The sequence below is a fragment of the Streptomyces sp. DH24 genome, from assembly GCF_029813775.1.
Classification (GTDB): domain Bacteria; phylum Actinomycetota; class Actinomycetes; order Streptomycetales; family Streptomycetaceae; genus Streptomyces.
The window spans coordinates 1-56,308 of record NZ_JARVKW010000017.1 but is presented as its reverse complement, the minus strand read 5'-3'; the positions used below and the strand labels follow the sequence as shown (position 1 = coordinate 56,308).

General features: G+C 72.1%; 51 protein-coding genes and 1 tRNA gene (1 of these 52 cut by a window edge). 25 read left to right on the top strand and 27 right to left on the bottom strand.

Annotated features, from left to right (window positions below; genetic code table 11):
- Together QC282_RS16035 and QC282_RS16030 are read right to left on the bottom strand one after the other, a co-directional pair.
- Positions 1-562, bottom strand: the 5' portion of a protein-coding gene (locus QC282_RS16035; RefSeq protein ID WP_279550077.1) for a winged helix-turn-helix domain-containing protein. It extends 152 nt beyond the left edge of the window; 562 of the gene's 714 nt are visible here — the first part of the coding sequence; its start codon is at positions 560-562; its stop codon lies off the left edge, out of view.
- 61 nt (positions 563-623) lie between these two features.
- Positions 624-1,265 (bottom strand): TetR/AcrR family transcriptional regulator, encoded by a 642-nt coding sequence (locus tag QC282_RS16030; protein ID WP_279550076.1) that lies wholly within the window; start codon positions 1,263-1,265, stop codon positions 624-626.
- A gap of 89 nt (positions 1,266-1,354) precedes the next feature.
- Here QC282_RS16030 and QC282_RS16025 point away from each other — a divergent pair, with 89 nt between their 5' ends.
- From QC282_RS16025 to QC282_RS16015, 3 genes are all read left to right on the top strand, one after another.
- The gene (locus tag QC282_RS16025) at positions 1,355-2,506 is read left to right on the top strand and encodes an acyl-CoA dehydrogenase family protein (protein WP_279550075.1); all 1,152 of its coding nucleotides are present in this window, start codon (positions 1,355-1,357) and stop codon (positions 2,504-2,506) included.
- A 73-nt stretch (positions 2,507-2,579) separates the two neighbouring features.
- The gene (locus QC282_RS16020) at positions 2,580-2,867 is read left to right on the top strand and encodes a YiaA/YiaB family inner membrane protein (protein ID WP_279550074.1); all 288 of its coding nucleotides are present in this window, start codon (positions 2,580-2,582) and stop codon (positions 2,865-2,867) included.
- Positions 2,868-2,938: 71 nt separating this feature from the next.
- Positions 2,939-3,604: a TetR/AcrR family transcriptional regulator gene (locus QC282_RS16015; RefSeq protein ID WP_279550073.1), complete on the top strand. Its 666-nt coding sequence runs from the start codon at positions 2,939-2,941 to the stop codon at positions 3,602-3,604.
- Here the strand turns inward: QC282_RS16015 and QC282_RS16010 are convergent.
- The gene (locus QC282_RS16010) at positions 3,595-4,056 is read right to left on the bottom strand and encodes a MaoC family dehydratase (protein ID WP_279550071.1); all 462 of its coding nucleotides are present in this window, start codon (positions 4,054-4,056) and stop codon (positions 3,595-3,597) included. The two genes, QC282_RS16015 and QC282_RS16010, sit on opposite strands and share 10 nt — an antisense overlap.
- A 119-nt stretch (positions 4,057-4,175) precedes the next feature.
- Between QC282_RS16010 and soxR the strand changes: the two genes are divergently transcribed.
- Positions 4,176-4,685, top strand: a complete 510-nt coding sequence (gene soxR / locus QC282_RS16005) for a redox-sensitive transcriptional activator SoxR (RefSeq protein ID WP_279550070.1) — start codon at positions 4,176-4,178, stop codon at positions 4,683-4,685.
- A 146-nt stretch (positions 4,686-4,831) separates the two neighbouring features.
- Here the strand turns inward: soxR and QC282_RS16000 are convergent, their stop codons facing one another.
- Positions 4,832-5,563, bottom strand: a complete 732-nt coding sequence (locus QC282_RS16000) for a 3-keto-5-aminohexanoate cleavage protein (RefSeq protein ID WP_279550069.1) — start codon at positions 5,561-5,563, stop codon at positions 4,832-4,834.
- Between the two features lie 76 nt (positions 5,564-5,639).
- Positions 5,640-6,242: a hypothetical protein gene (locus QC282_RS15995; protein ID WP_279550068.1), complete on the bottom strand. Its 603-nt coding sequence runs from the start codon at positions 6,240-6,242 to the stop codon at positions 5,640-5,642.
- A gap of 260 nt (positions 6,243-6,502) precedes the next feature.
- On the opposite strand from QC282_RS15995, the gene QC282_RS15990 reads away from it, so the two are divergent.
- The gene (locus tag QC282_RS15990) at positions 6,503-9,322 is read left to right on the top strand and encodes a penicillin acylase family protein (RefSeq protein WP_279550067.1); all 2,820 of its coding nucleotides are present in this window, start codon (positions 6,503-6,505) and stop codon (positions 9,320-9,322) included.
- 54 nt (positions 9,323-9,376) lie between these two features.
- Here the strand turns inward: QC282_RS15990 and QC282_RS15985 are convergent, their stop codons facing one another.
- Entirely contained in the window at positions 9,377-10,624 is a 1,248-nt protein-coding gene (locus QC282_RS15985; RefSeq protein WP_279550066.1) for a DUF1343 domain-containing protein, read from the bottom strand.
- Between the two features lie 241 nt (positions 10,625-10,865).
- Between QC282_RS15985 and QC282_RS15980 the strand changes: the two genes are divergently transcribed.
- Genes QC282_RS15980 through QC282_RS15970 form a run of 3 tightly spaced genes read left to right on the top strand, consistent with a single transcriptional unit; the run spans position 10,866 to position 13,921 of the window.
- Entirely contained in the window at positions 10,866-11,630 is a 765-nt protein-coding gene (locus QC282_RS15980; RefSeq protein ID WP_279550065.1) for an SDR family NAD(P)-dependent oxidoreductase, read from the top strand.
- Positions 11,627-13,303: a class I adenylate-forming enzyme family protein gene (locus tag QC282_RS15975; RefSeq protein ID WP_279550064.1), complete on the top strand. Its 1,677-nt coding sequence runs from the start codon at positions 11,627-11,629 to the stop codon at positions 13,301-13,303. Before QC282_RS15980 ends, QC282_RS15975 begins: the two co-directional genes overlap by 4 nt.
- 24 nt (positions 13,304-13,327) lie before the next feature.
- Positions 13,328-13,921: a TetR/AcrR family transcriptional regulator gene (locus QC282_RS15970; RefSeq protein WP_279550063.1), complete on the top strand. Its 594-nt coding sequence runs from the start codon at positions 13,328-13,330 to the stop codon at positions 13,919-13,921.
- A gap of 118 nt (positions 13,922-14,039) precedes the next feature.
- Here the strand turns inward: QC282_RS15970 and QC282_RS15965 are convergent, their stop codons facing one another.
- The 3 genes from QC282_RS15965 to QC282_RS15955 form a co-directional block, all read right to left on the bottom strand.
- Positions 14,040-15,254 (bottom strand): acyl-CoA dehydrogenase family protein, encoded by a 1,215-nt coding sequence (locus tag QC282_RS15965; protein WP_279550062.1) that lies wholly within the window; start codon positions 15,252-15,254, stop codon positions 14,040-14,042.
- A 5-nt stretch (positions 15,255-15,259) separates the two neighbouring features.
- Positions 15,260-16,282 (bottom strand): phosphotransferase family protein, encoded by a 1,023-nt coding sequence (locus QC282_RS15960; protein WP_279550061.1) that lies wholly within the window; start codon positions 16,280-16,282, stop codon positions 15,260-15,262.
- A gap of 172 nt (positions 16,283-16,454) precedes the next feature.
- Positions 16,455-16,751: a hypothetical protein gene (locus QC282_RS15955; protein WP_279550060.1), complete on the bottom strand. Its 297-nt coding sequence runs from the start codon at positions 16,749-16,751 to the stop codon at positions 16,455-16,457.
- 112 nt (positions 16,752-16,863) lie between these two features.
- Here QC282_RS15955 and QC282_RS15950 point away from each other — a divergent pair, with 112 nt between their 5' ends.
- Positions 16,864-17,814 (top strand): NADP-dependent oxidoreductase, encoded by a 951-nt coding sequence (locus QC282_RS15950; protein ID WP_279550059.1) that lies wholly within the window; start codon positions 16,864-16,866, stop codon positions 17,812-17,814.
- Positions 17,815-18,186: 372 nt separating this feature from the next.
- Here the strand turns inward: QC282_RS15950 and QC282_RS15945 are convergent, their stop codons facing one another.
- Genes QC282_RS15945 through QC282_RS15935 form a run of 3 tightly spaced genes read right to left on the bottom strand, consistent with a single transcriptional unit; the run spans position 18,187 to position 19,431 of the window.
- Entirely contained in the window at positions 18,187-18,516 is a 330-nt protein-coding gene (locus QC282_RS15945; RefSeq protein WP_279550058.1) for a DUF202 domain-containing protein, read from the bottom strand.
- Entirely contained in the window at positions 18,513-18,905 is a 393-nt protein-coding gene (locus QC282_RS15940) for a YidH family protein (RefSeq protein WP_279550057.1), read from the bottom strand. Before QC282_RS15940 ends, QC282_RS15945 begins: the two co-directional genes overlap by 4 nt.
- Positions 18,906-18,915: 10 nt before the next feature.
- Positions 18,916-19,431, bottom strand: a complete 516-nt coding sequence (locus QC282_RS15935) for an NUDIX domain-containing protein (RefSeq protein ID WP_279550056.1) — start codon at positions 19,429-19,431, stop codon at positions 18,916-18,918.
- 277 nt (positions 19,432-19,708) lie between these two features.
- On the opposite strand from QC282_RS15935, the gene QC282_RS15930 reads away from it, so the two are divergent.
- A complete protein-coding gene (locus tag QC282_RS15930; protein WP_279550055.1) occupies positions 19,709-20,653 on the top strand; it encodes a hypothetical protein in 945 nt (314 codons plus the stop codon).
- A gap of 32 nt (positions 20,654-20,685) precedes the next feature.
- Positions 20,686-22,227 (top strand): APC family permease, encoded by a 1,542-nt coding sequence (locus tag QC282_RS15925; RefSeq protein WP_279550054.1) that lies wholly within the window; start codon positions 20,686-20,688, stop codon positions 22,225-22,227.
- A 351-nt stretch (positions 22,228-22,578) separates the two neighbouring features.
- Here QC282_RS15925 and QC282_RS15920 read toward each other — a convergent pair whose 3' ends face one another.
- Positions 22,579-23,976 (bottom strand): gluconate:H+ symporter, encoded by a 1,398-nt coding sequence (locus tag QC282_RS15920; protein ID WP_279550053.1) that lies wholly within the window; start codon positions 23,974-23,976, stop codon positions 22,579-22,581.
- A gap of 81 nt (positions 23,977-24,057) precedes the next feature.
- Positions 24,058-24,576, bottom strand: a complete 519-nt coding sequence (locus QC282_RS15915; protein ID WP_279550052.1) for a gluconokinase — start codon at positions 24,574-24,576, stop codon at positions 24,058-24,060.
- A gap of 137 nt (positions 24,577-24,713) precedes the next feature.
- Here QC282_RS15915 and QC282_RS15910 point away from each other — a divergent pair, with 137 nt between their 5' ends.
- Positions 24,714-25,415: a FadR/GntR family transcriptional regulator gene (locus QC282_RS15910; protein WP_279550051.1), complete on the top strand. Its 702-nt coding sequence runs from the start codon at positions 24,714-24,716 to the stop codon at positions 25,413-25,415.
- A 21-nt stretch (positions 25,416-25,436) separates the two neighbouring features.
- Here QC282_RS15910 and QC282_RS15905 read toward each other — a convergent pair whose 3' ends face one another.
- Together QC282_RS15905 and QC282_RS15900 are read right to left on the bottom strand one after the other, a co-directional pair.
- Positions 25,437-25,811: a YchJ family protein gene (locus tag QC282_RS15905; RefSeq protein ID WP_279550050.1), complete on the bottom strand. Its 375-nt coding sequence runs from the start codon at positions 25,809-25,811 to the stop codon at positions 25,437-25,439.
- A gap of 62 nt (positions 25,812-25,873) precedes the next feature.
- Positions 25,874-25,958 (bottom strand) — tRNA-Leu (locus QC282_RS15900).
- Positions 25,959-26,142: 184 nt separating this feature from the next.
- On the opposite strand from QC282_RS15900, the gene QC282_RS15895 reads away from it, so the two are divergent.
- From QC282_RS15895 to QC282_RS15885, 3 genes are all read left to right on the top strand, one after another.
- Positions 26,143-27,468: a M20/M25/M40 family metallo-hydrolase gene (locus QC282_RS15895; protein WP_279550049.1), complete on the top strand. Its 1,326-nt coding sequence runs from the start codon at positions 26,143-26,145 to the stop codon at positions 27,466-27,468.
- Between the two features lie 137 nt (positions 27,469-27,605).
- Positions 27,606-27,839, top strand: coding sequence for a chaplin ChpH (gene chpH / locus QC282_RS15890; RefSeq protein WP_279550048.1), 234 nt, complete (start codon positions 27,606-27,608; stop codon positions 27,837-27,839).
- Between the two features lie 156 nt (positions 27,840-27,995).
- Positions 27,996-28,739, top strand: coding sequence for a chaplin (locus QC282_RS15885; protein WP_279550047.1), 744 nt, complete (start codon positions 27,996-27,998; stop codon positions 28,737-28,739).
- A 123-nt stretch (positions 28,740-28,862) separates the two neighbouring features.
- Here QC282_RS15885 and QC282_RS15880 read toward each other — a convergent pair whose 3' ends face one another.
- Positions 28,863-29,051 (bottom strand): DUF5703 family protein, encoded by a 189-nt coding sequence (locus QC282_RS15880; RefSeq protein ID WP_190206279.1) that lies wholly within the window; start codon positions 29,049-29,051, stop codon positions 28,863-28,865.
- 47 nt (positions 29,052-29,098) lie between these two features.
- Here QC282_RS15880 and QC282_RS15875 point away from each other — a divergent pair, with 47 nt between their 5' ends.
- On the top strand, positions 29,099-29,830 hold the full coding sequence (locus QC282_RS15875) for a hypothetical protein (RefSeq protein ID WP_279550046.1): 732 nt from the start codon (positions 29,099-29,101) through the stop codon (positions 29,828-29,830).
- Between the two features lie 176 nt (positions 29,831-30,006).
- On the opposite strand, the gene QC282_RS15870 is transcribed toward QC282_RS15875, so the two are convergent.
- Positions 30,007-32,478 carry a helix-hairpin-helix domain-containing protein gene (locus QC282_RS15870; RefSeq protein WP_279550045.1) on the bottom strand — a complete coding sequence of 824 codons (2,472 nt, stop codon included), beginning with the start codon at positions 32,476-32,478 and terminating at the stop codon, positions 30,007-30,009.
- Positions 32,475-33,458: an aldo/keto reductase gene (locus tag QC282_RS15865; protein WP_279550044.1), complete on the bottom strand. Its 984-nt coding sequence runs from the start codon at positions 33,456-33,458 to the stop codon at positions 32,475-32,477. Before QC282_RS15865 ends, QC282_RS15870 begins: the two co-directional genes overlap by 4 nt.
- Positions 33,459-33,605: 147 nt before the next feature.
- Between QC282_RS15865 and QC282_RS15860 the strand changes: the two genes are divergently transcribed.
- On the top strand, positions 33,606-34,661 hold the full coding sequence (locus QC282_RS15860; protein ID WP_279550043.1) for an LLM class F420-dependent oxidoreductase: 1,056 nt from the start codon (positions 33,606-33,608) through the stop codon (positions 34,659-34,661).
- 339 nt (positions 34,662-35,000) lie between these two features.
- On the opposite strand, the gene corA is transcribed toward QC282_RS15860, so the two are convergent.
- Entirely contained in the window at positions 35,001-35,993 is a 993-nt protein-coding gene (gene corA, locus QC282_RS15855) for a magnesium/cobalt transporter CorA (RefSeq protein WP_279550042.1), read from the bottom strand.
- A 62-nt stretch (positions 35,994-36,055) separates the two neighbouring features.
- On the opposite strand from corA, the gene QC282_RS15850 reads away from it, so the two are divergent.
- The 4 genes from QC282_RS15850 (at position 36,056) to mshC (ending at position 39,623) form a co-directional block, all read left to right on the top strand.
- Complete coding sequence (locus QC282_RS15850) at positions 36,056-36,742, top strand: MSMEG_4193 family putative phosphomutase (RefSeq protein ID WP_279550041.1); 687 nt, start codon at positions 36,056-36,058, stop codon at positions 36,740-36,742.
- Between the two features lie 153 nt (positions 36,743-36,895).
- Positions 36,896-37,486 carry a DUF3090 domain-containing protein gene (locus QC282_RS15845; RefSeq protein ID WP_279550040.1) on the top strand — a complete coding sequence of 197 codons (591 nt, stop codon included), beginning with the start codon at positions 36,896-36,898 and terminating at the stop codon, positions 37,484-37,486.
- Positions 37,450-38,283 carry an SCO1664 family protein gene (locus QC282_RS15840; RefSeq protein ID WP_279550039.1) on the top strand — a complete coding sequence of 278 codons (834 nt, stop codon included), beginning with the start codon at positions 37,450-37,452 and terminating at the stop codon, positions 38,281-38,283. The genes QC282_RS15845 and QC282_RS15840 overlap by 37 nt, the downstream gene beginning before the upstream one ends.
- 110 nt (positions 38,284-38,393) lie before the next feature.
- Positions 38,394-39,623 carry a cysteine--1-D-myo-inosityl 2-amino-2-deoxy-alpha-D-glucopyranoside ligase gene (mshC, locus tag QC282_RS15835; RefSeq protein WP_279550038.1) on the top strand — a complete coding sequence of 410 codons (1,230 nt, stop codon included), beginning with the start codon at positions 38,394-38,396 and terminating at the stop codon, positions 39,621-39,623.
- Positions 39,624-39,681: 58 nt separating this feature from the next.
- On the opposite strand, the gene QC282_RS15830 is transcribed toward mshC, so the two are convergent.
- The 5 genes from QC282_RS15830 to QC282_RS15810 form a co-directional block, all read right to left on the bottom strand.
- The gene (locus tag QC282_RS15830) at positions 39,682-40,677 is read right to left on the bottom strand and encodes a PAC2 family protein (protein WP_279550037.1); all 996 of its coding nucleotides are present in this window, start codon (positions 40,675-40,677) and stop codon (positions 39,682-39,684) included.
- Positions 40,678-40,967: 290 nt separating this feature from the next.
- A complete protein-coding gene (locus tag QC282_RS15825; RefSeq protein WP_279550036.1) occupies positions 40,968-42,584 on the bottom strand; it encodes a glycerol-3-phosphate dehydrogenase/oxidase in 1,617 nt (538 codons plus the stop codon).
- Positions 42,585-42,592: 8 nt separating this feature from the next.
- Positions 42,593-44,131: a glycerol kinase GlpK gene (gene glpK, locus QC282_RS15820; RefSeq protein WP_279550035.1), complete on the bottom strand. Its 1,539-nt coding sequence runs from the start codon at positions 44,129-44,131 to the stop codon at positions 42,593-42,595.
- A 91-nt stretch (positions 44,132-44,222) separates the two neighbouring features.
- A complete protein-coding gene (locus QC282_RS15815) occupies positions 44,223-45,017 on the bottom strand; it encodes an aquaporin family protein (protein ID WP_279550034.1) in 795 nt (264 codons plus the stop codon).
- A 357-nt stretch (positions 45,018-45,374) separates the two neighbouring features.
- Entirely contained in the window at positions 45,375-46,139 is a 765-nt protein-coding gene (locus QC282_RS15810) for an IclR family transcriptional regulator (RefSeq protein WP_279550033.1), read from the bottom strand.
- Between the two features lie 310 nt (positions 46,140-46,449).
- Here QC282_RS15810 and metH point away from each other — a divergent pair, with 310 nt between their 5' ends.
- The 4 genes from metH (at position 46,450) to QC282_RS15790 (ending at position 54,504) form a co-directional block, all read left to right on the top strand.
- The gene (gene metH, locus QC282_RS15805) at positions 46,450-49,968 is read left to right on the top strand and encodes a methionine synthase (RefSeq protein ID WP_279550032.1); all 3,519 of its coding nucleotides are present in this window, start codon (positions 46,450-46,452) and stop codon (positions 49,966-49,968) included.
- A 129-nt stretch (positions 49,969-50,097) separates the two neighbouring features.
- Positions 50,098-50,796, top strand: coding sequence for an HAD family phosphatase (locus QC282_RS15800; protein ID WP_279550031.1), 699 nt, complete (start codon positions 50,098-50,100; stop codon positions 50,794-50,796).
- A gap of 435 nt (positions 50,797-51,231) precedes the next feature.
- Complete coding sequence (locus tag QC282_RS15795; RefSeq protein ID WP_279550030.1) at positions 51,232-52,827, top strand: ABC transporter substrate-binding protein; 1,596 nt, start codon at positions 51,232-51,234, stop codon at positions 52,825-52,827.
- 96 nt (positions 52,828-52,923) lie between these two features.
- Positions 52,924-54,504: an ABC transporter substrate-binding protein gene (locus tag QC282_RS15790; protein WP_279550029.1), complete on the top strand. Its 1,581-nt coding sequence runs from the start codon at positions 52,924-52,926 to the stop codon at positions 54,502-54,504.
- Positions 54,505-54,614: 110 nt separating this feature from the next.
- Here QC282_RS15790 and QC282_RS15785 read toward each other — a convergent pair whose 3' ends face one another.
- A complete protein-coding gene (locus QC282_RS15785) occupies positions 54,615-55,286 on the bottom strand; it encodes a response regulator transcription factor (protein WP_004002520.1) in 672 nt (223 codons plus the stop codon).
- A gap of 14 nt (positions 55,287-55,300) precedes the next feature.
- Positions 55,301-56,272, bottom strand: a complete 972-nt coding sequence (locus QC282_RS15780) for a RecB family exonuclease (protein ID WP_279550028.1) — start codon at positions 56,270-56,272, stop codon at positions 55,301-55,303.
- Positions 56,273-56,308 lie beyond the last annotated feature (36 nt).

Sequence of the window (56,308 nt, the reverse complement as noted above, 5' to 3'; positions counted from 1 at the left end):
GGTGCGGGCGGCGCTCGGTCCAGTCCAGGCAGGCACGGGCGAGCGGGCGGCGGCCGCGGCGGTCCAGCCCGATCCCGGCCGCCGCGAACCACGTCAGTCCCGCGTCCGTCAGCGCGAACCCCGTGTCCTGGCGCAGCAGCCCGCGTGCCGTGAGCGCGTCGGTCACCGTGGTGCCGAGCCGTCCGGCGAGATGGTCGTAGCAGGTCCGGCCGCGGGCCATCGCCGACCCGGCGCTCGCCTCCCGCAGCGTGCGCGGGCGCGTCGGCACGGCGTCCGGCGCGACCTGCGCGGCGAGGTCCTCGACGAGCTGCGCCCCCCGGGCGTCGGCCAGCCGCACGTACCGGTGCCGGCCCTGGCGTTCCTCGGCGAGCAGCCCGCCCGCGACGAGCTTGCCCAGGTGTTCGCTGAGCGTCGAGGCGGCCACGCCCGCGTGCCGTGCCAGCTCGCCGGCGGTCCACGCGCGCCCGTCGAGCAGCGCCAGCAGACAGGCGGCCCGCGTCTCGTCCGCGACCAGTGCGGCGAGCCGCGCCAGCCGCGGAGCCCGGGCGTCCCTCGATGTCATGCGTCCAGAATGCGCCACGCACGCTTCGGCGGGCACCGAAGGATGCGGCGGGCGGAGGGCGTCAGGCGGTGCGCGCGACCTGCTCGTACTGCACCGCGAGCCCGTCGAGCAGCGCCGCGAGCCCCGTCTCGAAGGCCCGCTCGTCGATCTTCTCCTGCTGCTCGGCGAGGAGGTGGGCCTGCCCCAGGTGCGGATAGTCGGTGGGGTCGTAGGCGCTCGCGTCGTCCACGAAGCCGCCGGCGAACGAGCCGAGCGCGGAGCCCATGATGAAGTACCGCATCAGCGCGCCGATGGAGGTGGCCTGCGCGGGCGGCCAGCCCGCGTCGACCATCGCGCCGTACACGGCGTCCGCGAGCCGGAGCGCGGCCGGGCGGCGGCCGGGGCCGCGGGCGAGCACCGGGACGATGTTGGGGTGGTCGCGCAGGGCGGTCCGGTAGGAGACGGCCCAGTCGTGCAGCGCGGTCCGCCAGTCCCGGCCGTCCTCGAACATCGACAGGTCGACCTGGGCGCTCACCGAGTCGGCGACCGCCTCCAGGATCTCGTCCTTCGTGCGGAAGTGGTTGTAGAGCGAGGGCCCGCTGACCCCCAGTTCCGCGGCGAGCCGGCGCGTGGAGACGGCGGCGAGACCCTCCGCGTCCACGAGCGCACGGGCCGTCTCGACGATCCGGTCGGTGCTGAGCAGGGGCTTGCGCGGTCGGGCCATGGCGCACATAGTAGGGCTGCACCAGGAAACTAGCAGTGCTAATTTAAATGTACGGCTTTCAAGATCCGTCTTCTGTGGGGTGACTCGGCATGAACCTGGAGCTCAGCGAGGAGCAGACCGCCGTCCGGCAGCTCGCCCGGGACTTCGTGGAGCGCGAGATCGCCCCCCACGTCGTGGCCTGGGACCGCGCGGAGGAGGTGGACCGCGGCATCGTGAAGAAGCTCGGCGAGGTCGGCTTCCTCGGCCTGACCGTCGAGGAGGAGTACGGCGGCTCGGGCGGCGACCACCTCGCGTACTGCCTGGTCACCGAGGAGCTCGGCCGCGGGGACTCCTCGGTGCGCGGCATCGTCTCCGTCTCGCTGGGCCTGGTCGCCAAGACGATCGCCGCCTGGGGGAACGAGGAGCAGAAGCGGCAGTGGCTGCCGGGCCTCACCTCCGGCGACCACGTCGGCTGCTTCGGCCTGACGGAGCCGGGCACCGGCTCCGACGCCGGGAACCTCACCACGCGCGCGGTCCGCGACGGCGGGGACTTCGTCATCAACGGCAGCAAGATGTTCATCACCAACGGCACCTGGGCCGACGTCGTGCTGCTCTTCGCCCGCTCCACCGACGCGCCCGGCCACAGGGGCGTCTCCGCGTTCCTGGTGCCCACCGACACGCCCGGCCTGACCCGCCGCACGGTGCACGGCAAGCTCGGCCTGCGCGGCCAGGCGACCGCCGAGCTGACCCTGGAGGACGTCCGGGTACCCGCCTCCGCGCTGCTCGGCGAGGAGGGCCAGGGGTTCAAGGTCGCCATGTCCGCCCTCGCCAAGGGCCGGATGTCGGTCGCCGCCGGCTGTGTCGGCATCGCCCAGGCGGCCCTGGACGTGGCCGTCAAGTACGCCGGTGAACGTGAGCAGTTCGGCAAGACCATCGCCCACCACCAACTCGTCCAGGAACTGCTCAGCGACATCGCGGTCGACGTCGACGCCGCCCGGCTGCTCACCTGGCGGGTGGCCGACCTCGTCGACCGGGGGCGGCCGTTCGCCGTGGAGTCCTCCAAGGCCAAGCTCTACGCCTCGGAGGCGGCCGTCCGCGCCGCCAACAACGCCCTCCAGGTCTTCGGCGGTTACGGCTACATCGACGAGTACCCGGCGGGCAAACTGCTGCGCGACGCCCGCGTGATGACCCTGTACGAGGGCACCAGCCAGATCCAGAAGCTGGTCATCGGTCGTGCGCTGACGGGGGTCTCCGCCTTCTGAGCCGGCGTTCTGAGTACGTCACCTGAGTATCCCGGCGGATGTGGCGCGGGCCACGTCCGCCGATCCTTTCCCCATGAGCGACACACCGGTCAAGCAGCAGAGCACGGCCGCCTTCTACGGCCAGGCCGTCGCGTCCTTCGCCGTCGCCCTCGGGGCCACGGCCGTCGGCATCCTCAACCTCGAGACGGACGCGTGGGTGCGCGCCTTCCTCGGCATCGCCGTCCTCTACCTCGTCACGTCCGCCTTCACCCTGGCCAAGGTGATCAGGGACCGCCAGGAAGCGGGGCAGATCGTGAGCCGCGTCGACCAGGCGAGGCTCGAGAAGATCCTCGCCGAGCACGACCCCTTCCAGAAGCTCTGAGCGATCATGCTAAGCGCTCGCTCACCTTCGGGGGTATGGTGATACCCCTGTCGGACAGTGAGGGGTGAGTGATGAGTACGGCGGAGGAGACGGCCGGCGGTGAGGCGCAGGCGTGGGGCGAGGTCACGCCCGACGCGGCCCGGCGACTGCTGATCGCCGCCGTGGAGGCCTTCGCCGAGCGGGGCTACCACGCGACGACGACCCGTGACATCGCGGGCCGCGCCGGTATGAGCCCGGCCGCGCTCTACATCCACTACAAGACCAAGGAAGAGCTCCTCCACCGCATCAGCCGGATCGGCCACGAGAAGGCCCTGGAGATCCTGCGGACGGCGTCCGGCGGTGCGGGCGGCGCCGCCGATCGGCTCGCCGACGCGGTGAGCTCCTTCGTCCGCTGGCACGCCGGCGGGCGCACCACGGCCCGGGTCGTGCAGTACGAACTGGACTCGCTCGGCCCCGAGGCCCGCGCCGAGATCCTCGCGCTGCGCCGCAAGGTCGACGGCGAGATCCGCGGGATCATCGAGGACGGCGTCGCGACGGGCGAGTTCGACGTCATCGACGTGCACGGCACCACACTGGCCGTCCTCTCGCTGTGCATCGACGTCGCCCGCTGGTTCAACGTGGACGGCCCGCGCACCCCCGAAGAGGTCGGCGCCCTCTACGCCGACCTCGTACTGCGCATGGTCGGGGCCGGGACGGCCCGCGGCGGGCGCGGGCCCTCGGACGGCGCTCAGAGGTAGTAGCGCGCCACCGACTCGGCCACGCACACCGGCTTGTCGCCGCCCTCGCGCTCCACGGTGAACGCGAGCGTCAGCTGCACGCCGCCCGTCACGTCCTCGACACCCGCGATCCGCGCGGTGGCGCGCAGCCGCGAGCCGACCGGGACGGGGGCGGGGAAACGGACCTTGTTGGTGCCGTAGTTGACGCCCATCTTCACGCCCTCGACGCCGATCAGCTGCGGGCCGAACAGCGGCAGCAGCGACAGGGTCAGATAGCCGTGCGCGATGGTCGTGCCGAACGGGCCCGCCGCCGCCTTCTCCGGGTCCACGTGGATCCACTGGTGGTCGCCGGTGGCCTCCGCGAACAGGTCGATCCGCTTCTGGTCGACCTCCAGCCAGTCGGTGTACCCCAGCTGCTCGCCCACCGCCGCCTTCAGTTCGTCGGCGGAGGTGAAGATCCTCGGCTCTGCCATGTCGCTGGCCTCCCGCGTCACAAGTCCGGTGCTACCTCTAAGCGACTGCTTAGCATGGTCGCCCGCACGTTCCCTGTCAACGGAAACGGGGCGGGGGAGCGGTGGGTAGGCTTCGGGGAGTGCCCCAGATTCCCGAGAAGATCCACGAGCTCACGGTCGGCCAGCTCGCCGCGCGCAGCGGCGCCGCCGTCTCCGCCCTGCACTTCTACGAGGCCAAGGGCCTGATCGGCAGCCGCCGCACCGCGGGCAACCAGCGCCGCTACAGCCGTGACACCTTGCGCCGCGTCGCCTTCATCCGGGCCGCGCAGCGCGTCGGCATTCCGCTGGCCACCATCCGCGAGGCGCTCGCCGAACTCCCCGAGGAGCGCACCCCGACCCGCGAGGACTGGGCGCGCCTGTCCGAGGCCTGGCGCTCCGAACTGGACGAGCGGATCAACCAGCTGAACCGGCTCCGTGACCACCTCACCGACTGCATCGGCTGCGGCTGTCTCTCCCTGGACGGCTGTGTCCTGTCCAACCCGGACGACGTCTTCGGCGACCGCCTGACGGGCTCCCGCCTGCTGGTGGAGCAGGGCGGCGCCCGCCGTCGCGCCGGAACACCGCGCCGGGAGCAGGAGTCCGGGGGCTGATCCGCCGACGGCCCGGGAGTCCGGCCGACGGCCGGTGTGCCGGGCGTTCGGCACCACCTGGTCCTCGGCGGCAGCGCCGTGTGCCCGCGGTACTCGGCCCGCGCTGCCGTCACCGGCCGCGCACGCGTTCCCGGCCCGCGTCGCTGTCACCGGCCGCGCACGCGTTCCCGCGCGTACTCGGCCCGCGCCGCCGTCACCAGTTGGGCGTTCGACGTCGCGGGTGTGCCGTCCGGCAGGAGCAGCGTGTCCTCCAGGCCGATCCGGGTGGCCAGGCCCAGCCGGCCGGCCAGGCGGAGCACCGGCCAGGCGCCGCCGTCCTCACCGTGCAGCAGGACCGGGCGGCCGTGACCGGTGTCCAGGCCGGCCAGCAGCGCGCGGGCCGTGTCCGGCGCCGTCTCCGGCGAGGGGTCCGTCACCTCGGCGAGCACCCGCAGCACGCGGGAGGCGAGCGGTGACACCGCGAAGCGGGCCGCGCCGTCCGTGCCCGACCAGATGCCGGCCTCCACGCCGACGCCCCGGTCGAGCAGCGCGGCGGCGACCTCCTCGGCGCCCGGCTCGTGCCAGTTGACCGACGCGTGGTCGGGCAGGACGGTCCAGCCGCGCACGCGCTCCACCCGCGCCGCGGCGTCCGGCTCGGCCCACGCGCCGGTGGTCACCCCGACCGGCACCCGCACCCGGGCCCGCAGCGCGTCCAGCGTCGCCGCGATCACCCGGGGGGACAACGTGTCCTGCCCGCACGGCGTCTTGGGGTGGACATGGATGTCGTCGGCGTCGGCCGCGACCGCGAGGGCGGCCGACTCGGCCAGCGCCGCGGGAGACAGTGGCACCATCGCGCCGTCGGCGGCTCCACGAGCTCCGTTCAGACAGACCTGCAGCATGCCGTCGATGGTGCCAGGCGCCCCCGGGGGAGGGGGTGCGGCATGCTCGTCGCACCCCCGTTGCGCTCGGGCGTCGTCAGGCGGACACCAGCAGTCGCCCGTGCCTGGCGTCCGCCAGGGCCTGCGATGTCAGGACCGGGCGCGGCACCAGGATTCCGCAGTCCGTGCAGACCGGGCCCGCGGAGGGCTCGTGGTCCAGCCCGTACTTCCACACGAGCCGCTCCCCGCCGCACACCGGGCAGCCCGCGCCCGGTTCGCGCTCCAGGGCGGCGATCAGCCGGCGCAGCACCTCGGCCAGCGGCTCACGGGGGTGCAGCCGCGGGTCGTCGCACCAGGCCACCCCGAAGCCGCCCCAGGTCAGCCGGTGCCAGTCGTCCACGCTGCCCGGTCGGCGCAGCCCGTCGTGCTTCTCCTTCTTGCGTCGCTCGGCGAACTCGACCTCGTAGGCCAGCCACACCGCACGCGCTTCCTCCAGTTCCTCCAGTGCGGCCACGAGCCGCACCGGGTCGGGAGAGCGGTCCTCGGGGCCGAACCCGGCCCGGGAGCACAGATGGTCCCAGGTCGCCCTGTGCCCATAAGGGGCGAACCGCTCAAGGCACTTGCGCAGCGAGTAGCGCCGCAGCGCCAGGTCGCATCGTGGATCACGGACCTGTCTCGCGAGACTTCGGAAACCGGCCATCGTCCTGCACCTCCGTCACACTGCACCTTGTTTTCCGGTCACTTCGGCGTCGTTGTAAGGACGTCGTCGAGTAGACGTATCGACAAGCGATTCGGCTCCATCCGATTTCCGGAGTTCCCCCGGAGCCGGGCGGGGGGCATACGGGTCAACTGCCATGGCCCGTATGCCGGTTGTGCTTCCTCCACAAACTGACGCATGTTCATCTTCCCTCCCGGGGATACCGGCGGTAACGTCGGCCAACCCCGTCGGGAGGAGTTGCCATGCCATGGCGCACCCCACGCACCGCCCTCGACAGACTGAGAACTCCCCGCGGAATCCACGGGTTCCTGAAGACCGCCTCCGTATGCGTTCTGATGGCCGCTCTTTTGTCACCGCTTTCCCCGGCGGTGGCGGCGGAGGCGGCCGGGACCGGGGCCCGGGGCGCCCCCGGCGCGGCGGTGACCACGGCGGACGACCACTGCGGCGGCCAGTGCTCGGACATCCTGCCGCCCGGTCAGAACGGCAACGCCACCCTCGCCCAGATCCTCCTCAACCAGGCCTTCGGCACCCAGCCCGCGCACGCCGAGGATCAACTCGGGCCCTACGCACGCCTGGCGACGGGCCACCCGGAGCTGACCAACGACAAGATCAACACCTTCTTCAACGACGCCTCGTTCGGCGTCCCCGCCGACCAGGTCGCCTCCACCCTCAGGCCGGCCGGCCGCGGTGACGTCACGATCGTCCGCGACAAGAAGACGGGTGTGCCGCACATCACAGGAACGACCCGGTACGGCACGGAGTTCGGGGCCGGGTACGCCGCGGCCCAGGACCGGCTGTGGCTCATGGACCTCTTCCGCCATGTCGGGCGCGGCCAGTTGACGCCCTTCGCGGGCGGAGCGGCCGCCAACCAGGGCCTGGAGCAGGAGTTCTGGCGCAGCGCGCCGTACACCGAGGCGGAGCTCCAGGCCCAGATAGACAACGCCGTCGCCTCCAACGGGGAGCGCGGCAAACAGGCACTGGCGGACGTCAACGCCTACCTGGACGGCATCAACGCCTACATCGACGCCTCCGACAAGGGCCGCTACTTCCCCGGCGAGTACGTCCTCACCGGCCACAAGGACTCCCTCACCAACGCCGGCACCATCGAGCACTTCAGGGCCACCGACCTGGTCGCGCTTGCCTCGGTGATCGGCTCGCTGTTCGGCTCCGGAGGCGGCGGCGAGGTCGGCAACGCGCTGTCCCTGCTGGCCGCGCAGGACAAGTACGGCGTCGTCGAGGGCACCAAGGTCTGGGAGTCCTTCCGCGAGCGCAACGACCCCGAGGCCGTCCTCACCGTCCACGACGGCAGCTTCCCGTACGGGCAGAAGCCGGCGGACCCGCGGGGCGCCGCGCTGCCCGACGCCGGTTCCGTGACACCGGAGCCGCTGGTGTACGACCGCACGGGCAGCGCGGCCACGGCGTCCGCCACCGGCACGACCGCCGACGCGGTCCAAAGCGCGGTGTCCTCGGCCCGGCGCGGCATGTCCAACGCCCTGGTGGTGAGCGGCGAGCACACCGCGAGCGGCCACCCGGTCGCCGTCTTCGGCCCGCAGACCGGCTACTTCGCGCCGCAGCTGCTCATGCTCCAGGAGATCCAGGGCCCCGGCCTCAGCGCCCGCGGCGCCTCCTTCGCCGGCCTGAGCATGTACGTCGAACTCGGCCGCGGCCAGGACTACGCGTGGAGCGCCACCACCTCCGGCCAGGACATCATCGACACCTACGCCGTCGAACTGTGCCGGGACGACCACCACTACCTGTACCGCGGCACCTGCACGCCGATGGAGAAGGTCGAGCGGAAGAACGCCTGGAAGCCGACGGTCGCCGACGGCACCGCCGCGGGCTCGTACACGATGCGGGTCTGGCGCACCGCGTACGGGCCGGTCACGCACCGGGCCACGGTCGGCGGCAAGAAGGTCGCCTACACCACCCTGCGCTCGTCCTTCCTGCACGAGACCGACTCGATCATCGGCTTCCAGATGCTCAACGACCCGGCCTACGTGACCGGCCCGGAGTCGTTCCAGAAGGCCGTCCAGCACATCAACTTCACCTTCAACTGGTTCTACGTCGACTCCGAGCGCAGCGCCTACTACAACAGCGGCGACAACCCGGTGCGGGCGAACGGCGTCGACACCGAGTTCCCGGTGTGGGCGCGGCCGGCGTACGAGTGGCGGGACTGGGACCCGGCGACCAACACGGCCGCGTACACGCCCCCGGCCGAGCACCCCAACTCCGTCGACCAGGACTACTACATCTCCTGGAACAACAAGCAGGCCAAGGACTACACGGCCGCACCCTGGGGCGAGGGCTCCGTGCACCGGGGCGACCTGCTGGACGACCGGGTGCGCGCGCTGGTCGCCGACGGCGAGGTGACCCGGGCCTCGCTCGTGCGGGCGATGGCCGACGCGGGCCTCGCGGACCTGCGGGCAGAACAGGTGCTGCCCAAGCTGCTCAAGGCGATCGGCGGCTCACCGGTGACCGATCCGGCAGCGGCGGCGGCCGTGGACCGGCTCCGGGCCTGGGTGTCCGCCGGCGCCCGGCGCACGGAGACGGCGGCCGGGTCCAGGAAGTACGCCCACGCCGACGCGGTCCGCATCCTCGACGCGTGGTGGCCGCTGCTGGTCAGGGCCCAGTTCGAACCGGGCCTCGGCAGCGATCTGTACGGCGCCTTCACCGCCAACCTGCCCGTCGACGAGTCCCCGTCGGCGGGACACGGCCCGACCGGCGCGCACGCCGGGAGCGCCTTCCAGTACGGCTGGTGGAGCTATGTCCACAAGGACATCAGGGCGGTGCTCGGCGAGGAGGTGCGCGGGCCGCTGGCGCGCCAGTACTGCGGCGGCGGGGACCCCGGCACCTGCCGGGACGTCCTCCTGAGCACCCTCAAGGAGGCGGCCGGCAGGACCGCCGCGCAGGTCTACCCCGGCGACGAGCTGTGTTCGGCGGGCGACCAGTGGTGCGCCGACGCGATCAACCACCGCGCGCTCGGCGGCATCAAGCACGGCCTGATCAGCTGGCAGAACCGGCCGACCTACCAGCAGGTGGTGGAGTTCACGTCGCACCGGTGAGACGGCGGCGGGGCCGACGGTCCGCGCGTGTCGCGCGTCGGCCCCGCACCGCCGTCACCGGTACAGCAGGTACTCCGCGCGCGTCGCGCGGAACGCCGCCAGCTCCTCCTGCCAGCCGGCCACCACCTCGTCCGGGTCCGCGCCCGCGTCGATCGCCCTGCGCACCTGCGTGGAGCCGGTCAGCTTGTCGATCCAGTTGTCCGACCGCCAGGCGAAGCCGCTCCATGTCCGCTTCGCGGTCACCAGCAGCGCGATGCCGGTCAGCACCGGGTCGAACGCGACCCGGTCGTGCACGTGGATCTGCACGCCCCCGACGGTCTTGCCCTGCCACTTGGAGAACGTGGGTGCGAAGTACGCCTCCCTGAACCGCACGCCCGGCAGGCCGAGTTCGTTCGCGGCGGCGGCCCAGCGCCCGTCGATCCCCTCCGCGCCGAGCAGTTCGAACGGCCGGGTCGTGCCGCGTCCCTCGGACAGGTTGGTGCCCTCGAACAGGCAGGTCCCCGGGTACACGAGCGCCGTCTCCGGCGTCGGCATGTTCGGGCTCGGCGGCACCCACGGCAGCCCGGAGGCGTCGTAGAACTCCGACCGCTTCCAGCCCGTCATGGTCACCGTCTCCAGCGGCACCGGCTTCGTCAGGAACTCCCCGTTGAACAGCCGCGCCAGCTCCGCGACCGTCATCCCGTGCGCCTGCGAGATCGGTTGCCGACCCACGAAGGTCGCGAACTCCTTGTGCAGCACGGGTCCTTCGGCGGACCGCCCGGTCACCGGGTTCGGCCGGTCCAGCACCACGAACCGCTTGCCCGCGAGGGCCGCCGACTCCATGCAGTCGAACAGCGTCCAGATGTAGGTGTAGAAGCGGGCGCCCGCGTCCTGGATGTCGAAGACGACGGTGTCCACGCCGGACGCCGTGAAGATGTCGGCGAGCGGCCGGCCGCTCTTGAGGTACGTGTCGTAGACCGGCAGGCCGGTCGCCGGGTCGTCGTAGCGGCCCTCGGAGCCGCCGGCCTGCGCGGTGCCGCGGAAGCCGTGCTCGGGCCCGAAGACCGCGATCAGGTCCACGCGGTCGTCGGCGTGCATGACGTCGACGATGTGCCGTACGTCCCGGGTGATGCCCGTCGGGTTCGTGACCACGCCGACGCGCTGCCCGTCCAGGACGGCGTACCCGTCGGCGACGAGCCGCTCGAAACCGGTGCGCAGCGGGCGTCCGCCGCCCGGAGCCGCGTGCGCGGCGGACGCGAGGGCCCCGGGCGAGGCCGCCACCGCGGCCGTGGTGGCGAGCAGGCTCCGTCTCGACAGCTTCATGCGGTGACCTCCGTGATCGCGGCCGGTGTCGTGGCCACGCACGCTAGCGTGCGGCAGGCTCCGGCGGAACGGGAAGGAGCCAATTGGTCTTTACCACTTCGCGAGGCCCTCCCGTCGTGAGTACCCCGGCGGCACGCCCCTTCCCCCGCCACATACCGACTGGTTAGTCTGGCGGCGCGGCGGTCCGTCGCCGCGCCGTGTCGGGTCGTGTCTGGTCGTGTCGGGTCGTCGAAGGAGACCGATGGTGGAAGCCGTGCAGGATGCGGGAGTCGTCGTCACCGGTGCGGGAGGCGGCATCGGTGCCGCGCTGGCCCGCCGGTTCGCCGCCGAGGGCGCGCGCGTCGTCGTCAACGACCTGGACGCCGACAGGGCCAGGACCGTCGCCGACGAGATCGGCGGCATCGCCGTCCCGGGCGACGCCTCCGCCGTGATCGCCGACGCCCGCGACGCCCTCGGCGGCACCGTCGACGTGTACTGCGCCAACGCCGGGGTCGGCTCGGGCGGCTCCGAGGCCGCCGACGAGAGCGTCTGGGACCTCGCCTGGAACGTCAACGTCATGGCCCACGTCCGCGCCGCCCGCGCCCTGCTGCCCGACTGGCTGGAGCGCGGCAGCGGCCGGTTCGTCTCCACCGTCTCCGCCGCCGGACTGCTCACGATGATCGGCGCCGCCCCCTACAGCGTCACCAAGCACGGCGCGTACGCCTTCGCCGAGTGGCTGTCGCTGACCTACCGGCACCGCGGTCTGAAGGTGCACGCCATCTGTCCGCAGGGCGTGCGCACCGACATGCTCGCCGCCAGCGGCAGCGCGGGCGACATCGTCCTCAAGCCCACCGCCATCGAGCCGCAGGACGTGGCGGACGCCCTGTTCAAGGGCATCGAGGAGGACCGCTTCCTGATCCTGCCGCACCCCGAGGTCGCCGAGTACTACCAGGCCCGCGCCGCCGAACCGGACCGCTGGATCGCCGGCATGAACCGCCTCCAGCGGCAGTGGGAGGCCACCCGGTGACCGCCCCGTCCGCCTCCCGCTACGCGGCCAAGCCCTGGCTGGCCCTGCTCACCGAGGTCCAGCGCGCCCCGGTCGACCCGGCCGACTCCCTGGTGCACGCCCTGCGCGCGTCGGTCGCCGGGGCCGCCGACCGCACCTGCCTCGCCTACTTCGACGGCCGGCTGAGCTACCGGGAGGTCGACGCGCTCAGCGACTCCGTCGCCGGCCACCTCGCCGCGCGCGGACTGCGGCGCGGGGACCGGGTCGCGGTGGTGCTGCAGAACTCGCCGCACTTCGTGCTCGCCGTGCTCGGCGCGTGGAAGGCGGGCGCGGTCGTGGTGCCCGTGAACCCGATGTACAAGTCGGGCGAGGTCGCGCACGTCCTGAAGGACGCCGAGGCCGCCGCGCTGATCTGCACCGACCGGGCCTGGGAGGCGTATCTGCGCGAGACGGCCGCCGGCTCGCCGGTGCGGATCGCGCTCACCGCCTGCGAGCTGGACTTCCAGACGCGCAACGACGCCCGGGTGCTGAACTTCGCGCGGCTCCCGCAGGCCGCCGACGCCGACGACCTCACCGCCGTCGCCCGCGCCGGACACCGCCCGCCCGAGGGCCGCGACCCGGACCCGGCCGACATCGCGCTGATCAGCTACACCTCGGGCACCAGCGGCACCCCCAAGGGCGCCACCAACACCCACCGCAACATCATGTACAACGCCGAGCGGCAGGCGACCGGCCTCCAACTGCCCGAGGCACCCGTGTACTTCGCGCTCGCGCCCCTGTTCCACATCACCGGCGTGGTGTGCCAGTTCGGCGCCTGCCTGACCGGGGCGGGCACGCTCGTCCTGGCGTACCGCTTCGAGGCGGGCGTCGTCCTCGACGCGTTCGCCGCGCACCGGCCGCACTACACGGTCGGCCCGTCGACCGCGTTCATGGCCCTGGCCGCGCACCCGGCCGCGAGCAAGGACCACTTCGCGTCCTTCACCACCATCTCCTCGGGCGGCGCCCCGGTGCCGCCCGCCCTGGTCGAGAAGTTCCGCGCAAGCTTCGGGCCCTATCTCCGCAACGGCTACGGCCTCACCGAGTGCACCGCCCCCTGCGCCGCCGTGCCGCCCCACCTGGAGGCGCCCGTCGACCCGGCGTCCGGCACCCTCGCCGTCGGCCTGCCCGGCCCCGACACCGTCGTCCGCATCCTGGACGAGCAGGGCGAGGAGGTGCCCTTCGGGCAGCAGGGCGAGATCGTCGTCCGAGGACCGCAGGTCGTCCCCGGCTACTGGCGCCGCCCCGACGCGACCGCCGAGACCTTCCCGGACGGGGAACTGCGCACCGGCGACATCGGCTTCATGGACGAACACGGTTGGCTGTACGTTGTCGACCGCAAGAAGGACATGATCAACGCGTCCGGTTTCAAGGTCTGGCCGCGCGAGGTCGAGGACGTGCTGTACACCCACCCGGCGGTGCGCGAGGCGGCCGTCGTCGGGGTGCCCGACGGGTACCGCGGTGAGACCGTCAAGGCGTACATCAGCCTCCGCCCGGGCGCCGACGCGGACCCGGGGGAACTCGCGGCGTACTGCAGGGAGAGACTGGCCGCCTACAAGTACCCGCGCCAGGTGGAGATCCTCACCGACTTGCCGAAGACGGCGAGTGGGAAGATCCTCCGTCGGGAACTGCGTTCCCACGCGCACGGCAACCAATAGCGACACGGAAGGCAGGTGGCGGCAGTGCCCAGGACGACGGACGGGGACGGCACTCCGGTGCCACAGCGGCTCCTGGCCGCCGCCACCCGGCTCTTCGCCGAGCAGGGATACGACCGCACCTCGGTGCAGGAGATCGTCGAAGCGGCAGGCGTCACCAAGGGGGCGCTCTACCACTACTTCGGCTCCAAGGACGACCTCCTGCACGAGGTGTACGCGCGCGTGCTGCGCGTCCAGCAGGAGCGGCTCGACGCCGTCGCGGACTCCGGCGAACCGGTGGAGAAGCGCGTCCGGGACGCCGCCGCCGACGTCGTCGTCACGACGATCGAGAACCTCGACGACGCGTCCATCTTCTTCCGCTCGATGCACCAGCTGAGCCCCGAGAAGAACAAGCAGGTGCGCGCCGAGCGCCGGCGCTACCACGAGCGCTTCCGCGCGCTGATCGAGGAGGGCCAGGAGGCCGGCGTCTTCTCCCGGGCGACCCCGGCCGACCTGGTGGTCGACTACCACTTCGGCTCGGTCCACCACCTGTCGACCTGGTACCGCCCCGACGGACCGCTCGGCCCGCGCGAGGTGGCCGACCACCTGGCCGACCTGCTGCTGCGCGCGCTGCGCCCCTGACCGCGCCCCGGACCGCGCGCACACGCGCGTGCGGTCGGCGCCGACCCCCGTAGGACCGGCCCGCACACGTGCGTGAGGGGCGCGCCACCGAACCGGCGGCGCGCCCCTCGGGCGGGTGTCACGCGTACTTCTTCAGCTCCCGCCGGGCCAGCGAGCGCTGGTGCACCTCGTCCGGGCCGTCCGCGATCATCAGCGTCCGGGCGCCGGCGTACAGCTCCGCCAGCGGGAAGTCCTGGCTGACTCCGCCCGCGCCGTGCAGCTGGATCGCCCGGTCGATGATGTCGACCACGGCACGCGGAGTGGCGATCTTGATGGCCTGGATCTCGGTGTGGGCGCCCCGGTTGCCGACCGTGTCCATCAGCCAGGCCGTCTTCAGCACCAGCAGCCTGAGCTGCTCCACCGTCACGCGCGCGTCGGCGATCCAGTTGTGCACCACGCCCTGGTTCGCCAGCGGCTTGCCGAAGGCCTCGCGGGACACCGCCCGGCGGCACATCAGCTCGATCGCCCGCTCGGCCATGCCGATCAGCCGCATGCAGTGGTGGATGCGGCCGGGGCCCAGGCGGGCCTGCGCGATGGCGAAGCCGCCGCCCTCCTCGCCGATCAGGTTGGTGACCGGCACGCGCGCGTGGTCGAAGACCACCTCGGCGTGGCCGCCGTGCCAGTGGTCCTCGTAGCCGAAGACCTGCATCGCGCGCTCGACGGTGACGCCCGGGGTGTCGCGCGGGACCAGCACCATGGACTGCTGACGGCGGATGTCCGGCCCGTCCGGGTCGGTCTTGCCCATCACGATGAAGATCTTGCAGTCCGGGTTCATCGCCCCGGAGATGTACCACTTGCGGCCGGTGATGACGTACTCGTCGCCGTCCCGCTCGATGTGCGTGGTGATGTTCGTGGCGTCCGAGGAGGCCACCTCCGGCTCGGTCATCGCGAACGCCGAGCGGATCTCACCGGCCAGCAGCGGCTCCAGCCACTGCTTCTTCTGCGTCTCGTCGGCGAACTGCGTGAGCACCTCCATGTTCCCGGTGTCGGGCGCGGCGCAGTTCGTCGCGGTGGGCGCCAGCTGCGGGGAGCGGCCGGTGATCTCGGCGAGCGGCGCGTACTGGAGGTTGGTGAGCCCGGCGCCGTACTCGGCGTCCGGCAGGAAGAGGTTCCACAGGCCCTGCCGCTTCGCCTCCGCCTTCAGGTCCTCGACGATCCGCGGCGTGTCCCACGGCGAGGCGAGCCGGGCACGCTGCTCGTGGGCGGCGCGCTCGGCGGGGTGGACGTGCTCGTCCATGAAGGCGAGCAGCTTGGCGCGCAGTTCCTCCGTGCGCGCGTCGAACGCGAAGTCCATGCCTGTCAGCCTTCCTGAAGAGTGGTCAGTCCGTGCTCGATGAAGACCGGCACCAGGTCGCCGATGCGGTCGAAGCCCCGGCCGACGGTCTGGCCGAGCGTGTACCGGTAGTGGATGCCCTCCAGGATCACGGCGAGCTTGAACCAGGCGAACGCCGTGTACCAGGAGACCGCGGAGACGTCGCGCCCCGAGCGCGCGGCGTACCGCTCGATCAGCTCCGCCGGTCCGGGGTGCCCCGCGGCCCGGGCCGTGGTGGAGACGGGGGAGTGGGGCAGGTCCAGCGGCCGGCTGTACATCACCAGCAGACCCAGGTCGGTCAGCGGGTCGCCGAGTGTCGACATCTCCCAGTCGAGGACCGCCCGGATCGTGTCGTCGTCGCCGATCAGCACGTTGTCGAGCCGGTAGTCGCCGTGCACGACGGTCGCGGCGGGCGAGCCGGGCAACTCCCGGCCGAGCGCCGCGTGCAGCTCGTCGATGCCGGGCAGGTCGCGGTTGCGGGAGGCGTCCAGCTGCTTGCCCCAGCGCCGCAGCTGGCGGTCCAGGAAACCCTCCGGCCGGCCGAAGTCCCCGAGCCCGACCTCGGCGGGGTCCACGGCGTGCAGCTCCACCAGCGTGTCCACCAGGCCCAGGACCGCGCCCCGCGTGCGGTCCGGGCCGAGCGGGGCGAGCTGGTCGGTGGTGCGGTACGGCGTGCCCTCGACGAACTCCATGACGTAGAAGGGCGCCCCGAGCACCTCCTCGTCCTCGCACAGCAGCACCGGACGCGGCACCGGCACGTTCGTCGGGTGCAGCGCGCTGATCACCCGGTGCTCGCGCCTCATGTCGTGCGCGGTGGCCAGGACATGGCCGAGCGGAGGCCGTCGTACGACCCACGTGGCGGTGCCGTCGAAGACCGCGTAGGTGAGGTTGGACCGCCCGCCCTCGATCAGCCGACCGGACAAGGGGCCCGTCACCAGACCGGGCCGCTCGCGATCGAGCAGGGCGCGCAGCCGGTCGAGATCGAGTCCGGGCGGGTGGTCGGGGCTCATCGTCGCTCCTACGGGCAGGTGAACAGGATGCGATCCATGATGCCGACCGGTCGGTATGCCGTCCAGGGGGGCGGCCCAACGTGATCGGGGCCACGATAGGCCGACAGCTCCCGGCCCGGGGAGGGCGGGAGCTGTCGTGGGGTGCGCGAAGGGGTCGGGCGGCCTGCCCGGGTCAGTGGTCGTCCCAGTGCCCGTCGTGCTCGGCGTGCCGGTGTCCGTCGTGCAGGTAGTCGACGTGGTCGCCGTGCTGGACGTGTGCGTGGCCGCAGCCCTCGCCGTGCCGGTGCTCGTGCGCCTCGTGCGCGAGGTGTCCGGCGGGCTCGCACTCGTCCCAGTGGCCGCCGTGCTCGCGGTGCAGGTGGCCGTCGTGCGCGTAGTCGAGGTGGTCGCCGTGCGGCACCTCGGTGTGCCCGCAGTCCGGGCCGTGGACGTGGGAGTGGGCGGTGTGTTCCCGGTGGAGCGTGGTCATGGTGCTCACCTTCGCGGATGGGGGTGACGACGTCGGACAGGCTGCCACGCGAACGGCGCATATCCGGTCATTCGGCTTGCGTGGCGTCCGGGTACCCCGGAGGGTCGAACGCATGAAGGCGATCAGCTACTCCCGCTACGGCGGTCCCGACGTCCTTGAGTACGGAGACGTCCGCGACCCCCGGGTGGGCCCCGACTCGGTGCTGGTGAAGGTGCGCGCGGCGGCCGTGAACCCCGTCGACTGGAAGTGCCGCGAGGGACACCTCGACGGCCTCCTGGAGCCCGTCTTCCCGGTCGTCCCCGGCTGGGACCTCTCCGGCGTCGTCGTGCAACCGGGCGCCGCCGTCTCGGAGTACGCCGTCGGCGACGAGGTCATCGGGTACGTGCGCGAGGACTTCCTGTCCCGCGGCACCTTCGCCGAGTACGTCGCGGCGCCCGTGCGCACCCTCGCCCGCAAGCCGCGCACGCTGTCCTACGAGGAGGCGGCCGGGCTGCCGCTGGTCGGTCTGACCGCGTACCAGACGCTCGTCAAGGTGCTCCAGGTCAAGCGGGGCGAGACCGTGCTGGTGCACGCGGCGGCGGGCGGCGTCGGCTCCGTCGCCGTCCAGCTCGCCCGGCACCTCGGCGCCCGGGTCATCGGCACCGCGAGCGACCACAACCACGACTTCGTGCGCTCGCTCGGCGGCGAGCCCGCGACGTACGGCGACGGGCTCGCCGAGCGGGTGCGCGGACTGGCGCCCGAGGGGGTGGACGCGGTGCTCGACACGGTCGGCGGCGACACGACGAAGGTGTCCGCGAACCTCCTCGCGCCCGAGGGGCGACTGGTCTCCGTCGCCGACCCGGCCGTCGTCGACTACGGCGGCCGCTACTACTTCGTGCGCCCCGACCCGGAGGACCTGCTGCGCCTGTCGGAACTGGCGGAACAGGGCGTGGTGAGCGTGCACGTCTCGGAGACGTTTCCCCTGGCCCGCGCGGCCGACGCCCACCGTCTGAACGAGGAGGGCCGCACCCGCGGCAAGATCGTGGTGACGGTGGACTGGGAGTCGGAGCCGGAGACGGGCTGACGGGATCCGAGCGGCGAGCCGGCCGCCGCCGGCTGTTTCCGCGCGCCGCCACTGTGACGGTGCCCGGCACGGCCGGCGACCTCGGGTGACGCAGCCGGCGTCCGGGCCGTCGGGCGCCGCCCGGCGCCCCGCCGGGATCGGCATGTGCCGCACGCCCGTCGGCGTCGGGGGTGGACTGGCCGCGGGCTCCGAGCGGCGGAGCCGACCGGGCACCGGGCGTCCGGGTGCCCCGGTGTCCTTCCGTACGCCATCGACGTCACCGCCCGTACGCCTTCGACGTCACCGCGCACAGCTTCGCTGCCGTCCGCGAAGACGGGCCGACGGCTCCCCGGACGGCGGAGCCGGCCGGCCCCGCGCGGGCGCGTCGGAACGTCAGAGCACGAGTGCCGCCCCGCACGCCGCCAGGGCCACCGTGCACAGGACGGCCGCCGTCGCGTGGCGCGGGGTCATCGCCCTCGGGCCGGCAAAGGACGCCAGCGTGGTGATGCGGCGCTGGGCGACGAGCAGGAAGCCCAGCCACAGGACGCAGACCAGGACCCCGACGGCGACGCGGCCGGGCGTCACGCCGCCGTGCAGCGCGGTCCGCACGGCGAGCACGGCGGAGACGGTGCCCGCCAGCGTCGTACGCCGCCACGCGAGCCGCGTCCGCTCCGGCTGGAGCCCCGGATCCCGGCCCGGAACCGCGACCGCCCCGCCGCTCACCCCTCCCACCCGACGAGCACGACGACCACCATCGCGACCGCCACGACCGCGACGACCAGACTCAGCAGTGCCGGAAAGCGCGACACCGGCAGGTCCTCGCCGCGCCGCATCGCCCGCTCGCAGCGCACCCAGTGGTTGACCGCCCGCAGGGAACACAGCACGCCCGCCGTGAGCAGCGCCAGCGCGAGCCCGACCCGCCAGCCCCAGCGCAGGTCCGGCAGGAACTGGTCCACGGCGAAGCCGCCGCCGATCAGCGCCAGCGCGGTGCGCAGCCACGCCAGGAACGTGCGCTCGTTGGCCAGCGAGAAGCGGTAGTCCGGGGTGCCGCCCTCCTCGCGGATCGCCTCGGGTACGAACCACAGGCGGACGTTTCGTGCGAATCCGATCACGCGCAGGACACTACCCGCCCGCCCGGAACGCCTTCAGGCGCTCGTACGCGGCCAGCCCGTCCGGCACCCACTCCCACTGTCCGAGGCGCCGCTCCACCTCCGCCTCGGGCAGGAAGGCGTGCCAGGCGACCTCCTCCACCTGCGGCCGGACCGGCAGCGCGCAGCGCACCTCGTACACCGCCGACCACCAACTCGCCCCGCTGCCGTCCTCGTACAGGAACTTGAACAGGAAGTCCGGTCGCGGCAGTCCCGTCACGCCCAGTTCCTCCTCGGCCTCGCGCAGGGCGGCCTCGTCATAGGCCTCGCCCGCGCCGACCACGCCGCCGACGAACATGTCGTACAGGGAGGGGAACACCAGCTTGGCCGGAGTGCGGCGGTGCACGAAGACACGGCCCTCGGCGTCCCGGGCCAGGACGAACACGCAGCGGTGGCGCAGGCCTTGCGCGTACACCTCGCCGCGCGGCGACCGGCCCACGACCCGGTCCTGCTCGTCGACGACGTCGAGGATCTCGTCAGCAGCGTTCATGACGCCATCCAAGCAGGCCGCGCCGCCGTGCCGGCCGGCCGTCCCGGAGGGCCGTTCCGGCGCCCCGGCCGACCGGCGCGGGACCGATCGTCACGTACCGTCACCGGCTCGCCCGTACCACCCGGTCGGTGCGATAACCCCATGTGCACCAGGAGTTGACGCGTGTAACGAGAGGGCGACCCTTGACGCGGGCCTTGGCTGCAGGTTTGCTGTGCGTGACCAGTTCATGGCAAGCCGACAGACCGACGCCCGCCGCGTCGCGTGAGGAAGTCCCGCGGTGTCCCCACCCCCGCCTCCCCTGGGCCGCGGCCGCAAACGCGCGGCGCAGGCCTTCGACGAGGCCCTCGACGACGCCGAACTCGCCACCGCGCGCGCGGCCTTGGCGCAGGGCCGCTGGCAGGCCACCCGCGCGCTGCTCGTCGAGACCGGCGACGACTGGGACTGCCGCGGCCACCGCGTCACCGTGCTCGCCCGCGAGCAGTACTGCGCCCCCTGGGCCCGCGAGTGGCTGCTCGCCGAGCCGGATTCCGCCGACGCCGCCGTCCTGCTCGCCCTCGCCCGGGTCCGGCGGGCCCTGCGCGGCAAGGAGAAGGCGCCCCGCGCCCGCGAGGCCTGCCACAAGGCCGCCGACCTCGCGCCCGCCGACCCCACTCCGTGGCTGGGCGTTCTCATGCTGGAGCGCGCCCTGGGCGACGACCAGGACGTGGTCCGCGCCTTCGAACAGGTCCGCGCCCGGTACGCCGACCACCACCACGCCCACCATCTGATGGTCGCCCGGCTCGCCGAGCGCCACCCCGACGCCGACCCGCTGCACGAGGTCTACGACTTCGCCAACTGGGCCGCCGAACAGGCCCCCGCCGACTCGCCGCTCGCGATCCTGCCGGTCATCGCGCACACCGAGCGCTACCGCGTGCTGGCCGCGGCGGGGCACGAGTCCGCCGACCCGGCCGCCTCCGGCCACTGGACCGGCCGCCGCGCCCGGGTGGTGATGAAGGCCGCCTTCGACTGGTGGCTGGAGTGGGAGCACGACGACCACCCGCGCCGTCTGATCGACCTCAACTTCCTCGCCCACGCCAAGGTCTGCGAGGGGCGGGGCGCCGAGGCCGCCGCCCTGTTCCTGCGCATCGGAGAGCACGCCACCGCCGCCCCCTGGTCGTACCACGACCGCGATCCGCACTCCGCCTTCCGTGCCGCGCGCGACAGCGCCCTCGGCACGATGTGAGACGCCACCACCCCCGAAAGGACGAGTCCCCGATGACCACGGGCAGCACCACCGGAACCACCGCGGACGGCGGCGGCATCAGCACCTTCAAGGGCCAGGACCGCGCCCTGCGCGCCGACCGCCTCGGCACCGTCGGCCTGCTGCTGTCCGTGCTCGCCGCGACCGCCCCCCTCATGGTCGTCGCGGGTGTCATGCCCACGACTTTCGGTGTGATGGGCATCGTCGGACAGCCCCTGCTGTTCGTCATCCTCGCCGTCGTCCTGGCCCTGTTCAGCGTCGGCTACGCCGAGATGAGCCGGCACGTCCACAACGCCGGCGCCTTCTACGCGTACATCTCCCGCGGCCTCGGCGGCACCGCCGGTGCCGGCGCCGCGCTGGTGGCGCTGGTCGCCTACAACGCCCTCCAGGTCGGCATCTACGGCATCTTCGGCTTCGAGGTCTCCGGCCTGTTCGCCACCTACCTCGACATCGAACTCGCCTGGTGGATCCCGGCGTTGCTCGCCGCCCTCCTCGTCGGAGCGCTCGGCTGGCTCAAGATCGACCTCAACGCGCGCGTGCTCGGCGTACTGCTGGTCATCGAGGTCCTGCTCGTCGTCATCTTCGACGTCGCGGCCATCGCCGACCCCGGCAAGGAGGGCCTGTCCCTGCAGGCCTTCAACCCGGAGAACCTCGGCGGCGCCGGCATCGGCACCGCCCTGTGCTTCTGCGTCGCCGCCTTCCTCGGCTTCGAACAGGCGCCCGTCTACGCCGAGGAGACCAGCCGCCCGCACGTCCTGGTGCCGCGCGTGATGTTCCTGGCCATCGGCGGCATCGCCGTCTTCTACACGATCAGCTGCTGGGCGCTCACCGTCGCCACCGGCCCCTCCGCCGTCGTCGGCACCGCGGGCGAACAGAGCGCCGGCATGCTGTTCTTCCTCACCGAGGGCCTGCTCGGCGAGACGTTCACGGACGTGCTCCACGTGCTGTTCGTGACCGGCATGTTCGCGGCGATGCTCAGCTTCCACAACGTCGTCGCCCGCTACGCCTTCGCCATGGGCCGCGAGGGCCTGCTGCCCGCCGCCTTCGGCCGCACCAGCAGCACGAGCGGCGCCCCCGCCACCGGGTCCCTGCTCCAGACGGTCGTCTCCGTCCTGGTCGTCGCCGCCTTCGCCGTCACCGACGACAAGCCGGCCGGCGACCCGACCGCGCCGATCCTGCACCTGTTCACCTGGACCGGCAACATCGGCGCCCTCGGCGTCACCGTCCTGATGGCCATCGCGTCGGTGTCCGTCCTCGTCTTCTTCGTCCGCCGCGGCGCGGCCGGCGCCCAGTTCTGGCGGCTGGCCGCCTCCGGTCTCGCCACCGTCGCGCTCGCCGTCATCATCGGCTACACCATCAAGGACTTCGACATCCTCGTCGGCGCCGGCGCCGGCTCGCACCTGGACTGGATGCTGCCCGGCATCGTCGCCCTCGCCCTGGTCGTCGGCATCGTGCAGGGCCTGGTCATGCGCTCGCGCGACCCCGAGGCGTACGCCCGCATCGGGCTCGGCAACGAGGCGTTCCAACTGGAGAAGGCGTCCGAGACCCGGCCGTAGGCACGCGCACCGCCCGGAACGGCCTTACGGAATCCTCGCGCGGCACGGCCGTACGGACCCTGACGAGCACCCGCGGCGGACCGCGGCTCCGGCCCGCCGCGGGTGCTCGAACGAACGGGTGAACCACGACCGGATCTGGCTGCGCCCGGCCCAGCGGCGCGGGACGGGACGGCCGGCCGGGAAGTTCCACGCGGGCCAGAAGCTGGTGGGCGGAGCGCGAACACCCGCCGTGGCGGCCCTGACACACGCGAGAGTCCGGCACCCCGGGGGAAAGGTGCCGGACTCTCGCGGATGCGGACGCGATGCGATGCGCGCCCGCCGTCGGGTGACCGGTGACGGTCGCCGCCCGCCCTATATGACCAGGGACAACAGCAGGACGAAGCCGCCCGCGACGACCGAGATGATCGTCTCCATCACCGACCAGGTCTTGATGGTCTGGCCGACGTCCAGGCCGAAGTACTCCTTCACCAGCCAGAAGCCGGCGTCGTTGACATGGCTGAAGAACAGCGAGCCGGCCCCGATCGCGAGGACCAGCAGGGCGGCGTGCGTGGTCGACATGTCGGCCGCGAGCGGCGCGACCAGACCGGCCGCCGAGACGGTCGCCACGGTCGCCGAACCGGTCGCCAACCGGATCGCCACCGCGATCAGCCAGGCCAGCAGCAGCGCCGGGATCGACCAGTCCTCGGAGATGTCCAGGACCATCTGACCCACACCGGAGTCGATCAGCGTCTGCTTGAAACCGCCGCCCGCGCCGACGATCAGCAGGATGCCCGCGATCGGGGCGAGGCCCTTCTCGACCATCCCGGACACCCGCTCCTTGGAGAAGCCGGCGGGCCGGGCGAGCGTGAAGATGCCGACGAGCACGGCCGCCAGCAGGGCGATCAGCGGGGAGCCGATCACGTCGAACACCCGCTGCACGGTGTTCTCGGGGTCGTCGACGACGATGTCGACCAGCGCCTTGGCGAGCATCAGCACGACCGGCAGCAGGATCGTCGCCAGCGTCGCGCCGAAGCCCGGCCGCTTCTCCAGGTCCTCCGAGGCACGCTGCGGGATCATGCGGTCCGGCGCCGGGACGTCCACCCAGCGGGCCGCGAAGCGCGAGAACAGCGGACCGGCGATGATCACGGTCGGGATGGCGACCAGCACGCCGAGCGCCAGCGTCACACCGAGGTTGGCGTCGACCGCGTCGATCGCGACGAGCGGACCGGGGTGCGGAGGCACCAGTCCGTGCATGACGGACAGGCCCGCCAGCGCCGGGATGCCGATGCGCATCAGGGAGTAGTTGCCGCGCTTGGCGACCATCAGCACGACCGGAATCAGCAGCACCACGCCGACCTCGAAGAACAACGGCAGACCGATCACCGAGGCGATCAGCACCATCGCCCACGGCATGGACCGGCCGCCCGCCTTCGCGAGCATCGTGTCCACGACCTGGTCGGCGCCGCCCGAGTCGGCGAGCATCTTGCCGAGGACGGCGCCCAGCGCGATCAGGACGCCCACACCCGCGACCGTGGAACCCAGTCCGGCGGTGAAGCTGGCGATGGCCTTGTCCAGCGGCGCGCCGGCGAAGGCCCCCAGGGCCAGCGACCCGATGGTCAGCGACAGGAAGGCGTGCAGCTTGAACTTGGTGATGAGCAGGACGATGACGGCGATGCCCGCCAGCACGGCGATGCCCAACTGGGCATGACCGGCCGTGGTGATGGGCTCGACGGTGTCCGCTGCCAGCATCTCGACGCTGAGTCTGGTCACGGTGATTCCCTTGCGGTTACGGGGATGGTGGGGAAGGTGGGGAAGGGGAGAGCGGGGCGCGGGTGACGCCCCCGGCACGGGTCACTGCATCGGCTCGGCGAGTCCTTCGAGGGCGTGCGCCGCCCGCTCGGTGATCTCCTCCGGGCTGCCGGTCACGTCCACGGCGACACCGGGCTCGTCCGGCTCCAGCGGCTGGAGCGTGGCGAACTGGGAGTCGAGCAGCGCCGTGGGCATGAAGTGGTCCTGCCGTTGCGACATCCGGTGCTCGATGAGCGCGCGGTCGCCCGTGAGGTGCACGAACACCACGCCGGGGGCGGCGGCACGCAGCCGATCGCGGTACGACCGCTTCAGCGCCGAGGAGCTGACCACCCCGCCGAGCCCGGACCTGCCGTGCGCCCAGTCGCCGATGGCGTCCAGCCACGGCCAGCGGTCCTCGTCGGTCAGGGGGGTGCCCGCCGACATCTTGGCGATGTTGGCCTGCGGGTGGAAGTCGTCGCCCTCGGCGTACGGGACGCCGAGGCGGGCGGCGAGCAGGGGACCGATGGTGGTCTTGCCGGTGCCCGCGACGCCCATCACCACGACGACATGGGGGGTGTTCATCGCTGCCTCGCTGTCTGATGTCTTCGTCGACACATGATGTCGACGACACTGAAACCTATTAGGTACGACGAATTCAAGACCCTGTGACAAATAAGTCTGACTTTTTGATCCCGTGATCCGGCACGTACGCTGAGTGCATGAGCACAACGGGCCGGGGCCTGCACGGCCATGTACTGGACACCCTCGGCCCCGAGATCACCGCGGGTGAGTACCCGCCGGGCAGCGTCCTTCGTACCGACGAACTCGCCCAGCGTTTCGACGTCTCACGCTCCGTGATGCGCGAGGCGGTACGCGTGCTCGAATCCATGCACCTCGTGGAGTCCCGCCGCCGCGTGGGCGTCACGGTCCGCCCCAAGTCCCAGTGGAACGTCTACGACCCACAGGTCATCCGCTGGCGCCTGGCCGGCGCCGACCGCCCCCACCAGCTGCGCTCCCTCACGGTGCTGCGCTCCGCGGTCGAACCCGTCGCCGCGAGCCTGGCCGCCCGGCACGCCACTGCGGCGCAGTGCGCCGAACTCACCGAATGCGCCCTCGGCATGGTCGCCAACTCACGCGGCCACCGCCTGGAGGGCTACCTGCTCCACGACGTCGCCTTCCACCGCGTGATCCTCAACGCCTCCGGCAACGAGATGTTCGCCCGCCTCGGCGACGTCGTCGCCGAGGTCCTGGCCGGCCGCACCCACCACGCCGTGATGTTCGACGACCCCGACCCCGCCGCCGTCACCCTGCACGTCCAGGTCGCCGAGGCGGTCCGCGCGGGCGACGCGGAGCGCGCGGAACAGCTCACCCGCGAGATCACCGTCGGCGCCCTCCAGGAACTGGACATCCTGGCGCCCTGACGGCCGCCGGGGCCCGCCGCCCTAGCTCAGGAACTCCCCGTCCACGTACACCCACGCCCCGTCCACCCGCTCGAACCGGCTCCGCTCGTGCAGCGACCCGCCCCGGAACGACGCCCGGAACGTCACCGTCCCGGCGCTGTGAAAGGCGGACCCGTCCGTCGTGCCGAGGATCTCCAGCCCGGTCCACCGCATCCCCGGATCGAGATCGAGCCGCGCCGGCCGCGTCCGCGGATGCCAGGTCCGCAGCAGAGAACCGGCGTCCAGCCGCACGAAGGCCGAGTACCGCGAGCGCATCAGCGCCTCGGCGGTCGGAGCAACCGCGGCACCACGGTGAAACCGCCCGCAGCACGCCTCGTAGGGCTGGGGCAGGCCGCACGGGCAGGAACGCGTCGTCATGGTCACCCTCCCGGGAAACGCCTGAGGGCCGCGACCTCGCGGTCACGGCCCTCACGCTCGTGTGTCCGAGGGGGGACTTGAACCCCCACGCCCGATAAAGGGCACTAGCACCTCAAGCTAGCGCGTCTGCCATTCCGCCACCCGGACAAGGTGTCCGTCGCGCGGGCCTGCCCGCGGCGACAGAGAAAACATTACCAGGCTTTCGGAGGTGGCCGATCACCCCCCGTCCCGGCGTGAACGGGGTGTGACGAGGCGGGACCGGTCTTGGGCAGGGCGGTCCGGAGGGGGAGGATGAGGGGGACCGACCAGCAGCGACAGTGGGAGGAAGCACGTGAGCCAGACGGACACGGCCAAGGGCGTCACCGGTGAGGACGAGGTCGTGGACCTCTGCCGCGAGCTGATCCGGATCGACACCAGCAACTACGGCGACCACTCGGGCCCCGGCGAGCGCAAGGCCGCCGAATACGTCGCCGAGAAGCTCGCCGAGGTGGGGCTGGAACCGCAGATCATCGAGTCGCACCCCGGACGCGCCTCGACGGTGGCCCGCATCGAGGGCGAGGACCCGTCGCGGCCCGCGCTGCTCATCCACGGTCACACCGACGTCGTCCCGGCCAACGCGGACGACTGGACCCACCACCCGTTCTCCGGCGAGATCGCCGACGGGTGCGTGTGGGGGCGCGGCGCCGTCGACATGAAGGACATGGACGCGATGACCCTCGCGGTCGTCCGCGACCGGCTGCGCAGCGGCCGCAAGCCGCCCCGCGACATCGTCCTCGCCTTCCTCGCCGACGAGGAGGCCGGCGGCACGTACGGCGCGAAGCACCTCGTGCACAAGCACCCCGAGCTGTTCGAGGGCGTCACCGAGGCGATCGGCGAGGTCGGCGGCTTCTCCTTCACGGTCAACGAGAAGCTGCGGCTCTACCTCGTCGAGACCGCCGAGAAGGGCATGCACTGGATGCGGCTCACCGTGGACGGCACGGCCGGGCACGGCTCCATGACCAACGACGACAACGCCATCACCGAACTGTGCGAGGCGGTCGCGCGGCTCGGCCGGCACAAGTGGCCGGTCCGCGTCACCAAGACCGTACGGGCCTTCCTGGACGAGCTGTCCGACGCGCTCGGCACCGAGCTCGACCCCGAGAACATGGACGAGACCCTCGCCAAGCTCGGCGGCATCGCCCGCATGATCGGCACGACGCTGCGCAACTCGGCGGCGCCCACCATGCTCGGCGCCGGCTACAAGGTCAACGTCATCCCGGGCCAGGCCACCGCGCACGTCGACGGCCGCTTCCTGCCGGGCTACGAGGAGGAGTTCCTCGCCGACCTGGACCGGATCCTCGGTCCGCGCGTCAGGCGGGAGGACGTGCACGCGGACAAGGCGCTGGAGACCGACTTCGACGGCAGGCTCGTGGACGCCATGCAGAGCGCGCTGCGCGCCGAGGACCCGATCGCGCGTGCCGTGCCCTACATGCTGTCCGGCGGAACCGACGCGAAGTCCTTCGACGATCTCGGCATCCGCTGCTTCGGCTTCGCGCCGCTGAAGCTGCCGCCGGAGCTGGACTTCGCGGGGATGTTCCACGGCGTCGACGAGCGGGTGCCGGTGGACGGCCTGAAGTTCGGCGTGCGCGTGCTCGACCGGTTCCTCGACGCGTCCTGACCATAATCGCTCAAGCATGCGGTTCGGACTGGAAAGGGTGAATGCGACGATACGTTCGTAGCCTCATTACACCCTCCTCGTTACTGGTGATGCGGTCCGCGATTTTTTGAGGCCGCATTGCCAACAAGGAGGAATAAATGATCAAGAAGGTCGTCGCTGCCGCGGTTGCCACGGGTGGGCTGGTTCTCGCGGGCGCGGGCATGGCCGTCGCCGACGCGGGCGCCCAGGGTGCCGCCGTGCACTCCCCGGGTGTGCTGTCCGGCAACGTTGTTCAGGTGCCCGTGCACGTGCCGGTGAACGTCTGCGGCAACACGATCAACGTGATCGGTCTGCTGAACCCCGCCTTCGGCAACACCTGCGTCAACAAGTGACGCCGACCCGCTGAGGGGCGTCAATGCCGTCGGCCCCGGAGTGCGCGCCATGCGCTCCGGGGCCGACCGGCAATTTCGCGGTGGGACCGCGAAGCACTGGGAGATCCGGGGAATTCGGGGATTTCGAGTCAAGCGCGAAGGCAGGGGAATCAGGAAATGCGACAGGTCACCCGCAAGGGCCTCATGACCGTGGCGGCGGCAACCGGCGTGCTCGCCGGAGTGGGCGGCGCCGCCCACGCCGACTCGGGGGCGTACGGCAGCAGTTCGGGTTCGCCGGGCGTGCTGTCCGGCAACACGGTGCAGGCGCCGGTGCACGCGCCGGTCAACGTCTGCGGCAACACCGTCGACGTCGTCGGCGTGCTCAACCCGTCGATGGGCAACTCGTGCGTCAACGAGAGTGACGGCGGCTCGTCCGGCGGCGGCTCGCACGGCGGTTCGGACGACGGCGGCTACGGCGACGGCGGTTCGCACGGCGGTGGATCGGGCGGCGGCGGTTCGCACGCCGGCGGGGAAACCGGCGGTTCGCCGGGCGTCGGCTCGGGCAACAACGTCCAGGTGCCGATCGACGTGCCCGTGAACGTGTGCGGCAACTCGGTCAACGTCGTGGGCGCCCTCAACCCGTCGATGGGCAACCACTGCGAGAACGACTCCGGCGGCCACACCACGCCGCCGCCCGGGAAGCCGGAGAAGCCCGGCAACCCGGACGAGCCCAACCGTCCCGGCAAGCCGGCCGTCCCGGGCGACAACGAGCCCGGGCCGCAGACCGTCACTCAGCCCCGGGGCAGCGACCAGCTCGCGCAGACCGGCGGCAGCCTGCCGCTCGGTGTCGTGCTGCCGGTGGGTGCGGGCGCGCTGCTCGCGGGCACGGTGCTGTACCGCAGGTCACGCGCCTCGGCGTAAGGATGCGGCGGAGCGGGCCCCGCGTCGGCGGGACCCGCTCCTTTTTGTCGTCCTTCTCACCCTTGCCGACTTCTCGTCTTCTCGTCTTTCGTCGTCTTCTCGTCGATTCGAGGGGTGTCCGTCTCACCAGGTGGCGCGGACCTGGCGGATGATCCGCCGCCGCAGGCGCACCCTGCGGCTGCCGTCGCGCAGCAGGCTCAGGCGGTACAACTCCCAGTGTCCGTACTCGGCGTGGTCGGTCAGCAGACGTGTCGTTTCCTTGCGGGAGACCCCGCGCGGCAGGTACACGTCGACAAATTCGTATTCCGGCATCGCATCTATTGTGCGGGCAGCCGCCCGGTACGGATAGCGTCTGCGGTATGTCTGATGCTGCGCAGCCCACCGCTGCCGAGGTACGCGCCGCCGCCGAGGCGGTCAAGACCGCGCTCGACCGCCACCTGGCCGCGGTCGAACGCCGGTCGGGTGAGGACGACCCCGCCGTCTACGAGGCGTTCAACGAGCTCGCCGCGGCCGCCGAGGCGTACGACGAGCTGCTCTACGACCGCTACGACGAGGTCACGCCCTTCGAGATCCCCGGTACGGACGACACGCTGCCGCCGTACACGGGCCCCGAGGAGCCGAACGCGCTGAGCGTGCTGATCCGCCGTGACTACACCGTGGCGGAGCCGCAGCGGCTGCTGGCGCAGGCCCAGCGGATCGAGGCGGCGGACGACGAGAGCGGCGCGGACGTCTCGGGCACCGTCCACGGGGCGCTGGGCATCCTGTTCGGCGAGTTCGAACCGGACGAGATCGCCTCCCGCCACAAGGAGTTCGGCCTGGAGGAGGGCGACTCCACGCTCTGGGTGACGGCCGCCGACGAACCGGCCGACGCCGGGGAGTGGCTGGAGGCGCCGTTCGAGCAGATCGACGCGCAGCGGGTGGTGTGCCGCTTCGACGTCAGCGCGGTGTTCGACGACGACATCGACGACGATGACGATGACGACGAGACCGACGACGTCGACGACGCCGACGAGGACGGGCCGGACGCCGACGCCCTCGACGCGGTGCTCGACGAGGACGACGATCTGGAGCCGCTGGACACGGACCGCTAGCGGCACACCGGCACACCGGCACGGGCGCGACGGCGGCGACGCCCTCGCCCACGGTCACGGCGGCGGTCGCGGGGCACCACCCCGTGCCCGCCGCCGTTCCGTGTCTGCCGTCTGCCGTCTGCCGACCGCCTGCTGCCCGGTCCGCGGTGTGCGGTCCGCGGTGTGCGGCGTGTGGCTCAGGTCGTGGTCGGGACCTGGGGGGCGAGCAGCGCGGGCAGCCGCGTCGTGCGCGGTTTGGCCAGGACCTCGGCCACGGCTCGGGGCAGTGCCTGCTCCACGCCGTGCACCACGGACAGATGGCGGTCGGCGCGGCTGAACGCCGTGTACACCCAGGGGCGGCTCAGGGCCTGCGCGGCGTCGCCCGGCAGCACCACGACCGCCGCGGGCCAGCGGGCACCCACCGCCTGGTGCGCGGTCAGCGCCCACCCGTGCCGCACGGTCTGCTCCACCCGCTCCTTCGGTACGACGACGGCCTCGCCGGCGCACGACAGGTGCAGTCCGTCCGCGTCGGCCTTCACCACGTGGCCCGGCAGCGTACGGCCCGGGGCGGGGGAGTAGGCGATCCGGTCGCCGGGGTCGAAGCCGCCGAAGCGGCCGGGGCCCGGGTTGAGCCGCTCTTTCAGCGCCGCGTTGAGCGCGCGCGTGCCGACCGCGCCGCCGTGCCCCGGAGTGATCACCTGCGTTTCCTCGGCCGGGACGCCGATCGCCCGCGGCACCGAGTCCGCGACGAGCTGCACGGTCCGGTGCACGGCCTCGCCCGCGTCCCGCACCGGCACGATCACGACCTCCTTGCCGGGCGCCTCGACCTGGATCAGCTCGCCGACGCCGACGGCGGACACCAGCTCGCCCAGCGGGCCGGGATCGGGCCGCCGCGAGGCGACCTGCGGGCACACCTTGGCGGCCAGCAGATCCGCGAACACCCTGCCCGGGCCGACGGACCACAGCACCGCCGGGTCCCCGGCCAGCACCAGCCGGGCCCCGTCCGGCAGCGACTCGGTGAGCAGGGCGGCCGACTCGACGTCGAGTTGCGGCGCGTCGAGCACCACCAGCAGGTCGAGGGCCAGCGCGCCGTCCGCGTCCCGCCCGGGCCCCTCGCTCCCGGCCAGCAGTCCGGCGACGGTGGCGACGGCGGGTTCGGTCGCCCCGGCCGTGCTCAGCAGGGCGGCGAAGCGGTTCCGGCCGAGCGGGCCGTGGGCGGCGGCCCAGGCGCGCAGCCCGAGGCCGAGCGCCGTGCGCAGCAGCGCCGCCGGTTCGGCGAGGGACGCCTCGCCGCCGGTGTGCAGGACCAGGCCGTGGCCCGCGACCGCGCGGATCAGCTCGCCGGCGGACCCCTCGGCCGCCGCGGCGGCCCGCTCCCACTCCCCGGCCGAACCGTCCTCCCTGGGCACCGAGTTGACCAGCCGGGCCAGTCCGTCGGCCAGGGACTCCTCCGCGAGCGCGTACCGCTCAAGACCGACGAGGACGCGAACCGGCCGTTCCGCCTCCTCGCCGTCCTCCACCGGAGTCGGCGCCGGAGCGCCCGGCTCGTCCAGGGCGTCCTGGAAGACCAGGGCCTCGCCCTCCGCGAGGGCGCTCTGTACGGCGGAGTCGGGGTCCGGCACGCCCTGTTTGGCCAGCGCGGCGGTCAGCATGGGCATCTCCAGCGCCGTGTGCCCGGCGAGAGCCGCCTGCTCCAGGAGCCAGGCCGTGACCGCCCGGCCCCGGCGCTCGTCCTCCGGACCGCACTCCGCCCCGAGCAGCGCCCGCGCGAACCCGTCGGCCTGCTCGGGGCGCACTCCCGTCACCCGCAGCAACAGCCAGGGATCGTCGGCCAGTTGGTCCTGCGCGCCCTCGCCGAGCACGGCCGCGACCTGCGGCGCCAGCGTCTGGGGCGCACCACCCCGGCTCAGCACGGCCCGTACGCCCTCGACGGTCTCCGGCGCGGGCGCGGCGGACGCGGCCTGGGCCGCCACCGGCTGCGGCCGACGGACCGGCTCCGGCGCGGGGCGGCGCGGGGCGGGCTCGGGCTCGGCGAAGACGGCGCTCACCGGCTTGTCGCCGCTCTCCACGGCCCGTACGGCGGCGAGCAGGTCGGCCGCCTTGCCGCTCAGCTTGGTGCCGGCCTCGATGGGCTTCTTCTCGGCCTTCCGCCGCTCGATGCGCTCCCGCTCCAACTGCTGGGCACGCAACTCGGCCTCGGCCTCGGACAACTGAGCCGCGCCCTCACCGTCGGTGGCGCCCGACTCGCCGTCGGCCCCCGATTCACCGTCGGTGCCCGCCCCCTCGGTGGCGCCCGACTCGCCCGCACCACCGGCCACGCCGTCCCCGCCGTCGGCCCGAGACGCCTCGGCGTCCTGCGCCCCGGCTGCTTCCACGGCGCTGCCCGCTTCGTCGCCCCCGGCCCCGGAAGGCCCGCCAGCCGTCGAGTCGGCTGCTTCCGCGCCGCTGTCCGCTTCCTGGGCCTTGCCCCCGGAGGGGCCGCCGTTCCCCGACCCGGCCGCTTCCACAGCGCTGCCCGCTCCCTCGGCAGCGGCCTCCGACGGCCCGCTGTCCTCGTCCTCCGAGGCGACCGGTTCCGCCGTGCCGTCCGCGCCGTCGGTCCGGGAGGACTCGTCGGCTCCCGGGGGCCCCGGCTCGGTTTCCTCCGTGGTCTCGGGCTCCGTGCTCACAGCGTGCTCCAGTCGTGATCGGGATAGCGGTGCACGGGCGCCGACACGTCGTCGAGCGCCCGGCAGATCTCGTCAGGAAGACTAAGCGCCTCCACTGACAATGCCGCCGTGAGCTGCTGCGCGTTGCGCGCGCCGACGATCGGCGCGACCACCCCGGGCCGGTCGCGGACCCACGCGAGGGCCACCTGCAGCGGCGTCACCGCGAGCCCGTCGGCGGCCGTCGACACGGCGTCCACGATCCGGCTCGCCGTGTCGTCGAGGTACGGCGCGACGAACGGCGCCAGATGCTCGGAGGCTCCCCGCGAGTCGGGCGGCGTCGCCCCGCGGTACTTGCCCGTCAGCACCCCGCGCCCCAGCGGCGAGGAGGGCAGCAGCCCGACCCCCAGGTCCAGGGCGGCCGGCAGCACCTCCCGCTCCACGCCGCGTTGCAGCAGCGAGTACTCCATCTGCGTGCTCGCCAGCCGGGTCCGCACCCCCGAAGCCGCCAGCTGCCAGGTCGCCGCCTTGGCGAGCTGCCAGCCGCAGAAGTTGGACACGCCGGCGTAGCGGGCGCGCCCGCTGCTGACGGCCAGGTCGAGCGCCTGGAGGGTCTCCTCCAGCGGTGTGTACGGGTCGTAGGCGTGCACGTGCCACACGTCCACATGGTCCGTGCCGAGCCGGGACAGCGAGGCGTCCAGCGCGGAGAGCAGGTGGCCGCGCGAGCCGTCGAACCGCCGGTCCGGGTCCGGGACGCTGCCCGCCTTGGTCGAGATCACCAGGTCCCGGCGCGGCACCAGCGCGTCGATCAGTTTCCCGAGCAGGTACTCGGCCTCCCCGTCGCCGTACACGTCCGCGGTGTCGACCAGGCTCCCGCCCGCCTCCCAGAACGTCTTCAAGAGGTCGGCGGCGTCGTGCTCGTCCGTGTCCCGGCCCCAGGTGAGGGTGCCGAGACCGATGCGGGACACGCGCAGGCCGGTGCGGCCGAGTTGCCTCTGCTCCATGAACGCCGAGATTACTGGCCGGACCCTGCTCAGTGGGGGGCCTGTGGACAACCGATCTCTCCCCGTCGCCCGCCGCACTCCCCGCGCCCGCCGGGCCCGCGCTAAGGTCTCACCAACGGACGTTACTCATCAGTAAGGGGATCGGCCATGCAGCTCGGGATCAACCTCGGCTACTGGGGCGCGGGAATGGACGGGGACAACCTCGCCGTCGCCCAGGAAGCCGACCGGCTCGGCTACGCCGTCTGCTGGGCCGCCGAGGCCTACGGCTCCGACGCGGCCACCGTGCTCACCTGGGTCGCCGCCCAGACCGAGCGCATCGACGTCGGCTCGGCCATCTTCCAGATCCCGGCCCGGCAGCCCGCGATGACCGCGATGACCGCCGCCACCCTCGACTCGCTCTCCGGCGGCCGGTTCCGCCTCGGTCTCGGCGTCTCGGGACCGCAGGTCTCGGAGGGCTGGTACGGCGTCAAGTTCGACAAGCCGCTGTCCCGGACCCGCGAGTACGTGGAGATCGTCCGCAAGGCCATGAGCCGCGAGCGCCTCACCCACGACGGCGAGCACTGGACGCTGCCGCTGCCCGACGGCCCCGGCAAGCCGATCAAGCTCACCGTGCACCCGCAGCGGGAGCACATCCCGCTCTACATCGCCGCGATCGGCCCGAAGAACCTGGAGCAGACCGGTGAGATCGCCGACGGCGCCCTGCTCATCTTCCCGTCGGCCGACCACCTCGAGGACACCGCCGTCAAGCACCTGCGGGCCGGGCGGGAGAAGGCGGGCAGGACCCTCGACGGCTTCGACGTCTGTCCGACGCTCCCGCTCGCCGTCGGCGACGACAAGGACGTGGCCGCGCTCGCCGACACGTTCCGCCCCTACACCGCCCTGTACGTCGGTGGCATGGGCAGCCGCAAGCAGAACTTCTACAACCAGCTCGCCCGGCGCATGGGATACGAGAAGGAGGCCGCCGAGATCCAGGACAAGTACCTGTCCGGCGACAAGCAGGGCGCCGCGGCCGCCGTACCGCACGACCTGATCGACTCCACGACCCTGCTCGGTTCCGTCGACCGCATCGCGGACCGGATGAAGGCCTACGCGGCGGCGGGCGTCACGACCCTGACGCTGGCGCCTGCGGGCTTCACGCTCGACGAGCGCCTCACCGCCCTGCGCGCCGGCACCCGGGCTCTGGAACGCGCGGGCCTCGCCTGAGAGTTCAGCGGCCGTGGTGGGGGCTCGGGGGTCTTCCCCGCCACGGCCGTCACTCGGAACAACGCGCGTGCGCCCGCGCGGTTACGCCTCCGTCGTGACCCGAGATCCGCGCCCACCGGGACGCCGGCCGCGCCGTCGGGGCCCGCACGGACCGCGTCCTCGGCCGGTCCCGGCCGCCGAGCCGGCCCGAGCGGGTCCGGCAAGGAGCCCCGCGGCCGAGCCGGTCCGAGCGGGTCCGGCAAGGAGCCCCGCGGCCGAGCCGGCCCGAGCGGGTCCGGCAAGGAGCCCCGCGGCCGAGCCGGCCCGAGGGGGCCCCGCAAGGAGCCCCGCGGCCGAGCCCTACAGCCAGCCCCGCCGCTTGAACAGCCGGTACAGCAGCACCTCCAGGGCGGCCATCACCGCGATCACGGCCGGGTACGACCACTCCCAGCGCAACTCCGGCATGTGGTCGAAGTTCATGCCGTAGATGCCCGCGATCATCGTGGGGACCGCGGCCATGGCCGCCCACGCGGAGATCTTCCGCATGTCGTCGTTCTGACGGACGCTCATCTGCGCCAGGTGCGCCGACAGGATGTCCGACACCAGCCGGTCCAGGGCCTCCACCGACTCGTTCACGCGCGTGATGTGGTCGTGCACGTCGCGGAAGAACGGGCGGGCCCTGTCATCGACGAACGGGACCGCGCCGAACGGCCCCGAGGCCGCCAGGCGGCTCAGCGGCAGCGCGAGCGGGCCGGTCGCCCGGCGGAACTCCAGGATCTGCCGCTTGAAGTTGTAGATCCGCGAGGCGGTGTGCCGGGAGCCGCCGCCGTCCGGCGAGAACACCTCCGCCTCCAGTTCCTCCAGGTCGGTCTGCAGCTCCGTCGCCACCTCCAGATAGTGGTCGACGGTCGCGTCCGCGATCGCGTACAGCACCGACGTGGGGCCCTTGCCGAGCAGTTCCGGTTCCCGCTCCAGCCGGCGCCGCACGGTGTTCAGCGGGGCGCCCTCGCCGTGCCGGACGGTCACCACGAACGAGTCGCCGAGGAAGATCATGACCTCGCCGGTGGAGACGGTGTCGCTCCGCGGCTCGTAGACGACCGGTTTCAGGACCAGGAACAGGGAGTCGTCGTACGTCTCCAGCTTGGGCCGCTGATGGGCCTTGAGGGCGTCCTCGACGGCCAGCGGGTGCAGCCCGAACTCCTGGGTCACCCGGTCGAACTCGGTCTCCGACGGCTCGTGCAGCCCGATCCACACGAAGCCGCCCGCCGCGCGTGCCTCGGCCAGGGCGTCGGACAGGTCATCGGGGCCCCCGCCCCGCTGCCCGTCACGGTAGATGGCACAGTCGACGATCACTGGGTGCGTTCTCCTGTCGCTCGTACGTCATTGCGCTCCGGCGTGCGCCTACCCTGGGCCGCATGCCCACGCTGATCCTGGTCCGGCACGGACGTTCCACCGCCAACACCGAGGGACTGCTCGCCGGCTGGACGCCCGGCGTCGCCCTCGACGAACGCGGGGCCGCACAGGCCGCCGCACTGCCCGGCCGGCTCGCCGGGCTCCCGATCTCCGAGGTCGTCAGCAGCCCGCTGCAGCGCTGCCAGGAGACCGTCCGCCCGCTGCTGGACGCCCGCCCCGGCCTCACCGTCCACACCGACGAACGCATCGGCGAGTGCCACTACGGCGACTGGACCGGCCGCAAACTCGCCGAACTCAAGGACGAGCCGCTGATGGAGGTCGTCCAGACACATCCGTCGGCCGTGCGCTTCCCCGGCGGGGAGTCCATGCGCGCGATGCAGAACCGGGCCGCCGAGGCGGTGCACGAGTGGAACGCGCGCGTGGAGCGCGACCACGGCCCCGACGCCGTGTTCCTCATGTGCTCGCACGGCGACATCATCAAGTCCCTTGTCGCGGACGCACTCGGACTTCATCTCGACCTCTTCCAGCGGATTGCCGTTGAACCGTGTTCCATCACCGCGATCCGTTACACCCGGCTCAGGCCGTTCCTCGTCCGGCTCGGCGACACCGGCGACTTCGCGTCCCTGGTGCCGCGCGAGGCGCCGCCGGCCGACGACGCCCCGGTGGGGGGCGGTGCGGGCGCACCGTGATCGTCGGCCGCAGTAGGGTGAAGCGGTCGACCGTTGCGTAACCACCATTCCGACCCGCTCCCCCTCATCGCTCGATTCCCTCGCCTCTCTTCGGTCGGATTCCCTCTATCCCCCCGATTCCCCCGATGCCCCCGATTCCCATGGAGACAGGACGTGTCCCGTCAGGTGTTCCTCTACGACCAACCGGACCGTTTCGTGGCCGGTACGGTCGGACTGCCAGGGCGCCGTACGTTCTTCCTCCAGGCCTCCGCCGGCTCCCGGGTGACCAGCGTGGCCCTGGAGAAGACCCAGGTCGCGGCGCTCGCCGAGCGCATGGAAGAGCTCCTCGACGAGGTCGTACGGCGTAGCGGCGGCAGCGCGGCCGTCCCCGCCGTGGCGCCCACCGAGATCGCCGACACCGCCCCGCTGGACACCCCCATCGAGGAGGAGTTCCGGGTCGGCACCATGGCGCTCGCCTGGGACGGCGAGGACCAGTGCATGATCGTCGAGGCGCAGGCCCTCGTGGAGCTGGACGCCGACTCCGAGGAGGACCTCGCCGAGGCCGAGGAGCGGCTGCTCCAGGACGAGGAGAACGGGCCCCCGATGCTGCGGGTCCGGCTGACCGGCGCGCAGGCCCGGGCCTTCGCCAAGCGCGCCCTCGACGTCGTCAACGCCGGGCGGCCGCCGTGCCCGCTGTGCAGCCTCCCGCTCGACCCGGAAGGACACGTATGTCCGCGCCAGAACGGATACCGCCGCGGAGCGTGACGACCACCGGCGCGGCCGCCGCCGAGCTGCTCGCCACGGGCGAGCTGACGGTGCGCGGACGCATTCGTGAGGCGTCCAACGCGGCGCTGTACTGCACGGTGACCCTGGACGGGCGGGAGGCGGCCTGCGTCTACAAGCCCGTCGCCGGGGAACGCCCGCTGTGGGACTTCCCGGACGGCACCCTCGCGCAGCGCGAGGTCGCCGCCTACGAGGTCTCCCGCGCGACCGGCTGGGACCTCGTGCCGCCGACCGTGCTGCGGGACGGGCCGTACGGCGAGGGCATGTGCCAGCTGTGGATCGAGGCGGCGCCCGACGCCGGACTGCTCGCCCTGGTCGAGGGGGAGGAGCCCGAGCCCGGCTGGAAGGCGATCGGGTTCGCCGAGGTCGGTGAGGGGCGCACCGCGCTGCTCGTGCACGCCGACGACCAGCGGCTGCGGCGGCTCGCCGTGCTGGACGCCGTCATCAACAACGCCGACCGCAAGGGCGGCCACCTGCTGCCCACCGGCGACGGCCGGCTGTACGCCATCGACCACGGGGTCACCTTCAACGTCGAGAACAAGCTGCGCACACTGCTGTGGGGCTGGGCGGGGGAGCCGCTGACCGAGGAGGCGGCCGACGTCCTCGAACGCCTCCGCGGCGACCTCGCCGAGGGCGGGACGCTCGCCGCGCGGCTCGCCCCGCTGATCACCGCCGCCGAACTCGACGCCACACGCACGCGTGTCGACGCGCTGCTCGCCTCCCGCACCCATCCCGGGCCGAGCGGCGAGTGGCCGGCGATCCCCTGGCCGCCGGTGTAGCGCCCCGCCGTCCCGGCAGCACAACGGCCCAGGCGGCGCAAGAGCGCCTTCCCGGCCATCCGGCGCCAACCGGTTCGTGTACGGAACATCCGTCCGGTTAGGCTCATGACATGCATGCCTGGCCCGCTTCCGAGGTCCCCGCCCTGCCTGGTCAGGGCCGCGACCTGAGGATCCACGACACCGCGACCGGCGGCCTCGTCACCCTCGACCCCGGTCCCGTCGCCCGTATCTACGTCTGCGGCATCACCCCGTACGACGCGACCCACATCGGTCACGCGGCGACCTACAACGCGTTCGACCTCGTGCAGCGCGTGTGGCTCGACACCAAGCGGCAGGTTCACTACGTCCAGAACGTCACCGACGTCGACGACCCGCTGCTGGAACGCGCGCAGCGGGACGACCTGGACTGGGCCGACCTCGCCGAGCGGGAGACCGCCCTGTTCCGTGAGGACATGACGGCGCTGCGGATGCTGCCCCCTAAGCAGTACATCGGCGCGGTCGAGGCGATACCCGGGATCGTCCCGCTCGTCGAGCGGCTGCGCGACGCCGGCGCCGCCTACGAGCTGGAGGGCGACATCTACTTCTCCGTGGAGTCCGACCCGCACTTCGGCCAGGTCTCCCACCTCGACGCCGCCGCGATGCGGCTGCTGTCCGCCGAGCGCGGAGGCGACCCCGACCGGCCGGGCAAGAAGAACCCGCTCGACCCGATGCTCTGGATGGCGGCCCGCGAGGGCGAGCCCAGCTGGGACGGCGGTTCGCTCGGCCGCGGCCGGCCCGGCTGGCACATCGAGTGCGTCGCCATCGCCCTCGACCACCTCGGCATGGGCTTCGACGTCCAGGGCGGCGGCTCCGACCTGGTCTTCCCGCACCACGAGATGGGCGCCTCGCACGCCCAGGCGCTCACCGGCGAGTTCCCCATGGCCAAGGCGTACGTGCACGCCGGCATGGTCGCCCTGCACGGCGAGAAGATGTCGAAGTCCAAGGGCAACCTCGTCTTCGTGTCCCAGCTGCGCCGCGAGGGCGTCGACCCCGCCGCCGTCCGCCTCGCCCTGCTCGCCCACCACTACCGGGCCGACTGGGAGTGGACCGACCAGGTGCTGCGCGACGCCCTCGTGCGGCTGGACCGCTGGCGCGCCGCCGTCTCCCGGCCCGACGGCCCGCCCGCCGAGGCCCTCGTGGACGAGATCCGCGAGGCCCTCGCCAACGACCTGGACGCCCCGGCCGCGCTCGCCGCGGTCGACCGCTGGGTGGAGCTCCAGCGGACCGCCGGCGGCACGGACGAGGGCGCGCCCGGCGTGGTCTCCCGCGCGGTGGACGCGCTGCTCGGCGTCGCCCTGTAGGCAGGCACAAGGAAGGGGCGGTGCGCCGGCAGCGCACCGCCCCTTCCTTGTGCCCCGCTCAGTCCTCCGCCGGGTCCTCGTCGTCGGAGCCGCCCGCCTTCGGCGGTCTCGGGGGCCGCGTACGACCGCTCGGGTTGTCCCGCAGGTACGGCGCGCCCGGCGGGCCGTCGCCGCCCTCCGCGGTGGCGTGCCCGGCCGGTCCCGTAGGACCGGAGCCGTCCCGGCGCCGCAGGTACCGCTCGAACTCGCGGGCGATCGCCTCGCCGGAGGCCTCCGGCAGCTCCGCGGTGTCGCGGGCCTCCTCCAGCGTCTGCACGTACTCGGCGACCTCGCTGTCCTCGGCGGCCAGCTGGTCCACGCCCACCTGCCAGGCGCGCGCGTCCTCGGGCAGCTCGCCCAGCGGGATGCGCACGTCGATCAGGTCCTCCAGGCGGTTCAGGAGGGCCAGCGTCGCCTTCGGGTTCGGCGGCTGCGACACGTAGTGCGGGACGGCGGCCCACAGCGACACGGCCGGAACGCCGGCGTGCGTGCAGGCCTCCTGCAGGACGCCGACGATGCCCGTGGGCCCTTCGTACTTGGTCTCCTCCAGGTCCATCCGGCGCGCCAGGTCCGGATCGGACGTCGTCCCGCTGATCGGCACCGGACGCGTGTGCGGGGTGTCGCCCAGCAGGGCGCCCAGCACGACCACCAGCTCGACGCCCAGCTCATGGGCGAAGCCGAGCAGTTCGTTGCAGAACGACCGCCAGCGCATGGACGGTTCGATGCCCCGGACCAGGACGAGGTCGCGCGGTTTGTCACCGCCGACCCGCACCACCGACAGCCGGGTCGTCGGCCACGTGATCTTCCGGACGCCGGCGTCCATCCACACCGTGGGGCGGTTCACCTGGAAGTCGTAGTAGTCCTCGGCGTCCAGCGCCGCGAACACCTCGCCCTTCCATTCCCGTTCAAGATGCGCGACCGCGGTGGAGGCGGCGTCGCCGGCATCGTTCCAGCCCTCGAACGCGGCCACCATGACCGGGTCGATCAGCTCGGGAACCCCCTCGAGCTCGATCACCCAGTGCCTCCTTCCGACGTGCCCTCACGTACGCCCCAACCTTACGGCGTGGCGCGCGGGCGCCCGCAGCCCCCTCGCACGGGGCAGTGCCCCCATCACTGCCCCGGCCACCGCCCCGGAACACCCGGGGCCCGTTCGCTCAAGGAGAGATCGCCCGCGGATCCGCGGACATGCGGAAGGGGCGGCTCCGTCGGCGGGGAGCCGCCCCTCGCGCCGGCTCCCCGTGCGGGGGGAGCCGTTCCCACGGGCGGCGGCCCGTGGGCGTCCTCGGGCCGGAACCCCTGCCGCGGTTACTTCTCGTCCAGCAGGCCCTGGACCTTCGCCCGGATCTCGTCGGTGGCCAGGCCGCGGATCGTGAGCGTCGTACGGCGGCGCAGCACGTCGTCGGCCGTCTCGGCCCACTCGTTGTCCCGGGCGTAGACGACCTGCGCCCAGATCTCCGGGGCGTCCGGGTGGACCCGCTCGCCGAGCTCCGGGCTCTCGTTGGCGATGCGGGCGATGTCGAAGGCCAGCGAGCCGTAGTGGGTGGCCAGGTGCCGGGCCGTGTCGGCGGCCATGCGCGGGCCCGGCGCCGGGTTGTCGACGAGCAGCCGGTGGGCGACCGCGCGCGGGTTGGCGACACCCGGCAGCGGCAGCTTCTTCGGCAGTGCGGAGATCGGTTCGAAGTCGTCGCCGAGCGGGTGACCCGGCAGCGCCTGGAGCTTCTGCATCACCGTACGGCCGATGTGGCGGAACGTCGTCCACTTGCCGCCGGCGACGGACAGCATGCCGCCCCTGCCCTCGGTCACCACGGTCTCCCGCTTGGCCTTCGCGGTGTCGCCGGGGCCGCCCGGCAGCACCCGCAGACCGGCGAAGGCGTACGTGATGAGGTCGCGGTCGAGCTGCTGGTCGCGGATGGAGAACGCGGCCTCGTCGAGGATCTGCGCTATGTCCTTGTCGTTGACGGCGACGTCCGCCGGGTCGCCCTCGAACTCCTCGTCGGTCGTGCCGAGCAGCAGCATGTCCTCCCACGGGAGGGCGAAGGTGATGCGGTACTTGTCGATCGGGGTGGCGAGCGCCGCCTTCCACGGCGAGGTGCGCTTCAGGACCAGGTGCGCGCCCTTCGACAGACGGATCGACGGCGCCGCGTTCGGGTCCTCCATGCGGCGCAGGTGGTCGACCCACGGGCCGGTCGCGTTGAGCACCAGGCGGGCGCTCACGCCGAACTCGTCGCCGGACAGCCGGTCGCGCAGCTCGGCGCCGGTGACCCGGCCCCTGGTGAAGCGCAGGCCGGTGACCTCGGCGTGGTTGAGCACGACCGCGCCCGCCTCGACGGCCGCGCGGACCGTCATCAGCGCCATGCGCGCGTCGTTCATCTGGTCGTCGCCGTACACGGCCACGGCCTTGAGGTTCTCGGTGCGCAGTTCGGGCACGTCCTGCTGCGCCTTCGCCGGGGACAGCAGGTGCCCGACGCCGTCGCCGAAGGCCGACAGCATCGAGTACGCGAAGACACCGGCCCCCAGCTTCGCAGCGCCGTGCGGCCCGCCCTTGTACACGGGGAGGTAGAACGTGAGCGGGTTCACCAGGTGCGGGGCCACCTGGCGGGACACCGCACGGCGCTCGAAGTGGTTCTCCGCCACCAGCTTCACCGCGCCGGTCTGCAGGTAGCGCAGACCGCCGTGGAGGAGCTTGGAGGAGGCGGAGGAGGTGGCGCCGGCGAAGTCGCCGGCGTCGACCAGAGCCACCCTGAGGCCGGCCTGCGCGGCGTGCCAGGCGGTGGAGATGCCGAGGATGCCGCCGCCGATCACGAGAAGGTCGTACGACGCCTTGGCGAGCTGCTCCCGGGTCTCGGCGCGGCTCGGGCCGACGCCGTGGGCCGGGCGCGTGCCCAGGGCAGGCACGGACTGCAGGGTGGGCTGAATGGTCATGTCGGGTGTTACTCCTCGTCCTCGAGCCAGCCCATGGTCCGCTCGACGGCCTTGAGCCAGTTCTTGTACTCACGGTCGCGCTTTTCCGCGTCCATGCGTGGGGTCCACTCGGCGGCCCGCCGCCAGTTGGCGCGCAGGTCGTCGGTGCTGTTCCAGAAGCCGACGGCGAGACCGGCGGCGTAGGCGGCGCCGAGGCAGGTGGTCTCCGCGACCATCGGGCGCACCACCGGGGCGTCCACGAAGTCGGCGAGCGTCTGCATCAGCAGGTTGTTGGAGGTCATGCCGCCGTCGACCTTGAGGGCGGCCAGCTCCACGCCGGAGTCCTTGGTCATGGCGTCGGCGATCTCCCGCGTCTGCCAGGCGGTGGCCTCCAGCACGGCGCGCGCGAGGTGCGCCTTGGTGACGTACCGGGTCAGGCCGGCGATCACCCCGCGGGCGTCGGAGCGCCAGTACGGGGCGAACAGGCCGGAGAAGGCCGGTACGAAGTAGGCGCCGCCGTTGTCCTCGACGGAGAGCGCGAGCGTCTCGATCTCGGCGGCGGTGGAGATCAGCCCCATCTGGTCGCGCATCCACTGAACCAGCGAACCGGTGACGGCGATCGAGCCCTCCAGGGCGTAGACCGTGTCCTGGTCGCCGATCTTGTAGCCGACGGTGGTCAGCAGCCCGCTGTAGGAGTTGATGATCTTGTCGCCGGTGTTCATCACCATGAAGGTGCCGGTGCCGTACGTCGACTTGGTCTCGCCCTCGGCGAAGCAGGTCTGGCCGAACAGCGCCGCCTGCTGGTCGCCGAGCGCGGAGGCGACCGGGATGCCGCCGAGCAGGTCGCCCAGCTTGCCGCCGGTGATCTCGCCGTAGACCTCGGCGGAGGAGCGGATCTCGGGGAGGATCTGCTTCGGCACGCCGATGGACTCGCAGATGCGGTCGTCCCACTCCATGGTGTGGAGGTTCATCAGCATGGTGCGGGAGGCGTTGGTGACGTCGGTGACGTGCTTGCCGCCGTCCGTGCCGCCGGTCAGGTTCCAGATGACCCAGCTGTCCATGGTGCCGAAGAGGATGTCGCCCGCCTCGGCGCGCTCCTTGAGGCCGTCGACGTTGTCGAGCAGCCAGCGGGCCTTGGGGCCGGCGAAGTAGGAGGCCAGCGGCAGGCCGGTCTCGCGGCGGAAGCGGTCCTGGCCGACGTTGCGGCCGAGTTCCCTGCACAGGGCGTCGGTGCGGGTGTCCTGCCAGACGATGGCGTTGTGGACGGGCTCACCGGTGTTCCTGTCCCACAGCACGGTGGTCTCGCGCTGGTTGGTGATGCCGATGGCCTTGATGTCGTCGCGGGTGATGCCGGCCTTGGCGACGGCTCCGGCGACGACCTCCTGGACGTTCGTCCAGATCTCGGTGGCGTTGTGCTCGACCCAGCCCGGCTTCGGGAAGATCTGCTCGTGCTCCTTCTGGTCGACGGAGACGATGCGTCCGTCGCGGTCGAAGACGATGCAGCGGCTGGAGGTCGTGCCCTGGTCGATGGCCGCGATGAACGGGCCGGCGGTGTGCGCGTCGGTCACTGTGTGCTCCTGGGGATTCCGTGGTGAGGGGCGGTGTCTGCGGCGAATGGCGGTGCCTTCGGGGGAGCCGGACGGCTCCCGGAGATGATGCTCACGCGAAGGCGACGTTGTAGATGCCCGCCGCTATGGCTCCGCCGATCAGCGGACCGACCACCGGGACCCAGGAGTAGCTCCAGTCGGAGCCGCCCTTGTTGGGCAGGGGGAGCAGGGCGTGCACGATGCGCGGGCCGAGGTCGCGGGCCGGGTTGATCGCGTAGCCGGTCGGGCCGCCGAGGGACAGACCGATCGACACCACCACGAGGGCGGTGATCAGGCCGCCCAGCACGCCGAGGCCGTCGCCCTCGGCGTTGAGGCCCTGGGTGAGGACCGCGAGCAGCAGGACGACCGTGCCGATGATCTCCGTGAGGAGGTTCAGCACCGGGTTACGGACCTCGGGGCCGGTGGAGAAGATGCCCAGGACCGGGCCCGCGCCCTTCTCCTGGGCCTCGACGGCCTTGGCCGCGGTGTCCTGCGCGCCGGGGCCGCCGACGATCTCCCGGTCGGTGAGGTGGGCGAGGAACTGGCCGTAGTAGGCCACCCAGACCAGCGCCGCGCCGATCATGGCACCGAGGAACTGGCCGGCGAAGTAGACCGGCACGTCGCCCCACTCGCCGTCCTTGATGGCGAGCGCGAACGTGACGGCCGGGTTGAGGTGGGCGCCGGACAGCGGCCCGGAGATGTACACCGCCGTCATGACGGCGAAGCCCCACCCGAAGGCGATGGCGAGCCAACCGGCGTTGCGGGCCTTGGAGGCCTTCAGCGTCACGGCGGCGCAGACGCCGCCGCCGAGCAGGATGAGTATGGCGGTACCGATGGTCTCGCCGATGAAGATGTCGGAGCTGGACACCCGCGACTCCTTTGTCCTTCGTCCAGGGGAAGCCGAACCCCGGGTCCCTCCGGGAGTTCTGGCGCCCTCAGGTGATGAGAGCGATGCCGGCCCTTGGCGTTGCCACACTCTAACGCGTATTGCCGGTAGGTGTTCGACAATGCCGACCGATGGACGTGGAGTCTCGCTGTGGCGTCACGCGTGCGTCAAGGGCTCTGTAATCGAAAACACGATCGTTATTGATCGTCGTGTGCTATCGATCCCCGTGGTCCGCGGCGCCCCCGTGCCTCGGGTGCCTGCCCCGGCCGGCGTCCGGACGCGACGCCGGCCGGAACGCCGTGCGGCGTTCCGGTCTCACCCTGCCCAGCGGGACGTGCTTCAGAACCGCCCGGCACCCAGGTCCCGGGAAACCGCGCGGGCGCAGTCGCGCACCGCGGCGATCAGCTCGGGGCGCAGCTCCCCGTCCCGGCACAGCCGCTCCACGGCGCCCGTGATGCCGACCGAGCCGACCGGCATGCGGCGCCGGTCGTGGATGGGGGCGGCGACCGACGCGACGCCCTCCCAGGTCTCCTCGACGTCCGCCGCGTAGCCCCGCGCGCGTGTCATGTCGAGGATCTGCTCGAAACTCTCCAGGTCGCAGACGGTCCGGTCGGTGAACGCCTTGCGGTCGGCCTCCAGGGCCTCGCTGTGCGCCACCGGGTCGTAGGCCGACAGGACCTTGCCGAGGGCCGTGGAGTGCAGCGGCTGCATGGCCCCGATCTCCAGGACCTGGCGGCTGTCGTCGGGCCGGAAGACGTGGTGCACGATGAGGACGCCCTGCTGGTGCAGGACGCCCAGGTACACGCTCTCGCCGCTTGACCGGGCCAGGTCGTCCGTCCAGACCAGGGCCCGCGCCCGCAGTTCGTGCACGTCGAGGTAGGTCGTGCCCAGCCGCAGCAGCTCGGCGCCCAGCTGGTAGCGACCGGAGGCCTCGTCCTGCTCGACGAAGCCCTCCTGCTGGAGGGTGCGCAGGATTCCGTGGGCGGTGCCCTTGGCGAGGCCCAGGGACGAGGCGATGTCCGACAGGCCGAGCCGCCGCTCGCCGCCCCCGAGCAGCCGCAGCATCGCGGCCGCCCGTTCGAGCGACTGGATGTTCCGTGCCATCGCCGTCCTGCCTCCGTCCCCTTCGACCGTCGACCCGCGACGTCGCTGCCGCTGTTCGGCAATGCCGAACACTACCGGTCCATGCCGACCTGCCGCTAATGGTCGGCCAATTCGTGTTACGCCGTCCGCCACCCCGCAGCCTGTCCGGACGCCGCGCCGCCCGCCATCCTCGTCCGGCCTGTGGACCCTCTGACCATCGGCCCCCGGTCCCGGCTACCCTGGCGACGTGCGTCACCGCCCGGGAGTTCCACGTGAGCTCTCTGCGGACAGACGCAAAGCCGACAGCCGTCGCATCAAAGGGAGCCCTTTCATGGCCTCGTTGCCGCCGACCCCTACCGCCGACAGCCGGACCCGCGCGTCCGCCCTCCGCGAGGCACTCGCCACCCGTGTGGTGGTCGCCGACGGAGCGATGGGCACCATGCTCCAGGCCCAGGACCCGACGCTGGAGGACTTCGAGAACCTCGAAGGCTGCAACGAGATCCTGAACGTCACCCGGCCCGACATCGTCCGCTCGGTCCACACCGAGTACTACGCCGCCGGCGTGGACTGCGTGGAGACCAACACCTTCGGCGCCAACCTCGCCGCCCTCGGCGAGTACGACATCGCCGACCGGATCGTCGAGCTGTCCGAGGCCGGCGCCCGCATCGCCCGCGAGGTCGCCGACGAGTTCACCGAGCGGACCGGACAGCAGCGCTGGGTGCTCGGCTCCATGGGCCCCGGCACCAAGCTCCCCACCCTCGGCCACACCACGTACGCCGCGATCCGCGACGCCTACCAGCGAAACGCCGAGGGCCTGCTCGCCGGCGGCGCCGACGCGCTGCTCGTGGAGACCACGCAGGACCTGCTCCAGACCAAGGCGTCCGTCGTCGCCGCCCGGCGCGCCATGGAGGCCACCGGCCACGACGTGCCGCTCATCGTGTCGGTCACCGTCGAGACCACCGGCACCATGCTGCTCGGCTCCGAGATCGGCGCCGCGCTCACCGCGCTTGAGCCGCTCGGCATCGACATGATCGGCCTGAACTGCGCCACCGGCCCGGCCGAGATGAGCGAGCACCTGCGCTACCTCGCCCGGCACGCGCGCGTGCCGCTGTCCTGCATGCCGAACGCCGGCCTGCCCGTCCTCACGTCGGACGGCGCGCACTACCCGCTGACCGCCCCCGAGCTGGCCCAGGCGCAGGAGAACTTCGTCCGCGACTACGGCCTCTCCCTGGTCGGCGGCTGCTGCGGCACCACCCCTGAGCACCTGCGCCAGGTCGTCGAGCGGGTCCGCGACCTGGCCCCGGGCGAGCGCAGCCCGCAGCCCGAGCCGGGCGCCGCCTCCCTCTACCAGACCGTGCCGTTCCGCCAGGACACCTCGTACCTGGCGATCGGCGAGCGCACCAACGCCAACGGCTCGAAGAAGTTCCGCGAGGCCATGCTGGAGGCCCGCTGGGACGACTGCGTGGAGATGGCGCGCGAGCAGATCCGCGAGGGCGCGCACATGCTCGACCTGTGCGTGGACTACGTCGGCCGCGACGGCGTCGCCGACATGGCCGAGCTGGCCGGCCGCTTCGCCACCGCCTCGACCCTGCCGATCGTGCTGGACTCCACCGAGGTCGACGTGCTCCGCGCCGGCCTGGAGAAGCTCGGCGGCCGCGCGGTGATCAACTCGGTGAACTACGAGGACGGCGACGGCCCCGAGTCCCGCTTCGCCAAGGTCACGAAGCTGGCCCAGGAGCACGGCGCCGCGCTGATCGCGCTGACCATCGACGAGGAGGGCCAGGCCCGCACCGCCGAGAAGAAGGTCGAGATCGCCGAACGCCTGATCGCCGACCTGACCGGCAACTGGGGCATCCACGAGGAGGACATCCTCGTCGACTGTCTGACGTTCACGATCTGCACCGGCCAGGAGGAGTCCCGCAAGGACGGCATCGCCACCATCGAGGGCATCCGCGAGCTCAAGCGGCGCCACCCGAGGGTGCAGACCACGCTGGGCCTGTCGAACATCTCCTTCGGCCTCAACCCGGCCGCCCGCATCCTGCTGAACTCCGTCTTCCTGGACGAGTGCGTCAAGGCGGGCCTGGACTCGGCGATCGTGCACGCGTCGAAGATCCTGCCCATCGCCCGCTTCAGCGAGGAAGAGGTCCGCACGGCCCTCGACCTGATCTACGACCGCCGCAGCGAGGGGTACGACCCGCTGCAGAAGCTGATGGCCCTGTTCGAGGGCGCCACCGCCAAGTCCCTCAAGGCCGGCAAGGCCGAGGAACTGGCCGCGCTGCCGCTGGACGAGCGACTCAAGCGCCGCATCATCGACGGCGAGCGCAACGGCCTGGAGGCCGACCTGGACGAGGCGCTGCGGACCCGCCCGGCGCTCGACATCGTCAACGAGACGCTGCTGGACGGCATGAAGGTCGTCGGCGAGCTGTTCGGCTCCGGCCAGATGCAGCTGCCGTTCGTGCTGCAGTCCGCCGAGGTCATGAAGACCGCCGTCGCCCACCTCGAACCGCACATGGAGAAGGTCGAGGGCGACGAGGCCGGCAAGGGCACCATCGTCCTCGCCACCGTCCGGGGCGACGTCCACGACATCGGCAAGAACCTCGTGGACATCATCCTGTCCAACAACGGCTACAACGTCGTCAACCTCGGCATCAAGCAGCCGGTCTCCGCGATCCTGGAGGCCGCCGAGGAGCACAGGGCCGACGTCATCGGCATGTCCGGGCTCCTGGTGAAGTCCACGGTGATCATGAAGGAGAACCTGGAGGAGCTCAACGCCCGCGACCTCGCCGCGAAGTACCCGGTCATCCTCGGCGGTGCCGCCCTCACCCGGGCCTACGTCGAGCAGGACCTGCACGAGATCTACGACGGCGAGGTCCGCTACGCCCGGGACGCCTTCGAGGGCCTGCGCCTGATGGACGCGCTCATCGGCATCAAGCGCGGCGTCCCCGGCGCGAAGCTCCCCGAGCTCAGGCAGCGCCGGGTCAGGGCGGCCACCGTCGAGGTCGAGGAGCGTCCCGCCGAGGGCGCGGTCCGCTCCGACGTCGCCACCGACAACCCGGTCCCCGAGCCGCCCTTCTGGGGCACCCGCGTGATCAAGGGCATCCAGCTCAAGGAGTACGCGTCCTGGCTGGACGAGGGCGCCCTGTTCAAGGGCCAGTGGGGCCTGAAGCAGGCCCGCACCGGTGACGGACCCACCTACGAGGAACTGGTCGAGACCGAGGGCCGGCCCCGGCTGCGCGGCCTGCTCGACCGGCTCCAGACGGACAACCTGCTGGAGGCGGCCGTCGTCTACGGCTACTTCCCGTGCGTCTCCAAGGACGACGACCTGATCATCCTGGACGAACAGGGCAACGAGCGGACCCGCTTCACCTTCCCGCGCCAGCGCCGCGGCCGCCGGCTGTGCCTGGCCGACTTCTTCCGCCCCGAGGAGTCCGGCGAGACGGACGTCGTCGGCCTCCAGGTCGTCACCGTGGGCTCCCGCATCGGCGAGGAGACGGCGCGGCTGTTCGAGGCCAACGCCTACCGGGACTACCTCGAACTGCACGGGCTGTCCGTGCAGTTGGCCGAGGCGCTCGCCGAGTACTGGCACGCGCGCGTGCGCGGCGAACTCGGCTTCGCCGGCGAGGACCCGGCCGAGATGGAGGACATGTTCGCGCTGAAGTACCGCGGCGCCCGCTTCTCCCTCGGCTACGGCGCCTGCCCCGACCTGGAGGACCGCGCGAAGATCGCCGGCCTGCTGGAGCCGGAGCGCATCGGCGTGCGGCTGTCGGAGGAGTTCCAGCTGCACCCGGAGCAGTCCACCGACGCCATCGTCATCCACCACCCGGAGGCGAAGTACTTCAACGCCCGCTGAGCCGGTGTGCCAGGGGCACGCGGGATGAACGAGGCGAAACGTTCGCGGACGACGTAGACTGATCGGTCCACCGCAGGCCGGTTCCCCCGTGGGAACCGGCCTGAACGTCCCTCAAGGAGGTGCGCCCGGATGACCAGTACGGTCCCCGCGCTCGGAACCCGTACGGCCGAAGGCTCAGCCCTGCAGGCGGTGCTTCTGGACATGGACGGCACCCTGGTGGACACCGAGGGCTTCTGGTGGGACGTCGAGGTCGAGGTCTTCGCCTCCCTCGGGCACACCCTGGACGAGTCCTGGCGCCATGTCGTGGTCGGCGGCCCCATGACCCGCAGCGCCGGGTTCCTGATCGAGGTCACGGGCGCCGACATCACCCTTCCCGAGCTGACCGTCCTGCTGAACAAGGGCTTCGAGGAGCGCATCGACCAGGCGCTGCCGCTGATGCCGGGCGCGGCCCGGCTGCTCACCGAACTGTACGAGCACGAGGTCCCGACGGCCCTGGTCTCCGCCTCCCACCGGCGCATCATCGACCGTGTGCTGGACCGCCTCGGCCCCCGGCACTTCGCGCTGTCGGTCGCCGGTGACGAGGTGGCGCGCACCAAGCCGCACCCCGATCCCTATCTGGTGGCCGCCGCAGGGCTCGGCGCGGACCCGGCCAGATGCGCCGTCGTCGAGGACACCGCGACGGGCATCGCGTCGGCGGAGGCCGCGGGCTGCCACGTCGTGGCGGTGCCGTCCGTGGCGCCCGTCGCCCCGGCCGGCCGGCGCACGGTCGTGACCTCCCTCGAAGAGGTCGACCTGGCTTTTCTGCGGAGCCTGATCGCCGCGCGATGACGGAAATGCGACGGGCGTTCACCTGGCGTGCGACGGCCGATTGAACGGGAATTCCCGGGCTGATGTGCGAATGAATTCGGCCCGTACGTGTGGCCGAATTGCGGGACGGGGGGCATGCGCCGGGCGTGTGAGGTTCGCCACGCGAGCGAGGGCCGGTGAAGGGTCCGGCGGGTGCGGTCCGCCCATTTCGGGCACCGCCGACGTGCCCTTGTGTCCCATTTGATGGAACCCTGTACTAATCCTTCCGGTGTCAGGTTTCCGGTGAGTCCACGCCCGGTTCCGCTGCGTGATGAGGGCTCAACTCCGGGCGCGGCGAAGCGGCCTGCGGGCGCGGACTAATCTCGTCACGAGGACGTCACCCCCTTCCCCGTGCCCCCGCCGCGACACCCCTGCATGCCGGGTACACGGATCTGACAGCTGTGGAGAAACTCGAGAATGAACCGCAAGACCCTGGTGCCGCCGGCCGTGCTCGGTCTGCTCGTGCCGGTGCTCGCCGCCTGCGGTGGATCCGGAAGCGGCCAAGGCGACGGCATCGTTGTCGGCACCACCGACCGGTTCACCGCCTCGAAGGACGCTCCCGCACCGTTCGACCCCGCCTACGCCTACGACGTCGGCCCCTGGAACATCCTGCGCCAGACCGTGCAGACCCTGATGGTCCAGCCGCGCGGCGAGGGCGACCCCGTGCCCGAGGCCGCCGAGAAGTGCGGGTTCACCGACACCGGCAACGAGCGCTACGCGTGCACCCTGCGCGACGGCCTCACGTTCTCGAACGGCGACGCCGTGACCGCGGCCGACGTCAAGTACTCCATCGACCGCGCCCTCTCCATCAAGGCCGACAGCGGTGTCTTCGCCCTGCTGTCGAACATCGACACCATCGAGACGCAGGGCGAGCGCGAGGTCATCTTCCACCTCAAGTCGGCCGACGCCACGTTCCCGTTCAAGCTGTCCACGCCGGTCGCCGGCATCGTCAACGCCGACGAGTACCCCAAGGACCGGCTGCGGGACGGCTTCGCGGTCGACGGCTCCGGTCCCTACCGCCTCAAGTCGGAGGTGCGGGGCGACGAGCTGGTCAAGGCCGTCTTCACCAGGAACCCCAAGTACAAGGGCGCCCTGGACGTGAAGAACAGCCAGGTCGAGATGGTCGCCTACGAGGACGCCGACGCCATGGGCAAGGCGCTGGAGGAGGGCGAGATCGACCTGATGACCCGCACGATGTCGCCGGAGCAGATCCGCGAGCTGTCCAACGGCTCCGGCGACGTCGACCTGATCGAGACGCCCGGCCTGGGCATCCGCTACCTGGCCTTCGACACCGCGGACCCCACCGTGAAGTCCAAGGCCGTCCGGCAGGCCATGGCCCAGATCGTCAACCGCAGCGAACTCATCTCCAAGGTCTACGGCTCCCAGGCCGAGCCCCTGTACTCGCTCGTCCCGGCCAGCATCACCGGCCACTCCAACTCGTTCTTCAACAAGTACGGCGACCCCGACCCCGACAAGGCCAGGTCGCTGCTCGAACAGGCCGACATCACCACCCCGGTGAAGCTGACGCTGCACTACACGACCGACCACTACGGTCCGGCCACCAAGGACGAGTTCGAGGTGCTGCGCAAGCAGCTCAACGCCAGCGGCCTGTTCGACGTCCGCATCAAGGGCACCCCGTGGTCGACGTTCCGCCCGGCCGAGCAGAAGGGCGAGTACGAGGTCTACGGCATGGGCTGGTTCCCGGACTTCCCCGACGCCGACAACTTCCTCGCGCCGTTCCTCGACAAGGACAACTTCCTCGGCTCCCCGTACGCCAACGGCCGGGTCCGCACCGACCTGATCCCGGAGTCCCGCCGCGAGGCCGACCGGCTGTCCGCCGCCCCGAGCCTCCAGTCCATCCAGGACATCGTCGCCGAGGACGTGCCCGTGCTGCCGCTGTGGCAGGGCAAGGAGTACGTCGCCGTGCGGGGTGACGTCACGGGCACCGCGTACGTGCTCAACTCGTCCTCGACCCTTCAGCTCTGGGAGCTCGGCCGCGGCGTGAGCGGCTGACACCTCCCGCCACCGGGGCCGCCAACAGCGGCCCCGTACACCGGGGGTACGTGACCGCGGCCCCGGGACGACGAAACGACGAGAAGGCACCTGCACGTGAACATTCGCAACCAGTGGCCCGTTCTCCCCATCGTGGCGGGGCTGGCCTCCGGCCTGCTGGCCGGATGCGGAACAGAGACCGGCGGATCCGGAGGCAACGACTCCAACGTGGTGATGGGGATGTCGGACGACGTCCTCGCCACGGACCCCGCCTCCGGCTACGACCCCGGTTCCTGGCTGCTGTTCAACAACGTCTTCCAGTCGCTGCTCAGCTTCCCCAAGGGAGGCACCGAACCGCAGCCCGAGGCCGCCGAGGAGTGCTCCTTCACGGGCACGGAGACGAAGGTCTACCGGTGCACGCTGAAGGACGGCCTGAAGTTCAGCAACGGCGCGGCGCTCACCTCGAAGGACGTCAAGTTCTCCTTCGACCGCATGCTGAAGATCAATGACGACGCCGGCCCCGCGATCATGTTCCCCACGCTCGACAAGGTCGAGACGCCGGACGAGAAGACGGTCGTCTTCAAGCTGAACACGCCGGACGCCACCTTCCCGAGCAAGATCGCCTCCGGCGCGGGCTCCATCGTCGACCACCGGCAGTACGAGGCCGGCCGGCTGCGCGAGGACGGCAGGGCGGTCGGCTCCGGCCCGTACAAGCTGGAGTCGTTCAACGACGACGAGGCCGTCTTCTCCGTCAACGAGCACTACAAGGGCACCGCCGACATCCAGAACGGCGGCGTGACCCTCAAGTTCTTCCACGGCGACCAGGCCGGCCTGAAGAAGGCCGTCCAGGAGGGTGACGTCGACATCGCCTACCGCGGACTCACCGCCGACGACATCGCCGACATCGAGCAGGGCGGCCCCTCGTCCGGCGTCGACATCGTCGAGGGCAACAGCGCCGAGGTCCAGCACCTGGTGTTCAACATGGACGACCCGGTGGCCGGCAAGCTCGGCGTACGCAAGGCCATCGCCCACCTGATCGACCGCGAGGCGCTCATCCGGGACGTCCACCAGGGCACCGCGACCCCGCTGTACTCGATCGTTCCGGCCGGTATCGCGGGCCACAACACGGCCTTCTTCGACGCCTACGGCGCCCACCCCGACAAGGCCAGGGCCCAGGCCGCGCTGCGCGCCGACGGCATCACCGGCAAGGTGAAGCTGACCCTGTGGTCCACCCCGTCCCGCTACGGCCCGGCCACCGACGACGAGTTGGCGGCCATCGCCAAGCAGCTCAACGCCAGCGGCCTGTTCGACGCCGAGATGCGGTCCGTGCCCTTCGAGCAGTACGAGAAGGACATCGCCGCCGGCAAGTACGGCGTGTACGTGAAGGGCTGGGTGCCCGACTACCCGGACGCCGACAACTTCACGGCCCCGTTCTTCGGCAAGGACAACGTGCTCGGCAACAACTACACGAACCGCGCCATCACCGGCTCGCTCATCCCGAGCACCGCCGCCCAGAGCGACCGCTCCGCGACCGACAAGGACTACGGCCGCATTCAGGACATCGTCGCCGAGGACGTGCCCATGCTCCCGGTCTGGCAGGGCAAGCAGTACGCGGTGGTCCGCGACGGCGTCTACGGCCTGGAGTACTGCCTCGACGCCTCGACCGTGTTCCGCTTCTGGGAGCTCAGCAAGGGCTGAGCCGGGCACGCCGCCGCACGGCAACGCGAAAAGGGCGCCCTCGGCACCGGAGTTCCGGCGGTGAGGGCGCCCTCTCGTGTGCGCGGCGGGGCCGTGAGCGCGGGCGGGGCCTACTGCGCGCCGGGGCGCACCAGACCGCTCTCGTACGCGTACACCGCGGCCTGCACGCGGTCGCGCAGCCCCAGCTTGGTCAGCACGTGCCCCACGTGCGTCTTGACGGTGGTCTCGCTGACGAACAGGTCGGCCGCGATCTCCGCGTTGGACAGCCCGCGCGCCACCAGCTTCAGCACCTCAACCTCACGATCGGTCAGCGTGTGCAACGTGTCCGGGACGGGCTCCTCGCCGGACGGCAGATGCGTGGCGTACTTGTCGAGCAGCCGCCGCGTGATGCTCGGCGCGAGCATCGCCTCACCGGCCGCCACCACGCGGATCGCCTGCACCAGTTCGTTGGCCGGGGCGTCCTTCAGCAGGAAGCCGCTCGCCCCGGCCTTCAGCGCCTCCACCACGTACTCGTCCAGGTCGAAGGTGGTCAGCACCAGCACCTTCGCCGGGCCGTCCCGCCCGGGGCCGGTGATCTGCCGGGTCGCCTCCACGCCGTCCATCCGCGGCATGCGGATGTCCATCAGCACCACATCGGGCTGCAGGGCCCGCACCTGGTCGAGCGCCTGGAGGCCGTCTCCGGCCTCGCCGACGACCGCGATGTCCTGCTCGGCCTCCAGGATCATCCGGAAGCCCGTACGCAGCAGGGGCTGGTCGTCGACCAGTAGGACGCGGATGGCCACGTAAGTCTCCTTCGCTAGTCCGGCCCCATTCTGCCCTGCGCGGCGGCGTCCGACTCGGGCGCCCTCACCGGCAGCGGATACGGCGGGGGAGTGCCGCCGAACTCCGGGCAGTGCGCCTGGTGGTCGCACCAGCCGCACAGCTTCGTCGGGCGCGGCCGCCAGTCACCCGTCTCCGTCGCCTGCCGGATCGCGTCCCACAGCGCCAGCAGCTTGCGCTCGACCCGCTCCAGGTCGGCGACCACCGGGTCGTACGTCAGGACGTCACCGCTGCCGAGGTACACCAGCTGCAGCCGCCGCGGGACGACCTGCTTCAGCCGCCACACCACCAGGGCGTAGAACTTCATCTGGAACAGCGCGCCCTCGGCGTACTCCGGCCGGGGTGCCTTGCCCGTCTTGTAGTCGACGATGCGCACCTCGCCGGTGGGCGCCACGTCCACCCGGTCGATGATGCCGCGCAGCCTGAGACCGGAGTCCAGCTCCGTCTCCACGAACAGCTCCCGCTCGGCGGGCTCCAGACGCGTGGGGTCCTCCAGCGTGAACCAGCGCTCGACCAGCCGCTCCGCCTCACCGAGCCAGCGCGCCATCCGCTCGCCCTCCGGGTCGTCGGCGAACAGCTCGACGACCTCCGGCCGGCTCTCGCGCAGCCGGTCCCACTGGCCCGGGATCAGCGACTTGGCGCGCGGCGCCGTGCGCTCGGCCGCCGGGGCGTCGAAGAGGCGCTCCAGCACCGCGTGCACCAGCGTGCCCCGGGTCGCCGCCTCGCTGGGCTTCTCCGGCAGCCGGTCGATGACCCGGAACCGGTACAGCAGCGGGCACTGCATGAAGTCGCTCGCACGCGAAGGGGACAGCGAAGCCGGCGCTGTGGCGGCGGGTCCGGTCACGCCCTGGTCCACCGCTGCCGCCGCCGGCCCCGCCGGATCCACCGCCGGGGCAGGACTGCCGTGGGGCACTGTCGCGGCTGGGGCGCTGTCGGTGCTCGTCTCCATGACGACAGACCTTACGGCCCGGCACCGACAGCGCCC

What these genes read in the sequence shown, in the direction of transcription:
- QC282_RS15995 (WP_279550068.1), bottom strand. Translation starts at nt 6,242, where the DNA reads ATGGCCGGTTTCCGAAGTCTCGCGAGACAGGTCCGTGATCCACGATGC.
- QC282_RS15865 (WP_279550044.1), bottom strand. Translation starts at nt 33,458, where the DNA reads ATGGAGCAGAGGCAACTCGGCCGCACCGGCCTGCGCGTGTCCCGCATC.
- metH (WP_279550032.1), top strand. Translation starts at nt 46,450, where the DNA reads ATGGCCTCGTTGCCGCCGACCCCTACCGCCGACAGCCGGACCCGCGCG.
- QC282_RS15810 (WP_279550033.1), bottom strand. Translation starts at nt 46,139, where the DNA reads ATGGCACGGAACATCCAGTCGCTCGAACGGGCGGCCGCGATGCTGCGG.
- QC282_RS16025 (WP_279550075.1), top strand. Translation starts at nt 1,355, where the DNA reads ATGAACCTGGAGCTCAGCGAGGAGCAGACCGCCGTCCGGCAGCTCGCC.
- QC282_RS15960 (WP_279550061.1), bottom strand. Translation starts at nt 16,282, where the DNA reads ATGAGCCCCGACCACCCGCCCGGACTCGATCTCGACCGGCTGCGCGCC.
- QC282_RS15825 (WP_279550036.1), bottom strand. Translation starts at nt 42,584, where the DNA reads ATGACCATTCAGCCCACCCTGCAGTCCGTGCCTGCCCTGGGCACGCGC.
- QC282_RS15990 (WP_279550067.1), top strand. Translation starts at nt 6,503, where the DNA reads ATGCCATGGCGCACCCCACGCACCGCCCTCGACAGACTGAGAACTCCC.
- QC282_RS15780 (WP_279550028.1), bottom strand. Translation starts at nt 56,272, where the DNA reads ATGGAGACGAGCACCGACAGCGCCCCAGCCGCGACAGTGCCCCACGGC.
- QC282_RS15860 (WP_279550043.1), top strand. Translation starts at nt 33,606, where the DNA reads ATGCAGCTCGGGATCAACCTCGGCTACTGGGGCGCGGGAATGGACGGG.
- QC282_RS15880 (WP_190206279.1), bottom strand. Translation starts at nt 29,051, where the DNA reads ATGCCGGAATACGAATTTGTCGACGTGTACCTGCCGCGCGGGGTCTCC.
- QC282_RS16000 (WP_279550069.1), bottom strand. Translation starts at nt 5,563, where the DNA reads ATGCTGCAGGTCTGTCTGAACGGAGCTCGTGGAGCCGCCGACGGCGCG.
- QC282_RS15935 (WP_279550056.1), bottom strand. Translation starts at nt 19,431, where the DNA reads ATGAACGCTGCTGACGAGATCCTCGACGTCGTCGACGAGCAGGACCGG.
- QC282_RS15800 (WP_279550031.1), top strand. Translation starts at nt 50,098, where the DNA reads ATGACCAGTACGGTCCCCGCGCTCGGAACCCGTACGGCCGAAGGCTCA.
- mshC (WP_279550038.1), top strand. Translation starts at nt 38,394, where the DNA reads ATGCATGCCTGGCCCGCTTCCGAGGTCCCCGCCCTGCCTGGTCAGGGC.
- QC282_RS16020 (WP_279550074.1), top strand. Translation starts at nt 2,580, where the DNA reads ATGAGCGACACACCGGTCAAGCAGCAGAGCACGGCCGCCTTCTACGGC.
- QC282_RS15925 (WP_279550054.1), top strand. Translation starts at nt 20,686, where the DNA reads ATGACCACGGGCAGCACCACCGGAACCACCGCGGACGGCGGCGGCATC.
- QC282_RS15955 (WP_279550060.1), bottom strand. Translation starts at nt 16,751, where the DNA reads ATGACCACGCTCCACCGGGAACACACCGCCCACTCCCACGTCCACGGC.
- QC282_RS15980 (WP_279550065.1), top strand. Translation starts at nt 10,866, where the DNA reads ATGGTGGAAGCCGTGCAGGATGCGGGAGTCGTCGTCACCGGTGCGGGA.
- QC282_RS16010 (WP_279550071.1), bottom strand. Translation starts at nt 4,056, where the DNA reads ATGGCAGAGCCGAGGATCTTCACCTCCGCCGACGAACTGAAGGCGGCG.
- QC282_RS15885 (WP_279550047.1), top strand. Translation starts at nt 27,996, where the DNA reads ATGCGACAGGTCACCCGCAAGGGCCTCATGACCGTGGCGGCGGCAACC.
- QC282_RS15910 (WP_279550051.1), top strand. Translation starts at nt 24,714, where the DNA reads ATGAGCACAACGGGCCGGGGCCTGCACGGCCATGTACTGGACACCCTC.
- QC282_RS15915 (WP_279550052.1), bottom strand. Translation starts at nt 24,576, where the DNA reads ATGAACACCCCCCATGTCGTCGTGGTGATGGGCGTCGCGGGCACCGGC.
- QC282_RS15965 (WP_279550062.1), bottom strand. Translation starts at nt 15,254, where the DNA reads ATGGACTTCGCGTTCGACGCGCGCACGGAGGAACTGCGCGCCAAGCTG.
- QC282_RS15795 (WP_279550030.1), top strand. Translation starts at nt 51,232, where the DNA reads ATGAACCGCAAGACCCTGGTGCCGCCGGCCGTGCTCGGTCTGCTCGTG.
- QC282_RS16015 (WP_279550073.1), top strand. Translation starts at nt 2,939, where the DNA reads ATGAGTACGGCGGAGGAGACGGCCGGCGGTGAGGCGCAGGCGTGGGGC.
- QC282_RS16030 (WP_279550076.1), bottom strand. Translation starts at nt 1,265, where the DNA reads ATGGCCCGACCGCGCAAGCCCCTGCTCAGCACCGACCGGATCGTCGAG.
- QC282_RS15905 (WP_279550050.1), bottom strand. Translation starts at nt 25,811, where the DNA reads ATGACGACGCGTTCCTGCCCGTGCGGCCTGCCCCAGCCCTACGAGGCG.
- chpH (WP_279550048.1), top strand. Translation starts at nt 27,606, where the DNA reads ATGATCAAGAAGGTCGTCGCTGCCGCGGTTGCCACGGGTGGGCTGGTT.
- QC282_RS15875 (WP_279550046.1), top strand. Translation starts at nt 29,099, where the DNA reads ATGTCTGATGCTGCGCAGCCCACCGCTGCCGAGGTACGCGCCGCCGCC.
- QC282_RS15840 (WP_279550039.1), top strand. Translation starts at nt 37,450, where the DNA reads ATGTCCGCGCCAGAACGGATACCGCCGCGGAGCGTGACGACCACCGGC.
- QC282_RS15985 (WP_279550066.1), bottom strand. Translation starts at nt 10,624, where the DNA reads ATGAAGCTGTCGAGACGGAGCCTGCTCGCCACCACGGCCGCGGTGGCG.
- QC282_RS15850 (WP_279550041.1), top strand. Translation starts at nt 36,056, where the DNA reads ATGCCCACGCTGATCCTGGTCCGGCACGGACGTTCCACCGCCAACACC.
- QC282_RS15950 (WP_279550059.1), top strand. Translation starts at nt 16,864, where the DNA reads ATGAAGGCGATCAGCTACTCCCGCTACGGCGGTCCCGACGTCCTTGAG.